At 42.6% G+C, this 56,436-nt stretch carries 60 protein-coding genes (2 of these 60 running past the window's edge); 43 read left to right on the top strand and 17 right to left on the bottom strand.

What is annotated here, in order from left to right; all coding sequences use genetic code 11:
- The 17 genes from INQ51_RS09285 to INQ51_RS09205 form a co-directional block, all read left to right on the top strand.
- Positions 1–1,213, top strand: the 3' portion of a protein-coding gene (locus tag INQ51_RS09285) for an arylsulfatase (protein WP_233377695.1). 362 nt of this gene lie to the left of the window's left edge; 1,213 of the gene's 1,575 nt are visible here — the last part of the coding sequence; its start codon lies beyond the left edge, outside the window; the stop codon is at positions 1,211–1,213.
- A gap of 175 nt (positions 1,214–1,388) precedes the next feature.
- Positions 1,389–2,942: an arylsulfatase gene (locus INQ51_RS09280; RefSeq protein WP_233377694.1), complete on the top strand. Its 1,554-nt coding sequence runs from the start codon at positions 1,389–1,391 to the stop codon at positions 2,940–2,942.
- A 277-nt stretch (positions 2,943–3,219) separates the two neighbouring features.
- Positions 3,220–4,755 carry an arylsulfatase gene (locus INQ51_RS09275; protein WP_233377693.1) on the top strand — a complete coding sequence of 512 codons (1,536 nt, stop codon included), beginning with the start codon at positions 3,220–3,222 and terminating at the stop codon, positions 4,753–4,755.
- 138 nt (positions 4,756–4,893) lie between these two features.
- Complete coding sequence (locus INQ51_RS09270) at positions 4,894–5,682, top strand: hypothetical protein (RefSeq protein WP_233377692.1); 789 nt, start codon at positions 4,894–4,896, stop codon at positions 5,680–5,682.
- A 248-nt stretch (positions 5,683–5,930) separates the two neighbouring features.
- A complete protein-coding gene (locus tag INQ51_RS09265) occupies positions 5,931–6,230 on the top strand; it encodes an ArsR/SmtB family transcription factor (RefSeq protein WP_233377691.1) in 300 nt (99 codons plus the stop codon).
- A 160-nt stretch (positions 6,231–6,390) separates the two neighbouring features.
- Positions 6,391–6,789 carry a nitrophenyl compound nitroreductase subunit ArsF family protein gene (locus INQ51_RS09260; RefSeq protein WP_233377690.1) on the top strand — a complete coding sequence of 133 codons (399 nt, stop codon included), beginning with the start codon at positions 6,391–6,393 and terminating at the stop codon, positions 6,787–6,789.
- Between the two features lies 1 nt (position 6,790).
- Positions 6,791–7,492 (top strand): aromatic aminobenezylarsenical efflux permease ArsG family transporter, encoded by a 702-nt coding sequence (locus INQ51_RS09255; RefSeq protein WP_233377689.1) that lies wholly within the window; start codon positions 6,791–6,793, stop codon positions 7,490–7,492.
- Between the two features lie 62 nt (positions 7,493–7,554).
- Positions 7,555–8,328 carry a pyrroline-5-carboxylate reductase family protein gene (locus INQ51_RS09250; protein ID WP_233377688.1) on the top strand — a complete coding sequence of 258 codons (774 nt, stop codon included), beginning with the start codon at positions 7,555–7,557 and terminating at the stop codon, positions 8,326–8,328.
- Positions 8,329–8,506: 178 nt separating this feature from the next.
- On the top strand, positions 8,507–8,839 hold the full coding sequence (locus INQ51_RS09245) for an ArsR/SmtB family transcription factor (RefSeq protein ID WP_233377687.1): 333 nt from the start codon (positions 8,507–8,509) through the stop codon (positions 8,837–8,839).
- A gap of 11 nt (positions 8,840–8,850) precedes the next feature.
- Positions 8,851–9,279, top strand: a complete 429-nt coding sequence (locus INQ51_RS09240) for an arsenate reductase ArsC (RefSeq protein WP_233377686.1) — start codon at positions 8,851–8,853, stop codon at positions 9,277–9,279.
- Positions 9,276–10,082: an arsenite methyltransferase gene (locus INQ51_RS09235; protein WP_233377685.1), complete on the top strand. Its 807-nt coding sequence runs from the start codon at positions 9,276–9,278 to the stop codon at positions 10,080–10,082. Before INQ51_RS09240 ends, INQ51_RS09235 begins: the two co-directional genes overlap by 4 nt.
- Before the next feature lie 2 nt (positions 10,083–10,084).
- Positions 10,085–11,116 carry an ACR3 family arsenite efflux transporter gene (gene arsB, locus INQ51_RS09230; protein ID WP_233377684.1) on the top strand — a complete coding sequence of 344 codons (1,032 nt, stop codon included), beginning with the start codon at positions 10,085–10,087 and terminating at the stop codon, positions 11,114–11,116.
- A gap of 251 nt (positions 11,117–11,367) precedes the next feature.
- Positions 11,368–12,213, top strand: a complete 846-nt coding sequence (locus INQ51_RS09225) for a LytR/AlgR family response regulator transcription factor (RefSeq protein WP_233377683.1) — start codon at positions 11,368–11,370, stop codon at positions 12,211–12,213.
- A 215-nt stretch (positions 12,214–12,428) separates the two neighbouring features.
- On the top strand, positions 12,429–13,928 hold the full coding sequence (locus INQ51_RS09220; RefSeq protein ID WP_233377682.1) for a B12-binding domain-containing radical SAM protein: 1,500 nt from the start codon (positions 12,429–12,431) through the stop codon (positions 13,926–13,928).
- 52 nt (positions 13,929–13,980) lie between these two features.
- Positions 13,981–15,084, top strand: coding sequence for a fatty acid desaturase family protein (locus INQ51_RS09215; RefSeq protein WP_233377681.1), 1,104 nt, complete (start codon positions 13,981–13,983; stop codon positions 15,082–15,084).
- A 92-nt stretch (positions 15,085–15,176) separates the two neighbouring features.
- Complete coding sequence (locus INQ51_RS09210; protein ID WP_233377680.1) at positions 15,177–15,716, top strand: helix-turn-helix domain-containing protein; 540 nt, start codon at positions 15,177–15,179, stop codon at positions 15,714–15,716.
- Between the two features lie 83 nt (positions 15,717–15,799).
- Positions 15,800–16,198 (top strand): hypothetical protein, encoded by a 399-nt coding sequence (locus INQ51_RS09205; protein WP_233377679.1) that lies wholly within the window; start codon positions 15,800–15,802, stop codon positions 16,196–16,198.
- Between the two features lie 81 nt (positions 16,199–16,279).
- On the opposite strand, the gene INQ51_RS09200 is transcribed toward INQ51_RS09205, so the two are convergent.
- From INQ51_RS09200 to INQ51_RS09175, 6 genes are all read right to left on the bottom strand, one after another.
- Positions 16,280–16,441, bottom strand: a complete 162-nt coding sequence (locus INQ51_RS09200) for a DUF5670 family protein (RefSeq protein ID WP_233377678.1) — start codon at positions 16,439–16,441, stop codon at positions 16,280–16,282.
- 220 nt (positions 16,442–16,661) lie between these two features.
- Positions 16,662–17,645 carry a GTP pyrophosphokinase family protein gene (locus INQ51_RS09195; protein WP_233377677.1) on the bottom strand — a complete coding sequence of 328 codons (984 nt, stop codon included), beginning with the start codon at positions 17,643–17,645 and terminating at the stop codon, positions 16,662–16,664.
- 136 nt (positions 17,646–17,781) lie between these two features.
- Positions 17,782–17,973, bottom strand: coding sequence for a cold-shock protein (locus tag INQ51_RS09190; protein WP_233377676.1), 192 nt, complete (start codon positions 17,971–17,973; stop codon positions 17,782–17,784).
- Between the two features lie 17 nt (positions 17,974–17,990).
- Positions 17,991–18,293: an RNA recognition motif domain-containing protein gene (locus INQ51_RS09185; protein ID WP_233377675.1), complete on the bottom strand. Its 303-nt coding sequence runs from the start codon at positions 18,291–18,293 to the stop codon at positions 17,991–17,993.
- Positions 18,294–18,415: 122 nt separating this feature from the next.
- The gene (locus tag INQ51_RS09180) at positions 18,416–18,859 is read right to left on the bottom strand and encodes a cold-shock protein (RefSeq protein WP_233377674.1); all 444 of its coding nucleotides are present in this window, start codon (positions 18,857–18,859) and stop codon (positions 18,416–18,418) included.
- 193 nt (positions 18,860–19,052) lie between these two features.
- Complete coding sequence (locus INQ51_RS09175; RefSeq protein ID WP_233377673.1) at positions 19,053–20,171, bottom strand: DEAD/DEAH box helicase; 1,119 nt, start codon at positions 20,169–20,171, stop codon at positions 19,053–19,055.
- 707 nt (positions 20,172–20,878) lie between these two features.
- Between INQ51_RS09175 and INQ51_RS09170 the strand changes: the two genes are divergently transcribed.
- A complete protein-coding gene (locus INQ51_RS09170) occupies positions 20,879–21,832 on the top strand; it encodes a calcium/sodium antiporter (RefSeq protein ID WP_233377672.1) in 954 nt (317 codons plus the stop codon).
- A gap of 140 nt (positions 21,833–21,972) precedes the next feature.
- Here INQ51_RS09170 and INQ51_RS22515 read toward each other — a convergent pair whose 3' ends face one another.
- Entirely contained in the window at positions 21,973–22,104 is a 132-nt protein-coding gene (locus INQ51_RS22515; protein WP_262909892.1) for a hypothetical protein, read from the bottom strand.
- A gap of 496 nt (positions 22,105–22,600) precedes the next feature.
- Here INQ51_RS22515 and INQ51_RS09165 point away from each other — a divergent pair, with 496 nt between their 5' ends.
- The 9 genes from INQ51_RS09165 (at position 22,601) to INQ51_RS09125 (ending at position 30,880) form a co-directional block, all read left to right on the top strand.
- On the top strand, positions 22,601–23,332 hold the full coding sequence (locus INQ51_RS09165; protein ID WP_233377671.1) for a hypothetical protein: 732 nt from the start codon (positions 22,601–22,603) through the stop codon (positions 23,330–23,332).
- 141 nt (positions 23,333–23,473) lie between these two features.
- On the top strand, positions 23,474–24,151 hold the full coding sequence (locus INQ51_RS09160; protein ID WP_233377670.1) for a YiiX family permuted papain-like enzyme: 678 nt from the start codon (positions 23,474–23,476) through the stop codon (positions 24,149–24,151).
- Between the two features lie 162 nt (positions 24,152–24,313).
- Positions 24,314–25,312 carry a hypothetical protein gene (locus tag INQ51_RS09155; protein ID WP_233377669.1) on the top strand — a complete coding sequence of 333 codons (999 nt, stop codon included), beginning with the start codon at positions 24,314–24,316 and terminating at the stop codon, positions 25,310–25,312.
- A 208-nt stretch (positions 25,313–25,520) separates the two neighbouring features.
- Complete coding sequence (locus INQ51_RS09150; protein ID WP_233377668.1) at positions 25,521–26,018, top strand: PH domain-containing protein; 498 nt, start codon at positions 25,521–25,523, stop codon at positions 26,016–26,018.
- A gap of 204 nt (positions 26,019–26,222) precedes the next feature.
- Positions 26,223–27,062 carry a hypothetical protein gene (locus INQ51_RS09145; RefSeq protein WP_233377667.1) on the top strand — a complete coding sequence of 280 codons (840 nt, stop codon included), beginning with the start codon at positions 26,223–26,225 and terminating at the stop codon, positions 27,060–27,062.
- A gap of 246 nt (positions 27,063–27,308) precedes the next feature.
- Positions 27,309–28,265: a Fic family protein gene (locus INQ51_RS09140; RefSeq protein ID WP_233377666.1), complete on the top strand. Its 957-nt coding sequence runs from the start codon at positions 27,309–27,311 to the stop codon at positions 28,263–28,265.
- Between the two features lie 195 nt (positions 28,266–28,460).
- Positions 28,461–29,243 carry a hypothetical protein gene (locus INQ51_RS09135; protein ID WP_233377665.1) on the top strand — a complete coding sequence of 261 codons (783 nt, stop codon included), beginning with the start codon at positions 28,461–28,463 and terminating at the stop codon, positions 29,241–29,243.
- A 75-nt stretch (positions 29,244–29,318) separates the two neighbouring features.
- The gene (locus INQ51_RS09130) at positions 29,319–30,161 is read left to right on the top strand and encodes an MBL fold metallo-hydrolase (protein ID WP_233377664.1); all 843 of its coding nucleotides are present in this window, start codon (positions 29,319–29,321) and stop codon (positions 30,159–30,161) included.
- Between the two features lie 50 nt (positions 30,162–30,211).
- The gene (locus INQ51_RS09125; protein WP_233377663.1) at positions 30,212–30,880 is read left to right on the top strand and encodes a porin family protein; all 669 of its coding nucleotides are present in this window, start codon (positions 30,212–30,214) and stop codon (positions 30,878–30,880) included.
- A gap of 10 nt (positions 30,881–30,890) precedes the next feature.
- On the opposite strand, the gene INQ51_RS09120 is transcribed toward INQ51_RS09125, so the two are convergent.
- Positions 30,891–31,031 (bottom strand): hypothetical protein, encoded by a 141-nt coding sequence (locus INQ51_RS09120; RefSeq protein ID WP_233377662.1) that lies wholly within the window; start codon positions 31,029–31,031, stop codon positions 30,891–30,893.
- Between the two features lie 236 nt (positions 31,032–31,267).
- Here INQ51_RS09120 and INQ51_RS09115 point away from each other — a divergent pair, with 236 nt between their 5' ends.
- From INQ51_RS09115 to INQ51_RS09105, 3 genes are all read left to right on the top strand, one after another.
- Positions 31,268–32,287, top strand: a complete 1,020-nt coding sequence (locus INQ51_RS09115) for an alpha-L-fucosidase (protein WP_233377661.1) — start codon at positions 31,268–31,270, stop codon at positions 32,285–32,287.
- 6 nt (positions 32,288–32,293) lie between these two features.
- Positions 32,294–34,399: an alpha-L-fucosidase gene (locus INQ51_RS09110; protein ID WP_233377660.1), complete on the top strand. Its 2,106-nt coding sequence runs from the start codon at positions 32,294–32,296 to the stop codon at positions 34,397–34,399.
- Positions 34,400–34,592: 193 nt separating this feature from the next.
- Positions 34,593–35,744 (top strand): acyloxyacyl hydrolase, encoded by a 1,152-nt coding sequence (locus INQ51_RS09105; RefSeq protein WP_233377659.1) that lies wholly within the window; start codon positions 34,593–34,595, stop codon positions 35,742–35,744.
- 72 nt (positions 35,745–35,816) lie between these two features.
- Here the strand turns inward: INQ51_RS09105 and INQ51_RS09100 are convergent, their stop codons facing one another.
- The 3 genes from INQ51_RS09100 to INQ51_RS09090 all read right to left on the bottom strand — a co-directional run bounded on the left by INQ51_RS09100 (position 35,817) and on the right by INQ51_RS09090 (position 38,988).
- A complete protein-coding gene (locus INQ51_RS09100) occupies positions 35,817–37,232 on the bottom strand; it encodes a sulfatase-like hydrolase/transferase (RefSeq protein WP_233377658.1) in 1,416 nt (471 codons plus the stop codon).
- Positions 37,233–37,433: 201 nt separating this feature from the next.
- The gene (locus INQ51_RS09095) at positions 37,434–38,036 is read right to left on the bottom strand and encodes an aminotransferase class IV (RefSeq protein ID WP_233377657.1); all 603 of its coding nucleotides are present in this window, start codon (positions 38,034–38,036) and stop codon (positions 37,434–37,436) included.
- A complete protein-coding gene (locus tag INQ51_RS09090) occupies positions 38,017–38,988 on the bottom strand; it encodes an aminodeoxychorismate synthase component I (RefSeq protein WP_233377656.1) in 972 nt (323 codons plus the stop codon). The genes INQ51_RS09095 and INQ51_RS09090 overlap by 20 nt, the downstream gene beginning before the upstream one ends.
- A 397-nt stretch (positions 38,989–39,385) precedes the next feature.
- Here INQ51_RS09090 and INQ51_RS09085 point away from each other — a divergent pair, with 397 nt between their 5' ends.
- The 4 genes from INQ51_RS09085 to INQ51_RS09070 all read left to right on the top strand — a co-directional run bounded on the left by INQ51_RS09085 (position 39,386) and on the right by INQ51_RS09070 (position 43,662).
- Positions 39,386–40,066, top strand: a complete 681-nt coding sequence (locus tag INQ51_RS09085) for a YggS family pyridoxal phosphate-dependent enzyme (protein WP_233377655.1) — start codon at positions 39,386–39,388, stop codon at positions 40,064–40,066.
- A gap of 64 nt (positions 40,067–40,130) precedes the next feature.
- Positions 40,131–41,120 carry a dihydroorotate dehydrogenase-like protein gene (locus INQ51_RS09080; protein ID WP_233377654.1) on the top strand — a complete coding sequence of 330 codons (990 nt, stop codon included), beginning with the start codon at positions 40,131–40,133 and terminating at the stop codon, positions 41,118–41,120.
- Between the two features lie 11 nt (positions 41,121–41,131).
- Positions 41,132–43,399, top strand: coding sequence for a PKD domain-containing protein (locus INQ51_RS09075; RefSeq protein WP_233377653.1), 2,268 nt, complete (start codon positions 41,132–41,134; stop codon positions 43,397–43,399).
- Positions 43,400–43,506: 107 nt separating this feature from the next.
- Entirely contained in the window at positions 43,507–43,662 is a 156-nt protein-coding gene (locus tag INQ51_RS09070; RefSeq protein WP_233377652.1) for a hypothetical protein, read from the top strand.
- Here INQ51_RS09070 and INQ51_RS09065 read toward each other — a convergent pair.
- From INQ51_RS09065 to INQ51_RS09055, 3 genes are read right to left on the bottom strand one after another with little or no spacing between them, the layout of a single operon-like run.
- Positions 43,659–44,639, bottom strand: coding sequence for a type IX secretion system membrane protein PorP/SprF (locus tag INQ51_RS09065; protein ID WP_233377651.1), 981 nt, complete (start codon positions 44,637–44,639; stop codon positions 43,659–43,661). The two genes, INQ51_RS09070 and INQ51_RS09065, sit on opposite strands and share 4 nt — an antisense overlap.
- A gap of 46 nt (positions 44,640–44,685) precedes the next feature.
- Positions 44,686–45,627, bottom strand: coding sequence for a type IX secretion system membrane protein PorP/SprF (locus INQ51_RS09060; protein ID WP_233377650.1), 942 nt, complete (start codon positions 45,625–45,627; stop codon positions 44,686–44,688).
- A 47-nt stretch (positions 45,628–45,674) separates the two neighbouring features.
- On the bottom strand, positions 45,675–46,181 hold the full coding sequence (locus INQ51_RS09055) for a HEAT repeat domain-containing protein (protein ID WP_233377649.1): 507 nt from the start codon (positions 46,179–46,181) through the stop codon (positions 45,675–45,677).
- Positions 46,182–46,254: 73 nt separating this feature from the next.
- On the opposite strand from INQ51_RS09055, the gene INQ51_RS09050 reads away from it, so the two are divergent.
- Both INQ51_RS09050 and INQ51_RS09045 read left to right on the top strand, forming a co-directional pair.
- Entirely contained in the window at positions 46,255–47,652 is a 1,398-nt protein-coding gene (locus INQ51_RS09050) for an MATE family efflux transporter (protein WP_233377648.1), read from the top strand.
- Positions 47,642–48,070: a hypothetical protein gene (locus tag INQ51_RS09045; protein ID WP_233377647.1), complete on the top strand. Its 429-nt coding sequence runs from the start codon at positions 47,642–47,644 to the stop codon at positions 48,068–48,070. The genes INQ51_RS09050 and INQ51_RS09045 overlap by 11 nt, the downstream gene beginning before the upstream one ends.
- Here INQ51_RS09045 and uvrA read toward each other — a convergent pair.
- Positions 48,059–50,863 (bottom strand): excinuclease ABC subunit UvrA, encoded by a 2,805-nt coding sequence (uvrA, locus tag INQ51_RS09040; protein ID WP_233377646.1) that lies wholly within the window; start codon positions 50,861–50,863, stop codon positions 48,059–48,061. The two genes, INQ51_RS09045 and uvrA, sit on opposite strands and share 12 nt — an antisense overlap.
- Before the next feature lie 161 nt (positions 50,864–51,024).
- Here uvrA and INQ51_RS09035 point away from each other — a divergent pair, with 161 nt between their 5' ends.
- Entirely contained in the window at positions 51,025–51,618 is a 594-nt protein-coding gene (locus INQ51_RS09035; RefSeq protein WP_233377645.1) for an RNA polymerase sigma factor, read from the top strand.
- Between the two features lie 65 nt (positions 51,619–51,683).
- Positions 51,684–51,899 carry a hypothetical protein gene (locus INQ51_RS09030; protein WP_233377644.1) on the top strand — a complete coding sequence of 72 codons (216 nt, stop codon included), beginning with the start codon at positions 51,684–51,686 and terminating at the stop codon, positions 51,897–51,899.
- 144 nt (positions 51,900–52,043) lie between these two features.
- Here the strand turns inward: INQ51_RS09030 and nhaA are convergent, their stop codons facing one another.
- Positions 52,044–53,357 (bottom strand): Na+/H+ antiporter NhaA, encoded by a 1,314-nt coding sequence (gene nhaA / locus INQ51_RS09025; protein ID WP_233377643.1) that lies wholly within the window; start codon positions 53,355–53,357, stop codon positions 52,044–52,046.
- A gap of 149 nt (positions 53,358–53,506) precedes the next feature.
- On the opposite strand from nhaA, the gene INQ51_RS09020 reads away from it, so the two are divergent.
- The 5 genes from INQ51_RS09020 (at position 53,507) to INQ51_RS09000 (ending at position 55,996) form a co-directional block, all read left to right on the top strand.
- Entirely contained in the window at positions 53,507–54,352 is an 846-nt protein-coding gene (locus INQ51_RS09020; RefSeq protein ID WP_233377642.1) for an SPFH domain-containing protein, read from the top strand.
- A gap of 4 nt (positions 54,353–54,356) precedes the next feature.
- The gene (locus INQ51_RS09015; protein WP_233377641.1) at positions 54,357–54,881 is read left to right on the top strand and encodes a hypothetical protein; all 525 of its coding nucleotides are present in this window, start codon (positions 54,357–54,359) and stop codon (positions 54,879–54,881) included.
- 26 nt (positions 54,882–54,907) lie between these two features.
- Positions 54,908–55,444, top strand: coding sequence for a DUF6141 family protein (locus tag INQ51_RS09010; RefSeq protein WP_233377640.1), 537 nt, complete (start codon positions 54,908–54,910; stop codon positions 55,442–55,444).
- Position 55,445: 1 nt separating this feature from the next.
- Positions 55,446–55,607, top strand: a complete 162-nt coding sequence (locus INQ51_RS09005; protein WP_233377639.1) for an Arc family DNA-binding protein — start codon at positions 55,446–55,448, stop codon at positions 55,605–55,607.
- 179 nt (positions 55,608–55,786) lie between these two features.
- Complete coding sequence (locus tag INQ51_RS09000; protein WP_119439917.1) at positions 55,787–55,996, top strand: zinc ribbon domain-containing protein; 210 nt, start codon at positions 55,787–55,789, stop codon at positions 55,994–55,996.
- A gap of 108 nt (positions 55,997–56,104) precedes the next feature.
- On the opposite strand, the gene INQ51_RS08995 is transcribed toward INQ51_RS09000, so the two are convergent.
- Positions 56,105–56,436 carry the end of a glycoside hydrolase family 18 protein gene (locus tag INQ51_RS08995; protein WP_233377638.1) on the bottom strand. The gene runs 847 nt beyond the window's last position, so the window shows 332 of its 1,179 coding nt (coding positions 848–1,179); the start codon falls outside the window, past its right edge; its stop codon occupies positions 56,105–56,107.

Here is a 56,436-nt window from a genome sequence, read left to right as displayed (position 1 = left end):
GTATATGACGGCTCAGTATGGAAAAAACCACCTGGGCGACCGAAATGAACATTTACCAACCGTTCATGGTTTCGACGAATTTTTTGGAAACCTCTACCACCTGAATGTTTCGGAAGAAGAAGAACAGGCAGATTACCCCAAGAGCAAAGAATTCTATGAGAAATATGGTCCGCGGGGAATTATTGAGTCGTATGCCACCGATACTTACGATGCAACAGAAGATCCTCGTTTTGGTGTAATCGGAAAACAAAAAGTGACTGATGTTGGCAAACTGACCAGTGAGCGCATGAAAACTTTTGATGAAGAACTGGTGGCCAAAACCGAAGACTTTATGAAACGTGCACACGATGCCGGAAAGCCATTCTTTATCTGGCATGCCACCAGTAGGATGCATGTTTATACTCACCTGAAAGAAGAATCGCGTAACCTGGCAACACCGATCAGTACCGATATGGACTTGTTTGGTTCGGGCCTGATGGAGCACGACGGACATGTTGGTGAAATACTGGATTACCTGGATGAGTTGGGAATTGCCGACAATACGATCGTGATTTACACCACCGATAACGGGCCGGAACAAAGTACTTTCCCGCATGCCGGGGTGACGATGTTTCGTGGCGAAAAAATGACCACTTACGAAGGCGGCGTTCGCGCTCCCTTTATGGTTCGTTGGCCGGATGGAATTCCTGCCGGTTTAATTCGGAACGGTATTTCTGCTCACGAAGACGTGCTCCCAACAATTATGGCAGCCGTGGGTGAGCCCGAAATTAAGGACGAATTAAAAGCCGGAAAAACGATTGGTGATATGACGTACAGGGTTTACATTGATGGTTTTAACAACCTGGACTATTGGCAAGGGAAAACCGATGAGTCGGCACGTAACTACTTCTTTTATTATTACGAATCAGGTTTAACTGCCATGCGTGTCGGTCCCTGGAAAATGCATTTTGCGACCAAGGAACGTTACTTCGATGATATGGAAGTACACACCATGCCGCGCTTATTTAATCTGCGAAAAGATCCGTTTGAGCATTACGACGATGTAACCGGCTTCGATCTGATTATGCATAAATCGTGGGTCTTCCAACCAGCGATTGGAATGTTGAACGAGCATCTGTCGAGCTTTAAGGACTTTCCGCCACGACAGGCTTCTGCTTCACTCGATATCAATAAGGCTATTGATGCTATATTGAAATCTGATACTCGTCAATAGAAAGAAAATACACAGTAGAGGTATCCGAAAACGGGTGCCCTTCTTTTTAGTAATCATACACTATAAATGTCTCATCTTTAAAATGTTAATATGCCGGTTTTTGCAGTAATTATATGTTAAGCAAAATGAATGGCCTTTTTTAACACATTAATCAAATACATAAACTTTAATAAAAATGAAACATTACATCAGAATCTTAAAGAAGAGCTTATTGCTCCTGATCTTCTTACCATTTGTAACATTCGCGCAGGATAAGCCTAATATTTTAATCATTTTCCCTGATGATGTGGGCTGGAGCAATGTAAGCGCTTATGGACACGGCGTAATGGGATACACCACTCCCAACATCGACCGGATTGCCAATGAAGGTATCATGTTTACCGAACATTATGCTCAGCCATCCTGCACAGCGGGTCGTGCTGCGCTGATTACCGGGCAGTATCCAATTCGTAGTGGCATGACCACTGTTGGCAGACCGGGCGCTGAACTTGGTCTCAAAAAGGAGAGTCCTACTCTTGCCGAAGTTCTTAAAGAACAGGGCTATGCAACCGGGCAATTTGGAAAAAATCACCTGGGCGACAGAAACTCGCACCTCCCAACAGTTCACGGATTTGATGAATTCTTTGGTAATCTTTATCACCTGAACACCCAGGAAGAGTACCAGCAAATGGATTATCCGCAAGATCCGGAGTATTTTAAAAAATTCGGAACGCGTGGCGTACTTCATACCTGGGCAACCGACGTGGATGACCCAACGGTTGATCCAAGGTTTGGAAAAGTAGGGAAACAAAAGATTGAAGATACCGGTCAACTCTCGAGAGAAAGAATGGAAACCGTAGATGAAGAATTTATGGAGGCAATGGTGGACTTCATGAAAAGAGCTAAAAATGATGATAAACCTTTTTTCGCCTGGTTTAATCCGAGCAGAATGCACATGTTCACCCACCTGAAACCCGAGCATCGATATCTGGCGTTACCTTACACTACCGAGCACGATTTTTATGGAAGTGGTATGATTGAACACGATATGATGATTGGAGAACTGCTCGACGAGCTGGAGAAAATGGGTGTATTGGAGAATACCATTGTTATTTATTCTACCGATAATGGTCCTGAACACAGTGCCCGTACGCATGGTGGAACTACCCCTTTCAGAGGCGAAAAAATGACGACTTATGAAGGAGGTGTTCGGGTGCCAATGATGGTGATGTGGAAAGATAAAATTAAAGCAGGCCGGACACTTCGGGGCATTCAGGCACATATGGATATTTTTACTACACTGGCCGCAGCAGCCGGAGTACCTGATGTTGTTGAAAAAATGGATAAGGAACGCCATCAGTACATCGACGGTGTAAATAACCTGGATTACTGGCTGGGTAAATCGGATGAAAGCAACAGGAATAATTATATTTATTACCACGAGTCAGATATACGGGCAGTACGCATAAATCAATGGAAAATGCACTTTCAAACCAGTGAAAATTATTATGCACCTTATGTGAAGCAAAAGTTTCCAATCATGTACAACATCCATTTCGATCCATTCGAAAGCTTCGACAACCTTACGGACAGGTCGGACATGTTGCAACGAAAGCAATTTATTAACGAACCGATGCAGGAATTGCTTACTGAACACATTGAATCGCTGGTGGAATATCCACCCGTTCAAAAGGCAGCCAGCTTCGATTTTTCTGAGATAATCAGACAATTAAGTGAAGGAAAACAATAGTGAAAATTTAACGCGCTATTCTTTCCGTTAAAAATAGAGTTGGAAGAGTGGACACGCTTAGCGCATAGCAAAAGATAAAAGGGCATCCAAGACGGATGCCCTCTTGTCTTTTATGAGAATATCCTGTAGGCTTTTTCATTAGCATATGTTAATTAAAAATACAGACTTTTCTACCGGTTTTATTGTGCATTTCTGAACTGATCTTCTTAACTTATACAACATCAATATAAAGATTCATTCAATAACACACTGATTAAATGCATAAACTTTAAAGACAATGAAAAATTACTTTAGATTCTTGAAGAACAGTTTATTGCTCCTGATCTTCTTACCGTTTGTAACCCTTGCTCAGGATAAGAAACCCAATATTCTGATCATCTGGGGCGACGATGTGGGGATGTGGAACCTCAGTGCATACCATCGAGGAATGATGGGTGGCAGCACACCTAACATCGACCGTATTGCCAATGAGGGGATGCTTTTTATGGATCATTATGCGCAACCTTCGTGTACCGCAGGTCGTGCGGCTTTTGTTACCGGGCAATATCCCATTCGTGTTGGATTGGCCACAGTAGGTCTCCCCGGAGCAGAACAAGGCATGAATGAGAAAGACCCTACACTGGCTACTTTACTAAAACCGCTGGGCTATGCCACCGGCCAGTTTGGTAAAAATCACCTGGGCGACCGTGATGAGCATCTGCCTACCAATCATGGTTTCGACGAGTTCTATGGCATACTTTACCACCTTAATGCCGGAGAATATACCGAGCTATACGACTTTCCTAAAGATCCTGCAGTAGCAAAACAGTTTGCGCAACGAGGGGTGATTCATTCGTGGGCGCAGCCAGACGGAACGCAGAAAGTTGAAGACGATGGTCCGTTTGGCAAGGAACGTCAGAAGAACCTGGAATGGGAAATCCTGAAAGAGTCGAAACGATTTATTACCGACGCGGTTAAAGATGATAAACCATTCTTTGTATGGCATAATCTTACGCGCATGCACATGCATACCAATTTGTCAGAAAAGTATAAAGACAAATCGGGCTATGGGATTTATGCCGATGGAGTAATGGAAATGGACGATGTGGTTGGTGAATTGCTTCAGTTACTTGAAGACCTGGGAGTGGATGATAATACCCTGGTGATGTTCTCGACCGATAATGGCGCCTATTCTTATGTTTGGCCCGATGGTGGAAACCAACCCTTTAGAGGCGAAAAAGGAGTTGGTGGATGGGAAGGCGGTTTTAAAGTACCGATGATGGTGAAATGGCCGGGGCATATCCCTGCCGGAACCGTTACCGGCGAATTTATGACCATGGAAGACTGGTTGCCAACGATTATGGCGCAGGTGGGCGAACCCGATCTTAAGGAGAAACTCCTGACAAGTTATACCGCGGGAGATAAAACGTACGAAAAAATTCATTTAGATGGTTACGACCAAACTGACCTTATTACAAATACTGGTCCTTCGAAACGAAAAGAGTTCTTCTATTTTACCGAAACCACCCTGCATGGTGTTCGTTTTGGCGATTGGAAATTTTTATTCAAAAAACAGGACAAGTGGTTTAATGGGGTTCAGCAAGATATGGTTACACCTATTGTTGTTAACCTGAAATTAGACCCTTTTGAGCGTTTTATCGATGCGCGTGGCTATAACGAATGGCTGGAAGACAGAGCATGGACGTATGCCCCCGCCTTTGGCAAAGTGAGTGAGTTTATGCAATCGCTAAAAGAATATCCGCCACGAATGAAAAGTTTGGACTTTAATATTGATGAAGAGCTTAGAAAGTTAACTCCAGAAAGTAATAATTAACCAGTGCTGATTTTTATAAAATCGAGGATAAAGAAGGCATCCGTTTCGGGTGCCCTTTTTTATCATTCTGAGAATATTTCTATTAACGGATTTCTCGGAATTTTTATTTCTATGTTAAACGTACATAAAATTAAAATTATGAAAAGAATATTACCCCTGCTATTCATCTTCTGCTCCTCAGTGTTATTTGCGCAGGAAGAAGAAGGTAGCTCAGCAGCTCAGGCTAACAATCCGTTGGCCAATATGACGGCTTTAAATTTTCACGATTACTATATCCCGAAACTGGCTGATGCTTCGGGTGATGCCTATATGAACACTGCCTGGATACGTTTTGCCAAACCACTGGCAGGCGGGAAACTCCTGTTTCGTTTGTCGGTGCCAATGAGTACTGTAGGCATGCCCAACGGAAGTGGAGCGATAAATTCTGCGAACGGATTAGGCGATATCAATGCTTTTCTTGCCTACAGCTTTGTATCGAACGCCACCACAACGGTTGGAGCGGGGCCATTACTTGCGTTTCCCACTGCATCGGATGATGCCCTGGGGGCAGGAAAGTGGCAGGGGGGAATGGCTTTTGTAGCTTTTGTAGCCAAATCTCCGGTTATTCAGTTTGGCGGTCTGGTAACATGGCAAACTTCATTTGCCGGCGATGAAGACCGCAACAGCACTAACATGGCCGCTGTTCAACCTTTTTATTTTTTCCAACTCGGACAAGGAACCTACCTGCGTGGGGCTCCAATCTGGGCTTTTGATATCGAAAACGAGGCTTTTCATATGCCTATCGCACTTGGTATTGGTAAAGTTGTAAAAGCTGGTAATACGGTTCTTAACCTTTTTATTGAGCCCCAATACTCGATGCTGCATAAAGGAACACAACCGCAGTTTCAGGTGTTGACCGGTATCAATCTACAGTTTGTTGGCCAGTAGAAAAGTGCCCGGTTGAGGAGCAAAAACAATTATATTACTGTATTGCAACCAAACTTTGAATCGGTGTGTAATTGGATCGAATTCGAACGGACATGATTTAGCCCATGATCGGCATGACTACAAACCTACACTAGCGGCATGCCTGGGAAAACAATGTAAAAGAAGATTTGGCAAGGCTATTTTTTGTAGTCCTTGTCATTTTTTTTTGGTAATTCTGCTTACATTTGTTCGGTAGATTACGAACAAGCATGGCGTCGAAAGAAGTAATAACTGATAAGCAGAAGAAGATGGCCCGTTATGCCAAAGCAATGGGGCATCCGGTTCGGATGTACGTGCTCGAATTACTTGCCAGTCAAAGCTGTTGCTACAGCGGCGATCTTACCGAAGAACTGCCGATTGTGAAATCAACGCTTTCCCAACACCTGAAGGAGTTGAAAGATGCCGGGTTGATTCAGGGGGAGATTGAAGCACCCAGGATCAGGTATTGTATCAACAAAGAAAACTGGGCGGAGGCAAAAGCTCTGTTTAAAGAATTCTGGAAGGTCTAAAAATTTTGTGTTGCTTGTTCGGTGTTTTGCGAATGCCGAACAGGTTCCGGGAAATGTATTAGATGGAGGCTGGCGTAAAGTGAAAGATTGAATAACGATTCAAAAAAACAAATCATAAAATTCGGGATGAGTTCCCGCTAAAAACAAATAATTGAACCAAATGAGAACAAAAATCAACCTTGTCTTGCTAAGCCTTTGCGCTGTTTTACTTTTCGGAATGAAGGTTTCGGCACAAACCGATTCAGAACCCAAAGAAGCGCTGGTTAAGGTCTATTACTTTCACGTGAATAAGCGCTGTGCCACCTGCAAAGCAATTGAGTCGGAAGCTCAACAGGATGTGAAGGAGTTATTTGGCTCCAAAGTCAGTTTTGTGTCCTACAATTTGGATCAACCCGATGGTGAAGCCAAGGGAAAAGAACTGGGGATCAACAGCCAGGCGCTTTTGGTGGTAAAAGGAAAGAAAAAGATCAACCTTACCAACGAAGGTTTTTTGTACGCCCGTACGGATCCGGGTAAATTCAAAAAAGTAATTGAAGAGAAGATAAAATCGTTGTTGTAGCATGGAAGGACTTCTGACCGAATTACTCGAAAATAGTTCTTTTCCTGTTGTAACTGCGTTGGTACTGGGATTAATGACAGCCATCAGTCCTTGCCCTTTAGCGACCAATATTACAGCAGTGGGTTTTATTGGTAAAGACATTGAAAACCGAAACCGGGTTTTTTACAACGGCCTGATCTATACCTTGGGTCGAGCGATTGCCTATACCTTGCTGGCGTTTGTTATTTTCCTGGGAGCTGACCAGTTTGAGGTGTCGGGAGTATTTCAACGCTACGGAATGAAGATCATTGGCCCCTTGCTGATTGTTATCGGGCTGTTTATGCTTGGCGTTTTGAAAATCAGTCTTCCGGGAGGAGGAAAAATCGCAGAACGCTTCGAGAAAAAAGGTGTTACGGGGTATTGGGATGTTCTTTTGCTGGGGATGTTGTTTGCCATGGCCTTCTGCCCTTACAGCGGTGTTTTGTACTTCGGAATGTTAATTCCGCTCACCATCAGCAGCGCATCAGGTTTGTACCTTCCCGTTGTTTTTGCTATTGCCACCGGTATTCCGGTCATCTTGTTTGCGTGGCTGATCGCTTATGCCGTGTCGGGGGTAGGAGGTTTGTATCAACGGCTAAAAACCTTCGAATATTGGTTTCGGAAAGTCATCGCAGTTTTATTTATCCTCGTGGGACTGTATTACATCATTACAGTGTTCTTTTAAGCATTCATTGGCTTGAATGTATGTGATTAAATGAGTGGTAATTTTTGACTAAAACCAACATCATGAAACAAAAATCAATAGGCTTTATCGGTGGAGGCCGTATTACGCGAATTTTTTTGCAGGGCCTCAGCAACAAAAACGCATTGTCGGCAAATGTGAAGGTATTTGATCCGAATACCGAAACAGTAAATTCCCTATGCACTGATTTCCCGAAGATAGAAAAAGCAGAAACAGTGGCAGGTGTTGCCGCACAGCAACTGGTATTTATCGCTGTTCATCCCCCGGTGATGATGGAAACTTTGCAGGCGATAAAAGAAACAGTGAACACGACAACGGTTGTGATCTCGCTGGCACCGAAAATTACGCTCGAAAAAATGGCAGCGGTGTTGCCGACTCAAAAACTGGTTCGGATGATACCAAACGCAACTTCTTATATCAACGAAGGATACAACCCTGTAACTTTTGCACCCGGCTATGATCCCGAAGAAAAGAAACAGCTCTTGAAGTTGCTGAAAAAGCTCGGTAAAACCTTCGAGACCGAAGAAGCCAAGCTGGAAAGTTATGCCATCAGCTCAGCCATGTTGCCCACCTATTTCTGGTTCCAGTGGCAGCAAATGGAGGCGATTGCCAGAGAAACCGGTTTATCCGAAGAGGAAGCCAGGAAAGCCGTTTCTGCCAGCTTAAAGAAAGCCTGGAAATTGTATTATCAGTCTGGCTTGCAAGCCGAGGAAGTGATAGATCTGATTCCGGTGAAACCAATCGGAGAGAATGAACCGGAGATCAAAAATATTCTGAATTCAAAACTTCTGGGACTGTTTGAGAAGATTAAGCCCTAAAAGGCACAGTATGTTGTCATTCTGAACGAATCCGTCAATTGACGGAGAAGTGAAAGAATCTTTTTCTGAATAATTTAACTAGGCAATCGTGTTTTTTCAGCATGTAATAAAAATTTATTGACGTATTTATACGTTATTAAATTTTGTGACGTATATTTGCGTCATAGAATTGATAAAGATGGTACAATCAAAAACGGAATTATTTGATAAGGAGCTGGCTGAAAAGGCGATGCTTTTCAAAGCGCTGGCACATCCGGCCCGTTTGCGCATTTTGCAGTTTCTGGCCGAAACCCGGAGTTGCATGACGGGCGATATTTGCGAAGTTCTTCCTTTAAGCCGTACAACGGTGAATCAACATTTGAAGGAGTTGAAGGAACCGGGCTTGATCAAAGGCGAAATTGACGGTGTGAAAACTAATTACTGTTTGAATTCAGAAAAAATAAACAATCTAAAGGACATGCTGGGCGGATTTCTTGCTGAGATCGACTGCTGTTCGGATAACAACTGTTAAAACATTTACAAATGAAGATACTGATTTTATGTACCGGCAACAGTTGCCGCAGCCAAATGGCACATGGATTTATGCAATCGTTCGACAGCAGGCTGGAAGTGGCTTCTGCCGGAACCGAAGCTTCTGGCAAACTCAACCACAAAGCCGTGGAAGTGATGAAGGAGATTGGGATTGATATCAGCGGACACAGTTCCGATTCGGTGGAGATCTACCTCAAGCAGGAGTGGGATTATGTGATTACCGTTTGTGGCGGTGCCAACGAAAGTTGTCCTGCTTTTGTCGGAAACGTAAAACACCGTTTGCACATTGGGTTCGACGATCCGTCGCATGCAGTGGGAACGCCCGAGTTTATTCAAAGCGAGTACTACCGTGTAAGGGATGAGATCAAGGAAGGTTTTTATGCATTTTATCAAAAAGAAATTTTACCTCAATTGTCATGAAAGCAGAAGATGTAAAAAAGATGGTGCAGGAAAAGTACGGGACCATTGCTTCCCAAAATACTATCCTGAATCAATCCGGGTGTTGCGGACCGTCGGCTTGCTGCGGTGAGCTGGAGTTTAGTATGATCGGCGACGAATACACCTCGGTTAAAGGCCATAATCCCGATGCCGATCTGGGCTTAGGTTGCGGACTGCCTACTGAATATGCCGGAATCCACCCCGGAGACTCGGTGCTGGATTTAGGCTCGGGTGCCGGAAACGATTGTTTTGTCGCGCGCAGCATCGTGGGTGAAAGCGGAAAGGTTACCGGGCTCGATTTTACGGAGGAAATGATCAGCAAAGCGCAGGCGAATCTTGCCAAAACAGGCTTTACCAACATGGAATTTGTTCTGGGAGACATTGAAAACATGCCCTTACCCGAGAATGCTTTTGATGTAGTGATCAGCAACTGTGTGCTAAACCTTGTTCCCGATAAACAGCAGGCTTTTTCTGAAATATTCCGGGTGCTGAAACCGGGAGGTCATTTCTGCATTTCGGATGTGGTACTTGCAGGCGATTTGCCGGAAAAGATAAAACAGGAAGCCGAAATGTATGCAGGCTGTGTGGCTGGTGCATCGCAGGAACCCGATTATTTGCAAATCATCCAAAACATTGGCTTTACGGATCTTCAGATTCATAAAAGGAGAGCCATAACAGTGCCGGATGATGTTCTTCAAAAATACCTTTCTGTGGAGGAAGTCGCCGAATTGAAAACAAAGGGAGCAGGTATCTTCAGTTTAACGCTAAGTGCAACAAAACCTTAAGTATGAATCAAGAGAAAAAACGCATTGGTTTTTTTGAAAAATACCTGACTCTGTGGGTAGCTGTGTGTATTGCCGCTGGTATCGGCATTGGTCACTGGGCGGGTGATAGCATGGGGTTTTTAAGCAGCATGGAAGTATTTAAGGTAAATATCCCGGTGGCCGTTTTAATCTGGTTGATGATCTATCCCATGATGTTACAGGTCGATTTCTCGAGTTTGAAGAACATCGGGAAACGCCCGAAAGGATTGATCCTGACGCTGGTGGTGAACTGGCTGATCAAACCTTTTACGATGGCCTTTTTTGCCTGGTTGTTCTTTTCAAAACTTTACGCGGCTTTTATTTCGCCCGAGCAGGCTGGTGAGTACATTGCCGGAGCCATTTTGCTGGGGGCAGCACCCTGTACCGCCATGGTGTTTGTGTGGAGCTACCTCACCGACGGCGACCCAAATTATACGCTGGTGCAGGTTTCGGTGAACGACCTGATCATTTTGGTAGCCTTTATTCCCATTGTTGGGTTGCTGCTGGGGATCACCAATATCACGATTCCTTACGATACGCTGGCCGCCAGTATTGTAGTGTTTGTAGTTATTCCGCTGCTGGCGGGGTTTATTACCCACAAAATGCTGATCCGCAGAAGGGGAGAGGAGTGGTTCAGGGAAGAGTTTCTACCCCGCTTTAAACCGGTTTCAATTGTTGCTTTGTTAAGCACACTGGTGTTGTTGTTTGCCTTTCAGGGGAAGACCATTATCGAAAAACCGCTGATTATTCTGCTGGTGGCTATACCGCTGGTTATTCAAACCTACTTTATCTTTTTTATTACCTGGGTAGGGGGCCGGAAATTAAAACTGCCGCATGCCATTTGTTCGCCGGCAGCGATGATTGGCGCCAGTAACTTTTTTGAATTGGCCGTAGCAGTTGCCATTGCGCTATTTGGCTTGCAATCGCCTGCTGCGATGGTGACCGTTGTAGGTGTGCTGGTAGAAGTGCCGGTAATGCTTTCGCTGGTGAACCTGGCCAACCGCTGGAGGTATTGAAAGAAATTTCAGTGCCATTCAAAACCAAAGAAAGTTGCGTGCGAGCTTTCATAGCGGTTATAGGTTGGAAGTAATGATTGGATGAAAAGCAGATGTTTTCCTGAACTTCGTACGGTTATTTGCGTACATTTAAACTGGTTTTTATAAGTGCTTCAGAGAGATAAAGCATTGGAATTAATATAAAGGAGACTATTGGGTTCACAAATAAAAACTCATCTTCCGAAATTAATTCCGACCTAAAATTTCCACGGATGTCAAACAATTGTATAAATCAGTTTATTGCTTTATCAGGAAAGTATTTCAAAACTTATCTTGGCATAAGTATTTCTGTTTTTTTGTTTATTCTGTTTTTCCAACCTTTTCCTACTGCTAATTTTGAGTTCGATAACAAGCAGTTATACATTGCTGGTTACGGATTAATCGTTTTCATTATTCAGGTAATTGTACAAATTATCTTTCAGACTTATCTCCTTCAGGATAAGACGGACGAGGAATACAATCCGATATGGAATTCGCTTTATTACTTTTTGCTGGTTGCTTTAACCAGTGTTGCTTTTGTCTTTTACCTCAGGTATGTGGGGAACACAAGCATTACGTTTAACCTGGTTTTGCGGGTTGTGGTAATTAGTGTGAGTGTGCCAATTACTTTGCATTTGAAAAATGCTCTCTCGTTTACTACAGAAAAGTACAAAAAGCTACTGGACGAAAACAGGTTGATGCAGGATCAATTAAATCAATTCACAGAACGCAGTCTTAATAAAGTTGTCGAACTGAGTTCTGATAATGAGGGAGACAATCTAATGATTCAGGTATCAGAGATTGTTTTTGTAAAATCGGCGGATAATTATGTGGAAATTGGCTTTAAGGAAGGAGGAGAGGTTCGAAAAAAGATGATCCGAAATACCCTGAAGAATATTGAAAATCAACTAAAGGAATTTAATGTTTTTACGCGCACACACCGCTCTTGCATTGTCAACATACAACACATCGAAAAGTTAAATAAGAATTTTAGTACCTATTGGTTAACGCTTGCCGACACCAAAGAAACCGTTCCTGTTTCGCGCCAATATTTAATGGCAGTAAAGGACTTGTTGTAGGGACAGGGGCGAATGACATTCGTCCGGGAACTCTAACACTTGTCCTCTCAATCCAGATTCTATCCCAAAAAAACTTTCGCCAGTCCCTTTCATTTTATCCCGGTAAAATCCCATCGTAAATTTGGGCTATCTTCTCATTTTCTGAGAGGTACAAAAATAAAATCAAGAAGTAACTTATGAATGGGATTGAGCCAGTTCATTGAAAAAGTGATTGTATGAGAGTATTAATGATATATCCAAAATACCCCGATACTTACTGGAGTTTTAAACATGCGTTAAAATTCATCTCCAAAAAGGCAGCCGTACCTCCGTTGGGACTGATCACTGTTTCGGCGATGTTGCCGGAAAGTTGGCAGAAAAAGCTGGTTGATTTAAATATTGAAGAGCTGAAAGAGGAAGAGCTGGATTGGGCTGATTATGTTTTTTTAAGCAGTATGTATGTTCAGAAAGAATCGGTTGCTGATATTTTGGCTCGTTGCCGGGAACACGCTGTGAAAGTAGTTGCCGGAGGACCTCTGTTTACGCAGGAGTACGACAGTTATCCGCAAATAGACCACTTTATATTGAACGAGGCAGAAATTACGCTGCCTTTGTTTTTATCCGATCTGGCAAACGGGGCTCCTTTAAAAAGAATTTACAGAAGCGATGAATTTGCTGATTTATCTGTGTCTCCAGTACCGGATTATTACCTGCTGAATAGAAAAGCTTATGCTTCCATGAGCCTGCAGGTATCGCGGGGATGCCCGTTTTCATGCGATTTCTGCGAAATAACAACATTGCTCGGGCACAAAGTAAGGATGAAAAGCAAAGAGCAGATCATTGATGAACTGGAAACCTTGTACAATCTGAATTGGAGAGGACTCATATCAGTGGTAGACGATAATTTTATCGGGAATAAGAAAGTGATAAAAGGTGAGCTTCTTCCTTCGATGATTGGGTGGATGAAGCAGCACCGCTATCCGTTTAGCTTTAACGCACAAACATCGATAAACCTGGCCGATGACGACCGGCTGCTCACAATGATGCGGGAAGCAGGATTTACCTCCACTTTTATCGGGATTGAAACACCGGTGGAAGAGTCATTGCAGAGTTGTCATAAAATTCAGAATGAAAACAGGGATTTACTCGAAAATGTAAAACAAATTCAAAAAGCGGGCCTCCAGGTGTCGGGGGGATTTATCGTAGGTTTCGACAGTGATACTCTTACCGTGTTTCAGCGGCAAATCGAGTTTATTCAGAAAAGCGGCATTGTGTCGGCCATGGTCGGGTTGCTCAACGCACCCAAAAATACACGACTGTACAAACAAATGGAAGCAGAGAATCGGTTGACGGTTGATCCAACCGGAAGTAATACTGATTTTACGATGAACTTTGTTCCCAAAATGAATAAGCAGAAACTGCTTGATGGCTACCTGCACATTATTGCCAATATTTATACGGAAAAGCCTTATTATAAGCGCGTCAGGGAACTGTTCCAGAATTACCGGCCGGTAAAAATGGGTAAAAACGGTATTGAATACAACCGGATTAAAGCCTTTGCCAAATCAATTTTTGTGTTGGGACTGGTAAGCGAGGGCAGGCTGGAATACTGGAAGTTTATGGGCTGGACGATACTGAACAAACCCAAACTATTAGCTGAGGCGATCACCTTTTCTGTTTATGGCTATCATTTCCGGACAGTTTACGGACTAAGAAAAGTTAAAGCGGTCAATTGATTTGCGAAGGAAAACTACTGATATATAAAAAAATGAAATAAGTTTTAATAAAATGCGAAACATAAAGTACTCAAGACATAAGCTCAATTTTACGACGGAATTAAGAAATTCGGTCAACGAATATTTTAGCAAAAACAACATTCAACCTTACGGGAACAGGAAAATTTACCTGAAGACTATTTTTATGGCCCTGTTGTACCTGGTGCCTTATATTCTTATGGTTTCGGGGCTTGTAACTTCTGTCATACCTGTTTTGGTGTGTTGGTTTGTTATGGGGGTGGGGATGCCGGGACTGGGAATGGTGACCATGCACGATGCCAATCACGGTTCTTTTTCGAAGCATGAACGGGTAAACCGGTTTTTTGGAAATTCATTGTATTTGCTGGGTGGGTTTCCGCCCAACTGGCGTTACCAGCACAACACGCTTCATCATGGATTTACGAACATTGAAGGGCATGATGAAGATATTGCTCCTCCGGGTATTCTGCGGTTTTCGCCTCACCGCCCTTTAAAAAAGATTCATCGTTACCAGTATATCTATGCCTGGTTTTTTTATAGTTTGATGACGATTTCGTGGATCGTGACCAAAGATTTCAGACGTTTTAAGAAGTACCAAAAAATGGGGGTTAAACTAAGCGGAAAACGAAGGGTTAACCAATTGCTTAGCCATATAATACTATCAAAAATTGTTTATTACTGCGTATTTCTGCTTATTCCACTTTTAACCATCCCGGTTTCGTGGTATTGGATAGTTGCCGGATTTTTGCTGATGCATTTTACCGCAGGTTTGGTATTAAGTACCATCTTTCAAACGGCTCATGTTGTGCCTTCTTCAGAGTATCCAATGCCTGATGAAGATGGGCAGATCGAAAATAACTGGACGATTCATCAATTGCATACAACCTGCGATTTCGCGCCTAAAAGCAGAATCTTTTCCTGGTTTGTTGGAGGACTGAATTTTCAGGTAGAACACCATTTATTCCCGAACGTGAGCCATATACATTATAAAAAGATCTCGGAAATTGTGCAGGCGAAAGCAAAGGAGTTCAATCTTCCCTACCACGTAAACAAGAGCTTTGTCCATGCCGTGTGGCAACATATAAGGATGTTAAAATTACTGGGAAGTAGCAAAAGCACCGTGAACCCGGCTTGCTGACTGAAGCACAGTGCCCTTTAGTTTTGTGAAAGAGTTTTCATTGGGCAGCAAAACGAGATAATATAGGAAAGTTGAAGCTTTATATTAAAAATATGGTTTGTATTCGCTGCCAGGCGGTAGTGAGGGGCGAATTAGAAAAGGTTGGCCTTCGGTATTCGTATGTCAAAATTGGGGAAGCTGAGATTGTCGGAAACGCCCGGCCTGAACAGTTAATTCAATTGGCATTAGCGTTAAAAAAATCAGGGCTTGTTTTAATGGGTGACAGAAAGAGCATTTTGGTGGAGAAAATAAAAGGTGCCATTATTGGCCTGGTTCATTACACGGAGGAACAGATCAAGGTAAATCTTTCCGATTATCTCAGTGAGAAACTGAACTACGATTATACCTATTTATCCAATCTTTTTTCGGAAGTAAATGGCACAAGCATCGAGAAATTTTACCTCACACACAAAATAGAAAGAGCGAAAGAGTTTATTGTTTACGATGAACTAAACCTTACAGAGATTGCATACAAACTTCATTACAGCAGCGTCGCCCATCTGTCGAACCAATTGAGGCAATACACCGGGCTAACGCCATCCCGTTTTAAAAAATTGAGAAACTCGGAACGGGTTACACTGGAAAATGTGTGAGTGGTTGAAATTAAAATGAAGCAGATCTCGATTGTTTTGGTTAACTTAAGTAATAATCAATAAAAAAGGCGAAGGGAGGACATTTGAACAACGAAGAGAAATATTATTTGGAAGATATCTTTTACCGGTTTATCCAACCCTACTTTTCCATTGAGGATTATATTATTTTTTTCGAATGGGACCGTATCTCCAGAAGCTACCGCTATGTGGTAACACCGATAGGGAACAAAAACAAATTCATTAGTTTCTACCTGCGTGAATACGATAATGTTTGTGATTTTAGATTGGTGGTAATATATACCAGTGTTGGTGAATTTAATTTTCACAACACTCAGAAACTGCTTTTTTTGTTGGCTTATGACGATTTGGAGCGTTTTAATGAATTCTACGAGGAACTGATTGACGAGCTAAAAGAGAAGAGCGTTAAAGATTCTCCTTTCGACTTTTTTATTCCTTTTTACATGGTTGAGCGTGAAAAGTAAAAGCATGGGTAAAACCTGTTTATGGCGCTGATCCTAAAGATTCCTGGATCAGTGATACGTCTTGATTCTGCTAATACCGGCTTATTTCTTCATGGCTCTTTTTACATAAAAAATACGGAGAAGAACGATAAATGCTGCCAGCGGTAACAAAATATCGATGTACCGAAACGAATCAAAAGCAAAATAAGCGATAACCCAGAGAAGCACCAACAGACCTGCAATAATGTATAGCGAGTTTTTCATGGTATGGTAATTTTTGAGCAATAATTTAATGCCCGATAACCTTATGAAGATACTTAAATACGGGGTGTAAAGTGTTACACAATTCAAGGCAATAGTTACATCATTCACACATTGCTAGGTAATCGCTCAATTAAAGAAATAAATGACTGATTTTAGCTTGTTCGGAGTGTTGGGGCCGGAAGATTTTGTCAGGGCGCCTTCTAATTCAATAGCATCGAATTTACTTTGTCAGTAAGAGAGTGTTCTTTTGGTAATCAGACAGTATATTCGAAAACAAATGAGGATTAGAGAGGTACAGGCAATAACGGATTTTTGTGTACGGATTCAATTCTTTTTTTTCAATCTCAGCAATTTGCTTAACGGTTAACAGATGAGCTTGCAGGGCATCGTTTAATTCACTTTCCGTAAATTTATTCTTAATGGCAAGAATTTCCTGAACGAAGCCATCTACTTTGAATTCAATGAAATTATAGTCGGGAAAATATTTTAGTGCTACAAATAGAAATCGAAAGACATCGAGTGGCATTTTCTTATCAACCGTATAGCCTTTTTTTAAGCGGTTGCTTATTCTTTTTTCTTCAATACTGATTTCATCGTTTATCCGTAAAAACTCATCGTCAGCAATCTCGAACAACGCTGACAAGCGGTTGATTCTTCGCTTCAGGCTTTGGGGGATACTTTTTTTGTATTTGATTTTGTGGTCCAGAACACTCCATGCATCCTGGATAATGGTTCTGATTTGAAGTTCAAACTGGATATTCGCATAGGGGGCGTATTCGGTTTTTTTTGCGTATTTCCCGTTTAGCTTAAGGTCCAGATGCAAACTTTTATAGCCAAATTTATCATCCGTACTTTCGATCTGAACCGTTTTATCGGTAATGGAAACTTCTTTGAAATACTTGTTTAGTTCTTTTCGGATAATACGCACATCTTTCAGGTACGGACAAACAACGCGTATTCCCACAAAGTCGGATAAAAAATCAATTATCTTGTAATCTCTGCGTGAAGAGGGAATCCCAGGTAAATACTTCCGTTTAAATTTGCTCAGGCATTCTTCGTATTCTTTAATCCTACCCGTAACGTATTCAACGTTTGGGAAGGGGGCAATGAGTTTTGTGAAGGCTGCCAATGCCAAATGGTAAAATTCAAGATTAGAATCATAATCGTTTTTGAATTCATTTATTTTTAAATCGATATGTGACATAAATCGGGGTGACGGGTAAAGCAATATTTCCACGTAAACAGTGGCAAAAAATCTGTCGTCAATTCAATTTCAAACCAACTGAAAAGACGAAAAAATCCCGCATTGAGCGGGATTTGATATCTGTTGTTGTAACGAATTATACTCGTTTAACATTTACGGCGTTTAGCCCTTTTTGTCCCTGTTGCAACTCAAAAGTTACTGTATCGGCTTCTTTTACAAAATCAACCAATCCTGATGAATGGACAAAATACTCTTTTTCTGAATTTGAATCTTTTATAAAACCAAATCCTTTTGCTTCGTTAAAAAACTTTATAGTTCCTTTATTCATGATATTATTTTAAAATATTAATAACGTCTTCTGTTAAATCCTCCGCCACCGCGGTTATCGCGGCCGCGGTCGTTTCTGTCGGGTCTGGGGCGGGCTACATTTACAATAATTGTTTTGCCGTCAAACTCTGTTTCATGCAAAGCCTCGATGGCTTCTTTACCTTCAGCATCCTGCATTTCAACAAAGCCAAATCCACGCGATGCTCCGGTGTACTTGTCCATGATAACGTTTGCAGAACTAACCTCTCCGTATGTTGCAAATAATTCTTTTAAGCTTTCACTTGTTGTGTTATTACTTAAATTCGATACATAAATATTCATTCGTATGTGTTTTAATTATTAAACAGAAACTCCAGTAAGTCGCACCAAATAATCATCCTCGTTTGTGATAATTTTTACCATGCTTGTTTCACCTGTTTCTATTTTAATAGTGAATAAAAATTTTACTCTGCTGGCTCGATCTTTACGGCGTTTAAGCCCCTGTTTCCTTTGGCCAGTTCAAAAGAAACCTTGTTTCCTTCGGTGATATTGGGATAAGCATCAGAAATATGGAAAAAATACTTTTCGGTACTGGCTATGTCTTTAATAAAGCCGTAGCCTTTGTCTCTATTGAAATGCTCAACACGCCCTTTTAACGGCACTTCTTCCTCGTCCTGTTTTTTGGGAGTGGAAATGGCGATTTTATTGGCATCTACTTTCTTTTTATTCGGATCGGGCTGGGTATCCGTGATTACCCCGTTTTCATCCACATAAGCAATCATATCGTCCAGTGAACCACTGCCTCCGTTGGCTTTGCGTTCTTCTTTTCGCTGTTGTTTTTCTTTTCTTTTTCGAGCTCTTTTTTTCTCTAATTCTTTTTTATTAAAAGAAATCGATGATCTACCCATTCATATTTGTTTTAATGTTATTGCTGATTTTATTTCAAGTTTGCAGCTACTTTAGTTGCTATAAATCTTGAATGTTGAATAATGATTAACGAATAATGAATGAAGCTGTGCGTTTCTGCACCGCTGTTTATATTTTTTCAATCGTTAATTGCTATTCATCATTCTTAGTTATTTTCCAATACCTGGTGGTCGATTAGGCCACTACGGTATTCAGTTTCTTTCCCGTCAGTTTTTGGATGTCGCGCACCATCGGGCGTTCGTCCGGCGAACAAAACGACAGGGCAATTCCGCTTTTCCCGGCACGTCCGGTACGGCCAATGCGGTGTACATAGGTTTCGGCCACATCCGGCAGGTCGTAGTTGATCACGGTTTCCAGGTTGGCAATATCAATGCCCCTGGCGGCGATGTCGGTGGCCACAATCACCCTTGTTCTCCTCGACTTGAAATTCTCAAGCGCACGTTGCCGTGCTCCCTGCGATTTATTACCGTGAATGGCTTCGCAACCGATTCCGTTTACATTCAATATGCGGGCAATTTTATCGGCACCTCGCTTGGTACGCGAGAAAACCAGCACCGAGTTATTCTGCTCGTTTCTGAGTATGGAAACAAGGAGTTGGTTCTTTTTCGGTCGCTCCACATAGTACAGGTGTTGCTCGATCATCTCGGCGGTAGAGGCAACCGGGTTTACTTTTACGCGTACCGGGTTGCGCAGTATCGATTTCGAAAGCGTGGCAATAGTCGCCGGCATGGTGGCCGAAAAAAACAGGGTTTGTTTTTGTTGCGGCAGCATGGGTAACAGGCGTTTAATGTCGTGTATAAAACCCATGTCGAGCATGCGGTCGGCTTCGTCGAGTACAAAGTGTTGGATACGGTTAAGCGAAATGTACTTTTGCTGGATGAGGTCGAGCAAACGTCCGGGTGTGGCAATCAGAATATCGACACCTCTTCGCAGCTTATCAACCTGCGGCCCCTGTTTTACGCCGCCAAAAATTACAGCATGGCGCATGTCGGTATATTTTCCGTATTCCCAAAAGCTTTCACCAATTTGTATGGCCAGCTCCCGGGTGGGAGTGAGGATCAATGCTTTTATTTCGCGCTTCCGTCCGTTTTGGAAAGACTCGTTAAGTTGCTGAATAATGGGGATGGCAAAGGCCGCCGTTTTTCCGGTGCCGGTTTGAGCCAAGCCCAGTAGGTCGCTACCACTGAGTGCGGCCGGAATTGCCCTCTCCTGTATGGGAGTGGGAGTTTCGTAGTTCTTGTTGGCCAGAGCTCTTAATATGGGCTCTGAAATATTTAATTCTTTAAATGTCATAATTGAATACGCTGTTTGGATCTACAGCTTTCTTTTAATAATTAATAAGCATATGGGAAAAATGCAGCGATTTCAGGTATTTAATCCGGATGATGATTTCCAAAAATGCATTTGTACAATTCCGCCTGGCAGTATACGGTTTTGTACAAAGGCAATACCTTACTACGTGTTGAACACTGTTGTTCAAACGTTTGCTTTTTGGCGTTTGGCCGGGATCATTTCGGGTGAATGTGTGGACCACATCAGATCAAAGGGCTTGGCGCCCGAGGGTGTTAAAACTGTATAAAAAGATTTTGTCATAGTATATTAAAGTGTGTCACGATGTATTGCGTAGCACACTCGCGACTTGTTAATCTAAACAAGAAAGTTGATTTTGGATGTCGATTGGACGATGAGAAGATTCGCTAACCAGCGGCGAAACAAAGCATTGCTAATGTCGATTCAATAAAAACCTGATTGTCAAGGGAACAAAGGTAGGAATTAATTCCGGATAAAACGGTTATTTACAGATATTGTAGTCTTAATTTCACATTGGGCGGTTTAACGGCCCTTTTTCCTGAAGAATGTGGTTCTGCTTTTTTGGAGGGGATTTTACCCAGTAGCAATTTTTTAACAGAACAGGCTTTCAACGCACCAACGCCCGAAAATTTTTGTACTACAGTTGTACAATGAACGAAATTCCACATATTCGTAAAAAATAACGAGGTATGCTGATTTCATTGTTATTGGTACTGGGAGGATTTGTGGCACTTATTTTTGGTGCCAACTGGCTGGTGGATGGTGCTTCGGCACTGGCTAAAAAATACCGGGTTTCTGACCTGGCAATCGGGTTAACGATTGTGGCTTTCGGAACCTCGGCACCCGAGATGGTGGTCAACCTGGTGGCTTCCACCAAAGGCTTGTCCGATATGGTACTGGGAAATGTGATTGGAAGTAATAACTTCAATTTATTCATCATCCTCGGGATTTCGGGCTTGTTGTACCCGATTACGGTGCAGTCGTCAACGGCCTGGCGCGAAATTCCCCTGTCGATTGTTTTGTTGCTGGTGCTGATCGCCCTTTCCAACAATTTCTTCATGGGTGTACCTGCCTTGTCGCGGATAGACGGGGTGATATTACTGACCTTGTTTTTGGGCTTTCTGTTTTACGTTTTCAAACAAATGAAGGCCGAAGATACGGAAGCATCAAAGCCGGTGGAGCGGCCCTTGTGGAAGATTGCGCTGTTTATAGTTCTCGGACTGGGTGGTCTTGTGGCCGGCGGACAGCTGGTGGTAAACAACGCCGTGAAAATTGCTTCGTTGTTGGGGGTTAGCGAAAAAATTATCGGCTTAACCATTGTGGCTGCCGGAACTTCGCTTCCCGAACTTACCACCTCGATTGTGGCCGCGCTGAAAAGAAACAGTGATATCGCGATCGGAAATGTGATCGGTTCCAATATTTTTAATGTGCTGCTGGTACTGGCAGGCAGCCTTCTGATCAATCCCATACCGTTCAATACTTCGTTTAATACCGATTTGATCATCATGACCTGCGGAACCATTTTCCTTTTTGTGGCCATGCTTACCGGCAAACGAAAGAAACTCGACCGCTGGGAAGCCGCCCTGTTACTGGTCTTTTTTATTGCCTATACGGTTTTTCTGATCAAAAAGGAAATCGGGTAAAACCGGTCTAAAAAACTCCCGAGGAGGAGCCAACGCAGTATGCGTTGGGTTTTCGTAGAACCGAACATCCCTGGATTCCCACAACCCGGAACGGGTTGGATTTTTTGTGTGTTAAACGCTGAAAGGTTGTTTCGATTGCTTTACGCGCTAAGTGGTTTGGAACCGCTTAGCACTTTGTTCAGATCAACACCGGAGGTGTAGCTTGGATGCTTCCAGTTGAAAAATACGGCGTCCTGCGAGGTATTTGGCTGCCCTGTATGCCTGACAGGCATCCTGCATGTTGTTGACCCTCCCTGCTTCATTTTGGGGCCTTCCTGCTAAGCAGGGCCTGAAAAAGGGGCGCAGGATTCAAGAAAATGTGTTGCAGGGCGACAAAAAATCCCGCAGGACGGCCAAAAATCGTACAGGAAGCCGAAAAAATGCCGCAGGATGCTGAAAAATGTTGCAGGGCGGCTCTGAGGATAGCAGGAAGGATTTATCCGCTGCAGCCCACAGGAGATTAAAGCGTTTCTTTTTACTTTTCCGGAAGAACGTGGTTAAGCCGATCCTTTGAAATGTATTGTTAAACAGCTTTCTAAAAACATTTTTCTTGTTATCTTCGGAAAAACGAAAAAACGAAACCGCCCGCTCATGAAACGGCTCCCTCCCGAAAAATCAGAAAAAGTTGGTTTATCCACCCCAATGGGTGTTATAACCCAACCTGATAATAACGATATAACCCGACTGGTTGGGTTCCACGTACGTTACCAACCATATTGAAAAAACAAAATGAAACTATTGGATAAGATTGTATTTGCCGCATTTATAGTGAATCTGATTTTTCTGATTTCAGTATTCCTAATGCCAATTTTTGCATTGTCATTCCCTGAAACTTTTGACAGCATATTTTTCAGTAAGGACAGGACAATCTTTAACCTAATTGTAATGCCTTTAAATCTGATAATTTTATTTTTCTGGGGGTATTGTATATGGTTTTTGTTCAAATATGACAGGTATTCAAAGTCCTTACTGCCCCTTTTCTTTTTCAACGTTTTGTATGCACCCGTTTATTACTACCGAGTAAAAATTAGGAAGAGACCGTTGAGAAATAAAATCAATAAACCTACTGAAGAAATTGCAAGTAAGGGTAAAAGTATAAGCGAGGAGGAATTCATCGACTTGACAAGAAATAACGTGTTCGGAGTGATTGACTTGTGGGCATCAAAAGAAAGCCAATTGGAGTATCAAAGAAACGTTCCAATAGCGCAAGTCTCCAATGAATTATTCTGTCAATGGGAAGATTATTATTTTCCAGCTTCAGATGATTTTAGACAAACATTTAATTCTACTGAATTGAAATTGTTATCGGAATTTGATGAAACTCTAAATGCGATTGCAGATATAACACCTAAAAATCTTCCTTTGATTGATGAATTTATTGAGACGGAGGAATGGAAAACAGTGAATAACAAAGCTATTGAGATAAAAAATAAATTAAATACGGTTGGTAACAAATTGTAATATGGCAGGCGGGTGTCTTAGCGGTCTGACAAGTCAGACCTTGCGCCCACTTTCCTGCGGGTCTGACAGGATTTCTTTTCGAAATCCCGCCCGACCACATACAAGTGACCGTTGTGGCCAAGTTTAAGAAACGAAGTACCTATGAATAAAACGATACGAAATGCAATAATAATTTCAATTACGATACTTGGATTAGTGTTTATTGTGATAGTTAAATTCATTGGACCTTTAATGGCTGATGAAGCAAGACACATTGACGTAACTGACTTGTATGATTACGTTGAAGATGGAGATATTATTTTTCAAACATCAAAATCAAGTCAGAGTAAAGCAATTCAAATTGCTACAAATTCAAAATATAGTCATCTCGGAATTATTTATAAAATTGAAGGAAATTGTTTTGTTTACGAAGCTGTTCAGCCAGTTAAGTTGACATCATTAGAAGAATGGATTGACCGTGGAGAGAAAAGACATTTTGTAATTAAACGACTTAAAAACTCAGATAAAATTCTGACTACTGACATTAAAAATAAAATGAAAACCGAGGGAGAAAAGTATAGTGGAAAGGACTATGATTTATATTTTGAGTGGTCAGATGATAGAATTTACTGTTCTGAATTAGTATGGAAAATATATAAAAATGCAGCAAACATTGAAATCGGGAAACTACAAAGATTAAGCGAGTTTAATTTAACCGACAATACTGTATTACAAAAACTTAAAGAAAGGTATGGGGGAAATATTCCAAAGGATGAAATTGTTATTTCTCCGGCAAGCATGTTTGAAAGCGAAAGGTTGACCACTATTTATGATGAATAAAAACCAGGCCACAACAATAAATATACGTAATGCGGGGCGATGCAGTGAATTTGGACTTTTATGCAATTAATAAACAAAGTAGTGGTTTGATAGTGAAGTGCCTTGAAATCCCGCACTACGCATATTCGTGCCGTTAACGGTTATTTTGAAATAGAGAATTAGATGAATCTACGAATTCAAATATTGTTAATTTTCTGCTTAACATTCTTTACTGTCAGAGGACAGCAAAACATCGAAGAGTGGATTAAATTCAATGACAAAATCTATGATGGAGTTAATGTGATTAAGCTTTACAAAGAGTCGGACAAAAAAAGAATATTAGTTCAGAGTGTTGACTTTAATGAAAAAGGAAAAATTATTAAAGAATCCGTATTCTGCGATTTTCTCTATGACCCATTAAATGAAATTGAGTTAACACAGTACGAATATGATTCTGGTGACACTTTATTAATTAGTCGTAAGATTTTGGACAACCAAGGAGATATAATTAATGGAGAGAATTACTCATACGACTATAATGAAAAAGGACAATTAATTCAAAAAGGTATTACAGATATCACTGATAACGAATTTCAAAAGGAGGTTTATACATTCAATGACAAAGGATTAGTTTCCAATTTTAAAATTGAATTTTACAATCAAACACGTGACACCGTTCTTTTCTATTTCTATAGAAAATATGAATATGACGAATCATCAAATTTAATTAAGGAGTCTTTCGTAAACGATTCTATTATCGAACTCGAAGAAATCTATAATTACGATTCTTTGGGAAACATTACTTCTTTTACTACAAAAGGAATTCATGAATGTGGAGACGATATTGACAAATACAAGATTCAATATAACTCAAAATCAAAGCCCATTTTAGAAGAATACTGGAATGCAAACGGAGAAAATTGGGCTTTCGAGTTTGCCTATGACAACCAAGACAGACTGGATAAAAAAATAAGGAAAACTCGTTATCCAATAAAAAAGGAAAATGAAATTAGTATTCCTCCACCTCCACCTTTTTATACTCAAGAGATGCTTGAGAAAAACTATACAAATGAAATCGAACAATCCTTTTCATATGATATGAATAACAGATTAATAAAAGTTGTAAAAAAATATGTATGGCTTGACGATTTTTCAGAGACTTATCTAATTGAATATGAATAAAAAATTAAAAAACAACCGTTAACACGGTACATATTGCAGGGCGGGGTTCGGTGGTACGCCAACTGCGTCCCGAGACTTCGGGATCGTTTCGCAGTTCCGTGTCCTTCGGACAGGAACGCTCTTCGAAATCCGCCCCGACAACATGTACCAACCGTTATAGCCAATGTTGGAAACAGCCAAACAGACATTTATTTTAAAAATGAGAGCAATGAAATATAAAGCATCACTTGACACTTTAACGAAAGGAATAACTATTGGAGTGTTTGTATTACTAATTGTAATTGGACAAATAAGTGTTAGAGCTTTATTCGCTTCACAAGGAGACACAACTACAATTTTGATTCACTCAGGAATACTATTATTATTTTTTATAATTCTATTGGGCAGTTGGCTTTATGCACCCCGGTTTTACACAATTGCAAATAACATACTGACAATTAACCGACCAATAGGAAAAGTAAAAATAAAACTTGGGGATATTAAGCAAGTTCGATTGCTTGCAGACAATGAAATGAAAGGACTAATCAGGACTTTCGGAGTTGGAGGATTATTTGGGTATTTTGGAAAGTTTCACGCAACTGGTTTTGGAAACATGACTTTTTATGCAACTCAACGAAAAAATAAAATTCTTATAGTGACAAATAATAGCAAAATAATTATTACTCCAGACAATAAGAATATAGTAGATAAATTAAACCTAAAATGACTTAACGAATAAAACACAGGCTATAACAAGGTACATATTGCAGGGCGGGGTTCGGTGGTACGCCAACTGCGTCCCGAGGCTTCGGGATCGTTTCGCCATTGCGTGTCCGCCAGCTGGCGGACATGAACGCTCTCCGAAATCCGCCCGGACAACATGTACTAACCGTTATAGCTTATTTTAAAAAGAACCCAAAAATTAACTAAAATGAAAACTCACTTAATTATTTTTATTCTTGCAATAATAGTTTTAGGATGCAATAAAGATGACTTTACAATTGATGAGAAGGCAAGCGTTGAAGGTTTATCATTGTACTGGGACCATGAAGTATTTGGAGAAGGAGGCAGAAGACTAAGGTTTGAATTTTATGAGAATATGGAATATGAAAACTCATTTGAATTAGTTTTTGATTATAAAATTGACGGAAAGAATATTACTATTTCTCTTATAGACAAGGTAGATAATGGGAAATGCCCAAAATTTCCAACACCCAATGGTATTGATTCATTATGCAGACCTAAAGGAAATTTCTTTATTCCAGACAATAAATTAATTGAAAATGATTATTTAGTAACTCTAAAGACATACGATTTTGAAGTCAAATCGAACTTAACTGTTAATGAAGATAAATTTATTTTAGAAATTCCGACTAATGAGAATTTTTTAAGTTCAATAACTACAGTATATCCCATCCCTGAGAATCTTTTATTCGGAGGTGTAGTTTTTAAAGGGACTGAAAATACCCAACAAGCAGCAGCGTTTTTTGAAGAATTGGAAACTATAGGTTTTGCAGTAACCTCTGTTCCTAATTATCCATACCGACATTTAAGAGTTGGAGACGATGGAAAACCAATAGACGAGCATTGGGAACCTGACAATCATAGTTTAAGCTTATTACGCGAAATGGACGCAGATTTTAAAAAAGCCTTTGATTTAGCCAAAGAATATTTTGATGTTACAAACTTGAATATCTATTTATACAGCAGTAATGGAGATGAGGCAAGACTAAGTAAAACTGACGGGATACGAGTAAAATATGCAGAATAAAAACAAGCTATAACACAGTACCTATTGCAGGGCGGGTTCAGCGGTACGCCAACTGCGTCCCGAGGCTTCGGGATCGTTTCGCAGTTCCGTATCCGCCAGCTGGCGGACAGGAACGCTCTCTCCCGAGTACTCGGGACCCCGACAACATGTACCAACCGCTACGTAATATTGAAAAAAGAAGATTGCAGCATAAATAATTATGACTACTTTTGATACTATCATATGATAGTATCAAGATTTTAAACTATGAACCCACCATACGAAATAACAGGTAAAATTTTAAATTTAATTGCTTCTATTTCAGAAAAAATTGGAGAAGTAAATGCTGCTCATTTATACAAACCTCCTACCGAATTAAGAAAAAGAAATCGGATAAAAACAATTCAGTCTTCATTGGAAATTGAAGGAAATACCTTGACTATTGAGCAAATTACAGACCTTCTTGACAACAAAAGAATTCTTGCTCCGAAAAAAGATATTTTAGAAGTCAAAAATGCAATCAAGGTTTATAATCAACTAAATAAATTCAAAGTATTCGAATTAAAATCGTTGTGTAAAGCACATGAGATTCTAATGAAAGATTTGATTGAAAATCCGGGGAAACTTCGAACCGGTTCAGTAGGAATTGTAAAGGGCAGCGATATCGCCCACATCGCACCACCTGGAGATATGGTTCATTCTTTAATGACTAATTTATTTGAATACCTTAAAAACGACAATGACTTAATTCTTATAAAAAGCTGTGTATTCCATTACGAATTTGAATTTATTCACCCTTTTATAGACGGTAATGGCAGAATGGGAAGACTTTGGCAAACCATGATTTTAAAGGAACACTCCCCTGTTTTTGAATTTCTACCGATTGAAAGTTTAGTGAAATTAAGACAACAAGAATATTACAATGTCCTTGGGAAATCGGACAAACAAGGAGCCTCTACTTCATTTATTGAATTCATGTTGGAAATTATACAAGATTCTTTGGAAGAGTTATTAAAAGTTCAAAATATAAGTTTGACCAACAACGACAGAATTTTGAACTTTAAAGAAATAATTGGCACGAAAGAATTTTCAAGACAAGATTATTTAAGGGCATTTAAAAATATATCTCCTGCAACTGCTAGTAGAGACCTGAAAATTGCTGTTGACGATGGAATTATTGAAAAACAAGGTGACAAAAGAACAACAAAATATAAATACAAATAAAAAACTAAACCTAACACAGTACCTATTGCAGGGCGGGGTTCGGTGGTACGCCAACTGCGTCCCGAGGCTTCGGGATCGCATCGCAGTTCCGTGTCCGCCAACTGGCGGAGGAACGCTCTCCGAAATCCGCAACGACAACTTATAAGTGACGGTTACAGCTAACTTTAAAAACCAAAAATATTGACCTAATCACAAATGGAAGAAGCTAAAAAATTCTATTCTCAAAGAGCCATTACAATTGCTACCTATTTTGGCGGACCGCTTGCAGCAGGTTACCTGGTAAAGAAAAATTTTGAGGTACTAGACCAATCTGACAATGCTCGAAAATCTTTAATAATAGGAATAATATCAAGTGTCTTATTATTTGCCGGAATATTTTCAATTCCCGAGCCAATAATTGACAAAATTCCCCAGCCACTAATTCCTTTAATCTACACTGGAATTATCTATTTAATTGTAGAACGACTTCAGGGCGAAAAATTAAAACAACACAAAGAATCTGGTGGTGAATTTTATTCTGGATGGAATGCTGCAGGTGTTGGAGCTATCGCTATGGTAATTCTTTTTGTAGGTATTGCGGTTGTTGCATTCTTTGCCGGAGACTTATCTAATAAAACTGCTGACTTTGACATTTCAACTTATGATAGAGAAGTTGAAAATTTTGTAGAGAATGAGAATAAGGCAGTTGCTGTTTTCAATGTGATTGAAACAGCGAAACCAGACTATTTAATTAAAGAATTCACAAAAGGAGTAGTACTGTGGAAAGAGAACAAGGAAATAGTTGGGAGATTGAATTCTATAGATAATCTACCCCAGGAACTAATTGAGCAAAATGCAAAGTTGATAAAATATTGCGATCTGAGAATTCAACAAAACGAGATAATTATCAAGGCCATTAGTGAAGATACGGACATATATGTATCAGAAATTGAGAAAATTGGATTAGAAATAAATGAAATATTGAATGAGCTAAAATAAAAGACTAGTTGTAATACAGGTAGTTGTTGTTCTACACAACAATGCTTGAGCACAGTTAAAACACCTTAATAAAACATGAAACTGACAGATAAGATCCATTTATTGCGCATTGATTTCGAGATCAGCTTAAGCCCCGAAAAGAAGATACCCCGCTTTGTAAATGTGGTGTTGATTTTCGGAAATAAAATAACCCTTGTTGATACGGGAGTGAAGGGGAGCGAGAAGGTGATATTCGATTATATAAAAGAGCAAAACCGCGATTTTTCGGAGATCGGTACAATCCTACTGTCTCATGCTCATCCTGACCATATCGGAAGTGCTGCAAAAATCAAAGAGCTGACCGGCTGCAAGGTTTGTTCGCACGAACTGGAACGGGACTGGATCGAAAACATCGATTTACAAAACTCAGAACGTCCGGTTCCCGGGTTTTACCATCTTGTGGATATGCCAGTGAGTGTGGATTGTTTTGTTTCAGACGGTCAGTCAATGGCCGTTGATGAGGCGATAACCATCCGGTTTATTCAATCGCCGGGGCATTCAAAAGGCTCGCTGAACCTGTTTTTTGTGGAGGATAAAATACTTTTCACGGCAGATTCGATACCCTTGAAAAATGACATTCCCAATTACGATAATTATTCTGATCTGATGCGTTCTTTAGCGAAAATTAAACGCAATCCCGAATTTGAAACATTACTTACCTCGTGGACTCCACCGATGTTTGAGCAGGATTCGATTAATAAGGTTCTTCAGGAAGGGGAGGAGTATATGAGGCATATTAATTCGGTGGTAGAAGAATGCTACAAAAGCGATGATGCCGGTACCTTGAACAATTGCAAAAAGGCAGTGGAAAAACTCGGATTGCCTCCTTTTTTAGTCGTGCCGGTGGTAGATAAGGCGTTTAAAAGTCATCTGAATTAAACCACGTAATTAGCTTGTTATGCGACGAGTAATGTTGTAAGCTTATAACCATGAAACAAAAATTACTACTGATTTCTGCTTTTTTACTGATCGTCTGGTGTTCTGCCGGGCAGGTGGCTGACCGGTTGGGTGTGAGCCTGGGAACTTCGTATGCCAGCCAGAAGTGGCAATACCGAAACATTTCGAACGATATGGAGCATGAGTACAAAGTGGGTTTGCAGGCTTTTGTTTTTGCAGAGAAAGATCTGGCCGAAATGATGAGCTTGCTTACGGGGCTGGGCTATATTCAGAAAGGCTTTAAAGATGAGTTCGTATTTACTTTTCCCGATGCCTCGGTGGCAGATGTCAGGAACGACAAAGTGGTTTTGCACAACCTGGCACTTGATCTTGGGGTAAAAATTCGCCCCTTCAGTAGCACGCATTTGCCTTACCTGTTGCTGGGGGGCCGGGCCGACTACCTGCTGTCGTACAAAGATGCTGTAATTGTTGAACCGGAATCAGGGATTAAAATCAACGTCTACGAACCGGCACTGGAAAAGTTTAATAAATTCAATGTGAGTGCGCTGGTGGGGCTGGGGATCGAATTCAATGACTTCCTGTTTTTTGAGCTGGAGTATAATCCCGGTCTTACCCGGAACTTTAAAAGCGAAGGCCTGACTGTACGGGACCAGTGCTGGGGGGCAAAGCTGGGGGTGTATCTGAACCGCTGGGTAGATTGAACCCAAGGGGCTAAAATGGCCGGATCCGTTTTAGTTTGCCCGGACTGTAGTTGTAGTGCTTTTTGAGTTCATCCGTTGTTTTGTTCCACGAACTGTCGCAACGGTTGAATCCGCCGGTAATTATTTTGCATTCAAATGAATCTACTGCCATAAAGATAAGATCGTATAAGTTTTGGTTGGAATCGTTTATTTATTATCTGCCTGTAATTATGTTGTTTTGAATATTTCTGTCAGAAAATATTTGTTTAGATAGTCAAATATAATAAGCCCGGCGGAATAAAAGGGAGTGAACATGGGCAGAAAGCCGGGCAAAAGCGAATAAAAACAGGTGTATTTGTAAAAGTCAATAAATCAATTTTTCTATATTCATACCAAAAGGTCAAGCTTATGTTGTTAAGAGTTAGTTTACTGTGCTTACTGATGGTGGCCATTTTTACCGGGGCAACAAGCCAGTCAAAAACAGATTATACCGTTAAAGTGAATGATCATCTACGTGCCGAACAGATAAAGGAAATGAAATGGGGGATGTTTATTTGCTGGTCGTTCAGTACTTTTTACGGAAGCGAATGGACGCCAACACTCGATAAAGATGCCGGGTATTTTAAAGCCACCGGTTGTGATACCGATCAGTGGTGCAAAACTGCTAAAGATGCCGGTATGGGCTACATCCTTTTTCTGACCAAGCACCACGATGGCTTTTGTTTGTGGGATACAGAAACCACCGATAAAAAGGTAACGAATAGTGAATTGGGTATTGATGTTTTGGCAATGCTTCGGAAATCGTGCGATAAATACGGGATTAAACTGGCGCTGTATTTTTCTGAAGGCGACTGGAACTGGCCGGGAGCTGTGGATGGCAAAGGCTGGCGGTCGGGGAGAAGTATTAATCCCGAAATGAAAAAAGTCCAGTTAGAGGAACTTTGCACAAAATATGGTCCCATCGAGTTCTTCTGGATGGATCATGCTGTTGGCGATGGTGGTTTATCGCACAAGGAAACCGTCGATTTTATTCACCAGTTTCAGCCCAACTGTTTTATCGGATTTAATACCGGAGAAACAGCAGGTCGGTTAAACCTGCGGGAACGTGGACGCCCGGGACCAATCGGCGATAAAAGTACCGTTTGGAATGAAGATCATTTAAAAGACAGTTATGACAATTTTCTGGTTGCTGAATTTACCTATCCGATTCTGCCAAAACATGAAGGCGGTGCCGACTGGTTTTATTCATTGCCCAAACACGATACGCTTTGTCATTCAGCAGAAAAATTGTACAACGATTATGTGGGAGCGGTTAAGTATGGAAATATTTTTTCAATCGATGTGGGGCCTGATTATGCGGGGAGGATTCGGGAGATTGATGTGAAAACACTGAAACAGGTGGGCGAAATGATCCGCACCAATAAATAAACAGGTATGATGATGAAGCATTTTCAGCAAACTGTAACTTTTTTAATTACTGTTACTGTTTTCGGATGCAGCCAGCCAAATCCGCCGGAACCGTATGGCGTTCTTCCTTCACAGGCACAGCTTGCCTGGCACGAAATGGAATATTACAGCCTGGTTTGCTACGGACTGAATACCTACACCGAAGAAGAATGGGCTTATGGCGACGTAGATCCGAAACTGTTCAATCCCGGGGATTTAAATACCGATCAGTGGGCGCAAACTGCCAGCGAAGCCGGAATGAAAGGGATGATCCTGGTGGCCAAGCACCACGACGGGTTTTGCCTGTGGCCGAGCCAATACACGGACTACTCGGTAAAAGCAACGCCGTGGAAAAACGGGCAGGGCGATGTGTTGGGCGACCTGGCACAATCGTGCAAAAAATATGGGTTGAAATTAGGCGTATACCTTTCTCCCTGGGACCGAAATCATGCTGAGTACGGTCGCCCGGAATACGTGGATTACTATTACCGGCAGCTGGAAGAATTACTGACCGGCTACGGCGATATTTTTGAATTTTGGATCGACGGAGCCAACGGAGGAACCGGCTATTACGGCGGTGCCAACGAACGCCGGAACATCGATGCCAAAACCTATTACGGCTACGATTCCATTTTTTCGATTGTGGAGAAATACCAACCCAATGCGGTTATTTTTAGCGATGTAGGACCGGGGACCCGTTGGGTGGGGAATGAAAACGGCGTGGGTGGCGCAACCAACTGGAATACGATAAGTCCCGGAGATAAGTCGCCCGGAACATCGGATAGCGAATATGTAAAAAAGCTTTCAAGCGGAGATGAAGGTGGTGAAAAGTGGATACCGGCCGAAGTGAATACCACGCTGCTGTGGCCCAAAGCCTGGTATTATCATACAGGGCACCCGGTGCGAAGCCTTGCCAACCTGATGGATCTTTATTACACCTCGGTGGGATGCGGCTCGCCCCTGAATCTGGGGCTTGCGATTTCACCGGACGGCTTGATACGCGAAGCCGACCGGAGGGCCTTGCTGAAATTTGGAGAACAGGTAAAACGTGAATTTGAGAACAACCTTCTTTTGGGGGCAAAAGTAACTGCTAACAATGAACGTGGAAGAGCATACAGCGCCGGGCAAGTTGCCGACAACAATTCAGAAACCTATTGGGCAACAGCTGACGGTGTGCAAAAGGCAACCCTGGAAATTGATTTTGGGCAAGAAACCGTTTTCAACCGCCTGATGTTACAGGAATACATTGCCCTTGGACAACGGGTGAGTGAATTTTCGTTTGAGATTGAAAAGAACGGAGAATTTGTTGAGATAGCTAGTGGAACGACTGTTGGCTACAAGCGTCTGCTGCGTTTTGAAGATGTGACGACCCAAAAAGCCAGGCTGACCATGGCAACTAACGCACCTTCTTTAACCTTGTCGAACATGGGGGTGTATCAGGCTCCTGCTTTGGTACCCGATCCGCTTCCTTCCATTGACTTAGAGGGCAAGCTGAGCTTTGCTTTAACCAAAGGAATTTCGGTGTATTATGCACTGGGCGAAAATCCCGGTTCAAGCGAATTCAAAAAATATACAAGTCTTGTTTTTATGCCCGGGGGAGGTAAAGTGCATTGTTTCTCGAAGGATGAGAAGACCGGGTTCTGTACCGATAAAATAGTAGCTGAATTTGGCGTGGCGCGCAACAAATGGAAGATTGTTTCGGTTGACGGGCAAGCAAATGATGCGGGGAAATTCATCATGGATAATGATCCGGAAAGTTTTCTGCTTACCGGTGAGCGGCCGGCAAAACATCCGCACGAGCTCATTATCGACATGGCGGAACTTCGCGGTATAAATGCTTTTTCGTACCTGCCGCGGCAGGATGGAGAAAAGGAGGGGATCATATACGAATATGAGTTTTGGGGAAGCGAGGATGGTTCTGATTGGTTTGAACTTTCCCGGGGAACCTTTAGCAACATTGAAAATAACCCCAATCGCAGAATCGTTCCATTCGGTACACAGGTAAAAGCCCGGTATGTAAAAATGCTTGCCTTGTCGGATGTCAGGGAAAGCGGAAAAGCGTCGTGGGCCGAAGTGGAGGTGTTTGCTGAATAGTAAAATCCGGTTCACTCAATTGCTGTTTATATCGACCTTCAAAATAGTAAGTACACAGATTGGGGTAACCCGGAACGAGGGTTTTTTATGGAATGAAGTATGGACTCAAAAACCGAAAACCTCTATCTTTGAATTTCTGTTTGGTGCTTGGGAATAGCGGCCATTCTGAAAACAGAACAAAAATAAAGTCAGCATGCGATTGAATTTGAATCGACGGATTTGGATGCTAACGGGGCTCTTTCTGCTGATGACAGGAAGTTTGATGGGGCAATCCAACAAGTTTAGAATTATTGAACTGAGAGGTCACAGTGGTTCCCATTTGTATGGCGGGGAAAGTTTGGATGAATTTCTCAAAGATGGCTACTCATCCGGCGAAATTCGTTATGGGTGGCAGTCGGACAGCGAATCGGAATGGTCGGCTAAATATGGCCAGCCGATGTATGGTATCGGGCTTTACAGCGGTAACATCGGTAATGCCGATATTTTTGGAAATCCTAATGCCATATTTGGGTGGATGACTTTTCAAACCAGCAAACCCCATCGGCGTAATGTGTTTGAGATAAGTCCGGCTTTTGGCTTAACCTATAACCTTCAGCCATACAACGAAGCGACAAACCCACTGAACGATGCCATCGGATCGCGTTTTGCCGTCTACTTTAACATGCATGCCGGTTTTTCGTACCAGCTTACCCGCGAGCTTGATTTGATCTATGGAATCGATATCACGCATTTCTCCAACGGAAGGACTTTTGTGCCAAACTGGGGCCTGAATATGTTGGGCTTAAACGTGGGGCTCCGCTACCATTACAACCGCTTACAAAAACAGGTGGATCCGGCTCCGTATCCCAAAACCGTTGTGGAGGCACGCCGAAAACGGATTCCTAAACAGGCCAATGAATTGATTGGTCAGAATAGCGTTTCATTTTATGCCGCCATGGGAACCGTGCAGAATTATGCGGAGGATGGTATTGTTGGTGTGAACCGTTATTTGGCTTATTCCGGTGTATTGGATTATGAATACCGTTATAATACAATGCTTTCCTTTTTAGCCGGATTCGATTTTTTTAGGGATGAGAGTTTGATGCCCAGGTATCCAAAATCCGGGGATCAAAATCTGTTAGGTGTTCATGGCGGTGCAGCCTTTCATTTTTGGAGATTGGCTATTTTGCTGGAAGTTGGAACCTACCTGGGAGACGACAAAGGAAAAGACCCGTTGTTTTTACGGCCTGCATTGCGGTTTGACTGGACAAAACACCTGGATCTGCAACTGGGCTTGAAAACACGTCACGGAACTAGTGCCGACTGGATTGAAACCGGTGTGGTAATAACGCCTTTTAACTGGTAGACGCCAATGGCGAAAATTCCGGGTTACCGGTTGCGAAAGCCATTTGTTAGCTTCTGATGTTTTCCACGCTCATCAATCGGATATGGGCGCCGTACTGCAGGGCATTGAGCGGTACCACGATGTTACTTTTTCTGCCAGTTCCCTTACTTTTTCAGGATATGCGGCAGCAAGGTTGTTGTTTTCTCCCGGGTCTGAAACAATGTTGTACAACTCCGGACGGCTTCCGTCGTAATCGCACAATAGTTTCCAGTCGCCTTCACGAACAGCCAGGTCGGGGAGGCTGTCAAATCCGTAAAACTTCTTTCTGTCGGGCGGGCGGCTGTAAAAAATAGGCATCTGTCGCGAAGCAGCAGATTCTCCCAGCAGGGTTCCCACAAGGTTTTCACCATCGCAAAGCGAATTTTCGGGCTTGCCGGTTCCTGTGAACTCAAGCAGGGACGGGCGAATGTCAATGGCAGAAAAAACAGATTCCTTGTTTCTGGTTCCCTGTATTTTTTCTTCCATAAATCCGGGCCCCCAGGCAATTAACGAAGAGCGGATTCCTCCTTCGTACAAATGTGCTTTGTAGCCTTTCAGATTACCGGCTCTTCCGGCTCCTTTTTCCGGCCCATTGTCCGAACAGAACAAAATCAGGGTATTGTTGCGAAGGTTTTCATTGTTTTGAATGTAGTCGAACAATTTGCCAAACTGCTGGTCCATGGCTTCGAGTACGGCCAGGTACAAGCCTCTTTTTCCGGCTTCTTTTGCCAGCCCGTATTCTTCATAAGGTGGCCAGAAGGGGCTGTGTACATCATCGGGCCAAATATTTACATAAAAAGGTTGCTGTGCTTGTTCGGCCTTACCGATAAATTGAATAGCTGAATCAATAAAGCCGGTTGTAATTTCAGAACGTTGCATCCAGGTAAAAGGCTGTCCCAGTTTTTCCGCTCCTTCCCAAATACGTCCCACTTTCCCGGTTTCATCTTTAGTTAGGGGAAGCAGTTTGGCCCCCATTCCTTCAAAGTTGGTGAGCGACTGGTCGAAACCATAATCGCTAATGGGCGGGGCGTCTGTTACATCGCGTTGTCCACCCATGTGCCATTTCCCAAAATGCCCCGTAGTGTAGCCGGCATCGTGGAGATCTCGTGCCAGCATAGGAGCCGAAGTGCTGAGCCAGTTGGCCATGCCGCGTTCCTTGTTTCGCTGGCTGAATTCGAGGTAAGAGGTAATATTCCAGCGTTGTGGATAGGTTCCGGTTGAAATGGCTACCCGCGACGGAGAACATATCGGGGCATTCACATAAAACTGTTCGAAACAAATACCTTCCGAAGCCAGCTTGTCGATATTGGGTGTTTGGGCGTCGGTATTGCCAAAGCACGAAAGGTCGGACCAGCCCATGTCGTCGATAAATATCAGAATTACATTGGGTTTCTGAGCGGAATTCTTTGGAGAGCATCCAATCGTAAAAAGTAGGGAGCCGACAATAGCCAGGAAAAATATTTTTCTCATTTTTTAGTTGATTTATGGTACTTCAGCGTCTTTGACCCGCGAATATAGCCATTGTAGCCCAAATGCTCAATGAATCCACATCCTATTTTGCCTCGGAAATCATCCGGCTCTTTTGTAAGCAGAGACCTGGCTGATACATTTTACATTGTCTGAGAGAAGATCTTCTATTGCTCCTGCTGGACGGAAATTTTAACAACGGTGCTAGCGCCGAATGTTTTCAACATCCATCAACGGCATATTGTCGATCTCCTGGAGGGCGTTGATCAAGCCTATTTTTGAATATTTTCCCAGGTCGTCGAGTGTAATGCGGCAAACCTTTAGTTTTCCTTCCGAAAGCAGGCGGGCACGTTGAGTACCGGGTAAAAGAGGCGTGTCGGGTGTCCACCATTCGTTGCCGTCAAAAAATACCGGGTTGGCTGTGTAGCTATCGGTAATACAGTTGTTTTTTACAATCAGGATATCGTCGCAATCACCTCTCTGGATAAACAGCTCAGTGAGCTTTTCGCGGTCGGCGTATTTGTAGGCATAATCGATCGTATCGTTTTTTACTACTTGCAGACATTGGATCGTCCTGTATTCATGCGGTAAAAACTCGATCTTTTCAATTTGTTCCGAATATAAAACGCGGCATTTAAACAGGCCGTTTTTACATTCATCGGGTACCTGAATCTGGTCTTTGAGTAAAACAGTATCGGTACAGCCCAGGAAGTTTTTCCTGACCAGGTTAAAGCGGCTTTGGTGGTAGGGGAGGTTATAAAGTTCTCCATTCAGAGACTTAATGGTTTCAATCAATAATTGGGACATACACTTTTTTTAAAAGTTCTTCGTATTCTTTTTCTGCGTCGCTCATAAATGTAATTCCGCCTCCGCTTTTGTACACCAGTTGCCCGTTTTCATTTTCGATGTAGCGGATGAGTACACAACTGTCGAGATTGTGGCCATCGAAATAACCGAAAATACCGGTGTAAAAACCGCGCTGGTAATTTTCAGCTGCCCGGATGATCTCCACGGTTTTCTTTTTAGGCGCTCCCGAAATCGACCCTGCAGGGAGGAGTGTAAAAAGGATATCGCCGATGCTTTGGGCATAATTCACGGGAAGATCGCCGGTAATTTTTGAGCTCACCTGCCACAAATCGCGCTGACTGGTTTTAATGCGGTCGAGGTAACGGAATTTTTCTACCGTCACGTTTTCGGCCACCAGGCTCAGGTCGTTGCGTATCAGGTCTACAATGGTGTTGTGCTCGGCCAGTTCTTTCGAATCTTTCAGTAATTCTTCCTGTGCATCCTCGCAATCGGCATCGATGGTTCCCTTCATCGGGAAAGAAGCGATTTTGCCCTGCCTGATCTGCACAAAGGTTTCGGGCGAAAAGCACACAAACCTATCTTTTAGCAGAAGCTTGTAGCGGGCTGAACTCAGGTGGAAAATTTCTTCGAGCGAAAGGTTGCAGTTGATGGAGGTAGGGCGGGTGTAGTTGAGTAAATAGGTGTCACCGTTGTGAATGTGGTATTGCACCCGGTCAAAGCCTTTTTGGTAATCCTCAAAAGAGACGGGATGTGTTTCCCATTTTTCTATAGTGGAGTCCGGCTTCTTCGGCGTGAAGTTAGCTTTCTGTCCCGCCTGCCAGAGCAGCTGAGAATCGTCACCAGGCGGCAAAATAATGGCTTCCTTTTCTTCAAAGTCGATCAGGAAAACAAAGGCTTCTCCCTTACTTCCCAAAGCATTCATTTGCTGTCCTATTTCCTCCCTGATATCCATCTTGCGGGCGCAAAGATAAAAAAGCTTACGGGATTTTGTATTAGCATAATAATGAACGGGGTGTTGCAGTGATGCCGTGTAGCAGTTTATGTATTTCAGGGATTGTTATTGATTGAAACCACGCAGCACGCAGTTGGCTTCGGAATCCGTCCGTCAAAACGGGATGGATTCCTCGCCATAACGTTCGATAGAAAAGTACTATGCAGCGGACAGTACATGATATGTTTGGGCACGGCACTGCACGTCCGCTGCTGAACAAAAATAAAAACAGAGTCATTGCGATCCGTCAAATGACGGAGAAGCAATCTTTGAAGCTCGCAGTTCATTGCAAATTCCTTCTGCCGATCCTCGCCGATTCTCTGCAATATTGCTATTTTTACAGCAAATTCCCGAAAGGATGGAGATTGCGAATAATTTACTGGAACTAAAAAAAGGATTACCGCCCGGTGTGCAGTTGGTAGCTGTTTCGAAAACCAAGCCCAACGAGGATATTCTGGAGGCTTACCAGGCCGGGCAGCGTGTTTTTGGTGAGAACAAAGTACAGGATTTAGCCCAAAAATACGAGGAGCTGCCCAAAGATATTGAGTGGCATTTTATCGGGCACCCGCAAACGAACAAGGTGAAGTACATGGCTCCTTTTGTGAGTCTGATCCATGGTGTGGATTCGCTGAAGTTACTGAAGACGATCGACAAGGAGGCTGCGAAAAACAAGCGGACCATTCGGTGTCTGCTGCAGTTTCATATTGCTGAAGAGAGCACCAAGTTTGGCCTCTCGGTGGAGGAAGCCGTTGAAATGCTGGATACAGGCGAAGTGCAGAAGCTTCAAAACGTTGAAATTGCCGGAGTAATGGGGATGGCTACCTATACTGATGATGAAAATCAGATCAGAAAAGAGTTTCGTGTGTTGCACAATATTTTTTCTGTTCTGAAAAATAAATATTTTTCGGGAGCCGATTCGTTCCGTGAAATTTCGATGGGCATGTCAGACGATTACCCGCTTGCGATTGAAGAAGGAAGTACAATGATTCGGGTGGGAAGCAAAATTTTTGGAGAAAGGAATTATCAAAATAAAAACTAAATTTCGATACTTTTTCGCCTGGCAAAAAGTTGGGTGTAGGAAATAATCATTTAAACAAAATTCGATGGTAAATCTTGAAACAACATACCTGGGATTGAAATTGAAAAATCCGCTTGTGGCAGCCAGCTCGGGTTTAACGAGTTCAGTAGAAAAAATAAAAGAACTGGCCGAAGCCGGTATTGGCGCTATTGTGCTGAAATCGATTTTCGAGGAGCAGATCAACAACGAAGTAACCAATATGCTGAGCAAAGACCAGCAGAATACTTCGTACCCCGAGGCGGAGGATTACATAAAGAATTACCTGCGTGATAATACGGTTACCAAACACCTGGAGTTGGTGAAGAAAGCCAAAGAAGCAGTGGATGTGCCAATTATTGCAAGCATTAACTGTGTGAGCTCGGCTGAGTGGACCAGTTTTGCCCGGGATTTTGAAGAAGCCGGTGCCGATGCCATCGAACTGAATATTTTTTACCTGCCAACCGATCGCAACGAGAAACCCGGTGTGGTTGAGCAATTGTATCTCGATGTGCTGAAAAAAGTAAAGTCGGAAGTATCCATTCCGGTGTCGGTAAAATTCGGATTGCACCACAGCAACATCATTGGTATGGCCGATAAACTGAAAGCCAACGGCGCTGCGGGTATTGTAATGTTTAACCGTTTTTACGAACCGGATATTAATCTTGAAACACTGGAACTGACGGCTTCTGAAGTTTTTAGTTCTCCGGCAGATATTCGCAGAAGTCTGCGTTGGGTAGGTATTGTTTCATCAGCAGTTAGTAACCTCGATATTGCCGCATCTACGGGTATTCACGATGGCGATGGCGTTCTTAAACAATTGCTGGCCGGTGCCAAAGTTGCCCAGCTTTGTTCATCGCTGTATGTAAACGGGGTGGGTGTTGTTCCGAAAATGCTGGAAGACATGACTGCTTTTATGAAAAAATGGAACTTTAAAACGGTGGACGATTTCAGGGGAAGACTGTCGTACAAGAACATTCCTGATCCGTTGTTGTACGAGCGTTCGCAGTTCATGAAGTATTTTTCCAATAAAAAATAAGAAATTATACAATGACCTTCTTGAAACCGGCTTTCCTCTTCCAATTTGTCATTTTTATGGGGATGGCCGGTTTTGTTTTGGCCCAAAGTGCAGACCCTCCGGTAATTGAGAATCCAAGTACCAACGTAATGTTGTATTGTGCCGAGCCGGTTGCGGTGGCTCCTTTAATCACCATCGAAAACATCCAGGTCAATAAGGAGAGTGATGGGATCAAGATTTCCATCTCAAATTACATTAAAGGAGAAGATTTACTGGAGTTTGATAAAGAGGGATCCTTTAAATATAAATGGGATGTAAACACAGGGTCTCTGGAAATTACCGGGGTGGGAACCGACGAAGCGTATGAAGAGGCCGCAAAAAAAGTTTATTACCGGAATGTATCTTCGAATCCGACCGGAGGAATTCGTTCTTTTTCCATTAGTTTACGCGATGCCGATTACCTGCCTTTTACTGCGGATTCCGGTCACTTTTATCAATATATTCCAAAGTTGGATGTTACCTGGAAACAAGCCCGCGATTTGGCTGCCAATGCCGATTATTATGGATTGAAGGGATATTTGGCCACCATAACATCGAGTGCGGAAAATGATTTTATCTGGACAAAAATTGATGGAGTGGGATGGATTGGCGCTTCCGATGAAGCACAAGAAGGAAAGTGGATGTGGGTAACCGGCCCGGAAGCCGGTACGCATTTCTGGCAGGGAAATTACCCGAATGGTTCTCGCGTAAATAATAGCTTCTCGTATTGGAACAGCGGGGAACCCAATAATGTAAACGGGAGCAATGGAATTGGGGAGGATTATGCACATATTAATGCGAATCCGGGTACGATTCCAAAATCATGGAACGATCTTCCCAATGCAGGAGGCGGTCCAAGTTCACAGTACTACCGGGCGCAAGGATATGTGGTGGAATATGGCGGTATGCCCGGTGAACCGAAATTAAAACTTTCGGCCACCAGTTATGTGGATGTGAAAGACAGCAAAGCGCCTGAACTCGACTACAACCAGATGGATACCTTTTTATGCGGCACACTGACGCAGAAGTTTAAAATTGCGTTTTCCAATGGTCAACCTACCATAACCCTGACGCCGTTGGATTCACGTGTCTCAGTTGTTGATGGGGATACGTATTCTCCCACAATTACCGTCCCCGATTTCGGAACTTATCCTTTTCAACTGGATATGATTGCGCAATCCGGCTGCGAATACATCGATACTATTCATCTGGGGGTGCATAACCAACCGGAAGCAAAATTCGAACTGGATGAGACTACTTGCGAAGGCTACAACCTGCAATTGGAGTTTGAAGGGATAACCAAAAACGAAGCCATTTTTACCTGGTATTACAACGGAGAGGAGTTTGCATCGGAAACTGATCTGATGGAGGTGGAAATTCCGCTCGGTTTTAGTGTGATGGATCGTACGGTTGGCCTGAAAGTAAACGAACAGGGGTGTGTCGATTCATCTGAGAAACCGGTTTCGGTGGTTCCCCGGAATTCAGTATTGGTGGATGATCCGATTGGTTGCTCGCCTCATTCAACCCAGCTGGTTGCTACCGCTGTTGAGTCAGCAACTTCTTATTCCTGGGACTTTGGCGATGGAAACAGCTCTCCGGAACAGAAACCCATTTATTCATTTGTTAATCCATCGGATACCGTTCGCACATTTGATGTGAGTTTAACTGTACTGTCGAACACAGGCTGCCGGAATTTTGAGGTGATGGACGATCTCGTCAGTATATATCCTGTTCCTGTAGCTGCATTCGACCCCGTTCCGGAAGTGGCTGTGATCACTTCGCCGGGAATCAGTTTTTACAATAACAGCCATGCGGCCATTTCGTCTCTCTGGGATTTTGGTGACAACACTTCTGCTTCGCAAGAAGAAAATCCGGTGCACAAATACAATGATATTGGGGATTTCCACGTGCGTTTGGAGGTGACCAACGATTTTGGTTGCAGAGACACCCTGGTACGCATTGTCGGTATTGATTTCGACCGTTTTTTCCCGCCCAATGCTTTTTCTCCCAATGCCGCAACGGAGGAAGACCGTGAGTTCAGGATTTACGGAAAAGGGATAGTTGAAGACGGTTACAAACTGATGATCTATAACCGCTGGGGAGAAACGGTTTTTGAATCCAACAGTTCTTTAGTAGGCTGGGACGGCAAGATGAGTAACGGAAATGATGCGCCGGCGGGTGTTTATACCTGGGTGTTTCAATACATCGATGTTAAATCAAAAAAGCACACACAACAAGGCAATGTAACCTTGTTGTATTAACCTTTTCTTTTCAAAATATTAACATTCCACATTCTCTTCAACATTTTAATTGGCTGCTAATTTTTGTAACTTGTAGACTCCATTTGATGAGTGAAAAAATGAACAAAATGGAGAGGACCAGAAGAGATTTGGCTGACAAAAAGTATCAGGTATTTAAAGGGTATCGGGTGAAGGTTGTGAAAAAAAGTTGGGAGACGGTTGAACAGCAGTTTGTGGTGCCGTGGGAGATGAAACATGAGGAATGGAAGGCAACCACTCATTAAATCATCGGTACCAGCAACTTGTTTTGTATAACTCTTTTTCTTTTAACATTCATAAAAAATGTCAGTGATATTTCGTGAGAACCGTAGCTGTAGTTAGATAATTTCGAAAGCGTGTAGTCAAAGCTATAGCCAAACTGGAATTTCTCGCGGGCAAGTCCTATTAGTGCTATGATGGCATCGGGGCGTTTGTCAAGATTGTTTCTGAACCAGCCGCCAAATACAAATGCTTTTTCAATCATATAAATTCCCAGGTTTAACTGTTTAAAGCTTCCCTGTTGCTGGTAAAGTATGTTGGGCGAAAGCTTGTATTCGCGCGACAAGAGTCCGTGATGGAAATTTTTTGAACGGGCACCTGCGTGTATGGTTATTTTCATAGGTAGTCTGCCTTTCTGATCTCCTTCAATAATCGACTCGTTGGGCTGGTTAAGGTGGTGAACACTTGCTCCCCAGAATACTTCGCGGTATTGTCCCACTGTTCCAAAGGCAAAATCGGGGAATATCTTTCGGTCGTTGGAAACTGTCAAGGGAGCACTACCGGTAATCACTCCGGAGATCTGATCGATGTTGGAGGGGAATACCAGTTGGTTAAGATCGAACTGTTTTACCATGAGGCCTCCCTGTAACCCGAGGGTCATAAACGTCTCTTTTCCCAGTTGAACATGATGAGAATAGGCCACATTGGCTGAAGTTGTGTTTACGATGGCGTTGGGTTCGCGGTCGTAATAGAGTTGAAATCCGATCCCTGATTTCAGGTTTTGGGTTAGGCGGTCATACGAAACAGAATAGTTGCTGAATGCAGAGCCGTTTTGAGGCCACTGATTCCGGTAATTGGCAACAGCACGCGGAAGCTCCGAGGTGCCGGCAAAAGCCGGATTCAAATGAAGCGGATTGGCAAAAAACTGCGAATACCCCGGATCTTGAGCGAAGAGTACAACGGGGAAAAAGAGCACTATATACACGAGTCTACCAAGGTTCATCAGATCCCGGTTAAGTTGTTAGGCCGGCCAAAGTACAAAATCATTTCTACTTTCTTTTAACTGCCCACGGATTAATTCGGGTGTAATCAATTTCAGGAATGGTAACGCGCAGGGCAAGTTCTACACAAAAGCCAATTTCGTCTGAAATTCCCGGAATTCCGGCCCCGGCACTCAAGTCAATCCGGGTATAATCACTGGCATAGCCAACGGTGCCTCCCAGGGTGTGAACGTTGTTGGTAAAATCGCTTTGAAGAAAAGCTCCCAGCGTATGACGGGTGTGTTGGGTAAACACTCTGAACCGGCTCAAAAACAGGTCGGTGTTGTACGACACAATCAGTTCGGGAGTGAGGATAAAAGGTCTGGAGCGGAGCCCGTTTTTAAAACCTCGGTTCTTTTTTGACAGGTAGAGAACAAGGCTGACCGGGTTGTTTTTTGTGTCGAGCGAGTCGGTGGCCATGTCCATTTTCAGGGGAACACTCATGGTCATTCCGCAGGTAAGTGCTTCCGTGTCCCATAAAAAACCAACCCGTGGTTTGACTATCACATAACGCATGAACTCTGGGCCCGGGAGGTTCGATGGTGTTTCGGGATCAATCAACATCCGGTCGAGCGTGTGAACCCACCATTGCTTGGTCGCCATTAAAATATAGCCGCCTGCCGAAAGACGGATGGTGCCGTTTTTTGTTTTTTTCGGAAATCCTGCATAGCTAAAACCGGCTTCGGTGGTACTGATGTTGCGGCTGCCAATCAGTCCCTGCTGGAAATAGAACGCAATTCCGCCTTTCAGTTTGTCGGAATACGTATCGTAAGTGGCGTAAAAAAGATTGAAGGCTATGGAGTCATTCAGCTGGTAAAAGTGGTTGCCGGTTCGCAGGGAAGTGGTGTTGTCAAACCCTGCAAATCCGGGGTTGGCGATTACGGGATTCCAAAGCGGACTTAGCTGGCTTTCGTTTTGCGCATGCGCCAGCAGGTTTGCACAGGCAAACATACACAGAACCCCTATTTTTACCGCAACTTTCAATTATTCACCTCTTTTTAGGAGGACATTCGTAAGATCTCTTCCAGAAAGTACTGTTTGCGTTCGTCAGCCGTTCGTAAGGCTCCCGCAATTTTCAGACGGATCGCCTTGAACTCCTCCTCCGGTGGAAAATGCTCCAGGTTTTCAATGACTGTAAAGGCCTCAAAAGCAACCTCCCAGCTTTCAGAAATTACGAGGTCGGCAAAAACTCCCATATAGCTGCCAAAGTCCAGCCCGTTTTGCCAGCAGGTGGTGATGATCTCTTTTCTTATGTTTTTGTATTTTTCATTCTGAAGAACTTCGATAAAAACCGGAATGGTTTCCTTGTCTTTCACGTTTCCCAGCAACTTCAAAATAGCATCTTTTACTTCTGCTTCCGGAACTGAAAGCAGGATTTCAAAAAGCATCGGAAGATATTCTTTGTTTCCTTTTTCGCGCAGTGATTCTACGGCTGCCAAAACCGTTTCTGCATTGGCCGAAAACAGTTTATCTCTTGTTGCTGTATCTATCTTTTGCTGTTTCATTTGTCTGATTTTCTTCTGTTGAACGGCTGTAAAAATACGTTAATAAATGAGCCAAAACAAAGCTCGTTCTTAAATGTTTCCATTATTCGGTACCTTTGGGCCATTCATGAAAAATATTGAAGAGTTAAAGGAGGCTAATGTTGGCCGGTTAATGCTGAAATACTTTATTCCGGCCTTTGTGGGTGTGTTTGTCAATGCACTGTACAATATTGTTGACCGGATCTTTATTGGGCAGGGAGTTGGGGCAGAGGCACTTTCGGGTGTTTCGGTTATTTTCCCGATTATGCTGGTGATGATGGGATTTGGGATGCTGATCGGGATCGGAACCGGTGTTTATGTTTCCATCAACATGGGGAAAAAACAAATGGACCGCGCCGAGCAGACGCTGGGAACAGGCTTTGTGCTGATGGTAATTGTGTCGCTTTTGATTACAGTAGTAACCTACATTTTTAAAGTTCCCATCTTAAAATCTTTTGGATCGACGGAGGAAACCTTTCAGTATGCCAATGATTACCTGGACATTGTTCTGGCCGGAACTCTTTTTATGATCGTAGGCTTTTCGCTGAATAACGTAATCCGTTCCGAAGGAAATGCCCGGATCGCCATGATTTCGATGTTGTTGAGCTCAGTCACCAACCTGATTCTGGACCCGATTTTTATTTTCTGGCTCGATATGGGAGTAAAAGGAGCTGCTTACGCAACCGTTATTTCCATGTTTGTGTTAATGGCCTGGGTTCTTTTCCATTTCTTGTGGAGTAAGCGGGCAGTTCTTCGCTTAAGATTAAAGAATATAAGGATCGACTGGTACATTTTGCTGGAAATTGTGGCGATTGGGATGGCACCTTTTTCGATGCAAATAAGCAGCAGTTTTGTCCAAGGATTACTCAACAAGCAACTGATCGGCTTTGGAGGTGATTTGGCTGTTGGTGCTATGGGAATCATCAATTCGGTGGTTTCTCTGGTAGTGATGGCCATTGTGGCGCTGAATATGGCTTCGCAGCCCATTATCGGGTTTAGTTACGGAGCCAAATCGGTGGAACGAATCAAACATGCCCTGCGTATTTCGTTGGTGGCAGCTACGCTAATTTCGGTCGGTGCATTTGTGTTTATCGAATTTTTCCCCGGAATTATCATTAAGGTGTTTAACAGCGACAGTCAGCAGCTTTACGAAATCGCGTCGCGGGGACTGCGGATTTTTGTGCTGGCTTTCCCCTTTGTTGGTTTCCAGGTGGTGGCCTCCAACTTTTTTCAGGCGATCGGAAAAGCTGGTTTGTCGATGTTTGCTACGTTGTTCAGACAAGTGATTGCGCTGATTCCTTTGTTGCTTGTTTTACCCGGTATTTTTCAGATTGACGGCATTTGGATGAGCTTCCCGATTTCCGATTTTTTGTCGGCAATAGTGGTTGCTTTTATGTTGACCCGCGAATGGAAACGTTTACCTTTAATTGTTGGTGAAAGTAATGCGAAGTAAAATTATAAAGATAATTGCCCTGCTTAATTGGGTTTTACTGATGGTGTATTTTTATCGAATAACCCCTGAAATACTTACCTATGAATTGATCGGGCAAATTCATTTGCCATTTGGGACACTAATCTCCTGGAGTATGCTTGTGGCTTATGCGTATCTGACCCGCAGCTTTGTGGCAGGAAAACATTCAGGAATTATTTGGCGGACAGCAAAGAAAATACTGAATGTCAATTTTATTCTTGCAATCGCCTGGGGAATCATTTCCTTTTTGCTTTCGGGCAACTGGTCATTTTCCTTTCAAAATGCTCCGCTGAACTTTACTTTCTGGATGGCTATCACCGGCGTAATTCTGATTCTCCCCCTTGTTGTTTTGATTGTGGCGGGAATCTATTCTTTAGTTGGCAGAACCCTACGTCGTTAATTTTTCTTTCAAAGCCTGTCCTGTATATGAATCTTCCATCCCGATCAAATCTTCAGGAAGTCCTTCAAATACGAGTTTTCCTCCTTTGTCACCACCTTCCGGCCCCAGATCGATGATCCAATCAGCGCATTTGATCACTTCCATGTTGTGCTCGATAACAATAATCGAATGTCCGCGAGAGATCAAGGCGTTAAAAGAATCAAGTAGTTTCCGGATGTCGTGGAAGTGCAGACCGGTAGTCGGCTCGTCAAAAACAAAAAGGGTAGGGGCATCTTTCTCGCGCGCCAGGAACGAGGCCAGTTTCACACGTTGGCTTTCTCCCCCGGAAAGAGTACTCGACGACTGCCCGAGTTTTATGTATCCCAATCCAACATCCTGCAAAGGTTGCAGGCGTTTCACAATTTTCTTTTCGGTCGAACTTTTCCCTTTTGCAAATAATTCGATGGCCTGATTAACCGTGAGATTCAGAATGTCGTCGATGTTGTGGTCATGATAACGAACATCCAGAACATCTTCTTTGAAACGTTTTCCGCCACAGCTTTCGCAAACCAGGAAAACATCGGCCAAAAACTGCATTTCCACTTTAATGGTTCCTTCTCCCTGGCACTCATCGCAACGGCCACCATCCACGTTAAACGAGAAATGAGAGGCTTTTAGTCCCTGTATTTTTGCCGCCTGTTGTTCCGAAAATAGTTTTCGGATTTCGTCGTAGGCTTTCAGGTAAGTCACCGGGTTGGAACGCGATGATTTTCCAATCGGGTTTTGATCGATAAATTCAATGGCATCCAGCATTTTGTAGTCGCCCAGAACGGCATCGTGATGGCCGGTTCGTTCGCCGTAGCCACCTAGTATTTTCGTAAGCGCAGGCGTCAGAATTTTGGTGACCAATGACGATTTTCCTGAACCACTAACTCCGGTCACCACCGTCATTGTATTCAGCGGAAACTTTACCCGGATGTTTTTCAGGTTGTTTTCGCGTGCTCCTACCACTTCAATAAAGTTGGTCCACTTGCGCCGGCGCGCAGGAACCGCGATCTTTTCAATGCCGGTCAGGTATTTGGTGGTCAGACTCTCCGGTTTTTTTGCCAGCTCCTCGTGGTTTCCCTGGAAAACCACTTCGCCACCGTGTTGTCCTGCCAGCGGGCCAATATCGATCACTTCATCAGCCGCTCGAATGATCTCTTCGTCGTGTTCCACCACAAAAACGGTATTCCCGATCATTTGCAGGCGCCGCAATACTTTTATCAGTTTTTCAGTGTCCCTGGAATGAAGACCGATGCTGGGTTCATCTAAAATATAAAGTGAGCCCACAAGGCTGCTTCCCAGCGATGTGGCCAGGTTAATACGTTGCGACTCTCCTCCCGAAAGTGTGGAAGATAAACGGTTAAGGGTAAGGTAACCCAGTCCTACATCGCAAAGAAATACAAGCCGGTTGTTAATTTCGATGAGGATTCTTTTGGCAATTTCAACATCGTGTGGAGTTAATTCCAGTTGACGGAAAAATTCCTGCAATTCGGTAACCGGCATCAAGACTAGTTCCTGAAGCGATTTTCCGGCGATTTTTACATAACCGGCTTCGCGTTTTAACCGGCTGCCTTTGCATTCGGGACAAATGGTTTTGCCGCGGTAGCGTGATAGCATTACGCGGTATTGTATTTTGTAGCTGTTTTCCTCAAGAAACTTAAAGAAGGCATTTAATCCCTGGAAATACTGGTTGCCGGTCCATATCAGGAACTTTTGCTCTTCGGTGAGCTCGTAAAAGGGTTTGTGGATCGGGAACCCGAATTTTTCGGCCGAGTAGATCAGTTCATTTTTCCATTCGCTCATTTTTTCGCCTTTCCAGCAGGCAACGGCGTCCTGATAAATGGAAAGCGATTTATTCGGAATAACCAGGTCTTCGTCGATCCCGATTACTTTTCCGTAGCCTTCGCAAGTGGGGCAGGCACCAACCGGGTTGTTAAAGCTGAACATGTGAACGCTTGGTTCCTCGAACTCCATGCCGTCGGCTTCAAAGCGGTTGGAAAATTGTGCACTCTCCACACCGCCGGGCAAAAAGGCTTTTACGGTACATTCGCCACGCCCTTCAAAAAAGGCGGTTTGAACCGAGTCGGCCATCCGGCTTTGGGTATCTTCGTCGCGCTGTACCGACAGACGGTCGATAACCAAGTTGCAGCTTCCTTTGCAGAAATCGTTGTTTTTGGCCAGAATCAGCTCGTCGATCTTTATTATTTCATCGTTGGTCTCCAGGCGCGAAAAACCCTGTTGCATCAAAAGTTCGGCTTCTTCCAGAATGCTTCTTCCGTTTTTGGGAATCAGTGGCGAAGCAATAATGATGCGGGTGCCTTCTTCAAACGAATTGATAAAGTCGACTACATCGGTTACGCTATGCCTGCTTACTATTTGCCCGGAAGCAGGGGAATAGGTTTTTCCGATACGCGCAAACAGAAGTTTCAGGTAGTCGTAAATCTCGGTGGATGTGCCCACTGTGGATCGCGGATTTCTTGTATTTACCTTTTGTTCAATTGCAATGGCCGGCGGAATCCCGTTGATGAAGTCAACTTCGGGTTTGTTGATCCTTCCGAGGAACTGACGCGCATAGGAGGAAAGACTCTCCACATACCGGCGCTGTCCTTCAGCAAAAAGCGTGTCAAAAGCCAGCGACGACTTGCCCGATCCGGATACTCCTGTGACAACAATAAACTTATTCCGGGGAATTTTTAAACTGATGTTCTTTAGGTTGTGGACCCTGGCATTTTGAATTTCTATGTATTTTGAGCTTTTACTATTGGACATAATTTTGATGATAAATGCAATAATCCGTTAAAAAAACTTGTATTTTTCGTTGAAATGTTCCATTTTTGGATCACACAAAATTACAATAATAGTTGTACCACACTTAAAAATTGACGCCTATAGAAAAATTTTACTTTTTGTTTACACTTAAATAGAAGGTAATGCTCAAACTTAACTCACTGAACGACAATGAGCTCGTTCTAAGGTTTGTGGACGGCGATCAAGAATCTCTGGAAACATTAATTTTAAGACATAAGAACAGGGTGTTCTCATATATTCTGTTGATTGTTAAGAATCAGGAACTGGCTGAAGATATTTTTCAGGAAACGTTCATTAAAGTGATACGCTCGCTGAAAAAAGGTAAATACATCGAGAATGGGAAATTTATTTCCTGGGTATTGCGCATCTCGCACAACCTGATCATCGATCATTTCAGAAAAGTAAAGCTAAAGGGAACGGTTTCAAACGACAGTTCGGAAGTGGATATTTTTAACTCCCAAAAATATTCGGAACAGACCATTGAAGACGAAATGGTAAATACCCAAATATTAAGCGAAGTAAAGGATCTGATCCTCGAATTGCCTGAAGACCAGCAGCAAGTGATCTATATGCGTCACTACATGGGGCTGAGTTTTAAGGAGATAGCGGAACAGACAGATGTGAGTATTAATACCGCTTTGGGACGAATGCGCTATGCGCTGATCAATCTTCGGAAACTGATTGACAAGAAGAAATTGTCGTTAACAATGATTTAACTTCCGTTAACACAATAATAACAAACAGGGGGCGTTTTGTAGGTAAATAAAAAATGAAAGTGCCTATGCAAAAGTTCTCTACTTTGATTTATTGTATCAGTCATATTCACAGTAATGTCGATTTTATCGGTAACTCAGAACCTGAGAATGGGGTTGATCTTTTAGAAACTGAAGAAATGGGACCATCAGAAAAGTCCATCCGGAACATTCTGGATTTTGCCCGCTCTTACGATGTTTTAGAAACAGAATCGGCGGGATATGTAGAAATGATCTTAAATTAATAGCAAGGCACCAATCGGTGCCTTTTTTATTTCCTGTTAGTTGCTTCGTTTCCCTGTTTCTAGAATGTTTAATGCCAATTTGAGGCAAAAAAATAGTGTATATTCAGTTAATATGCACTATTTTTTGTTTACGAATTTATGTGTTTATTCTTCCTTTTTAACCGTTAAACGTATGGTAACGTATCCAAGTATTCCGGCAATGGTTGAACCGATGAGGATTCCCATTTTGGCAGAATCGACAAGGATCGGATCGCTGTACGCAAGGCTGTTGATAAACAATGACATGGTAAAACCAAGTCCTCCCAAAAAGGATACACCTGCCAGTTGTTTGAATCCTACATTTTGCGGAAGTTCGGCAATGTTCAATTTTATCGACAGCCAGGAGAAAGTAAAGATTCCGATAAAGTTTCCAACGATCATACTGATGGCAAGGTTGACGGACAAAGCCACGTTCGAGTCGCCCGAGAAGCTGAAAATAACCCCGGCATTTGCCAGTGCAAAAAGAGGCATAATCAGGTACGAAACCCAGCCGTGCAGATGGTGCTCCAGGTTTTGGAGTGGTGACGAAGTGGTTTCGGTCAGCTCCTGCAAGTCATCGATAATATGAAGTTGTTTCTTGCTAAGTACCGCTGTTTCTTCTTTCTCATCACATTCTTCCATAAATGCATCTAGGTGCTCCTTGCTTTTACGATAGAAGGAACGGGTATTGGTTTTCCGTTGCAAAGGAATGGTGAGTGCCATAAGTACACCTGCAATGGTTGCATGGATTCCCGATTTCAGGAACAGCACCCAAACAATCATTCCGGCAATGAAGAAAAGGTATTTGGAATAGTAATTAAATCTCGTCAGAAGTCCGAGGATAAGGATAATACCCAGCCCAACGAAAATGTTGGTCCAAATTAGGTTGGTGCTGTAAAAGAAGGCAATTACCAGAACGGCTCCGAGGTCGTCGATAATGGCAAAAGCCATCAGGAAGACCTTTATTCCCGGCGGTACTCTTTTTCCTAGTAAAGTTAGGATCCCCAAAGAGAAGGCAATGTCGGCAGCCATGGGAATTCCCCAGCCTTCACCTCCTGCATTTCCTTTATTTAAGATGGTGAAAAGCACAGCTGGGATTATCATCCCCCCAACCGCGGCAAATAGCGGAAGCGATGCTTTTTTTATGTGGCTCAGCTCTCCGGTAAGAACTTCGCGCTTAATTTCCAGCCCAATCAGGAAAAAGAAAATAGCCATTAAACCATCGTTGATCCATTTGTAGATGGGTTTTGATAGTTCAAAGCCGGGAAGGCTAAAGGTTATGTACTCTTTCCAAAAACCAAGAAAGTCTTGACTTAATGGACTGTTAGCGAGAACTAAGGCTGCTATTGTGGTTCCAAACAGAATGATGCTGCTGGATGTTTCGAGCTTAATAAATTGATTGATCGGCTCTTTAATAAACTTGATGGATGATTTATTCATATATAGAATTCAGATGTTGAATTGTGTGATAATAACCCTGCTTTTCAAATGTCAAAAATAAAAATTACCGGATAATTATTGTCATGCTGGTAAAAAGATCTTAACTTTGTGATATCAAAATAATATCAAATTACTAAAGTATTAATGTCATGGAAAAGCAATATTCTGGTATGTCGGGTTATCTGGTTCTGTTATTGGAACTGATTATTTTAGTGCTCATCGTTGCAGGATTTCTGATGGAAATGATTATCCCTGCAGTAGCATTAATTCCGATTTTTATTCTTGGGGCGATCGGATTTACGGTGGTAGATCCGAATCAGAGCTGTGTGCTGGTTTTATTTGGCGCTTACAAAGGAACCATTAAAACGAACGGGTTTTACTGGGTTAATCCGTTTTTTGCGAAGAAGAAGATTTCGTTGCGGGCGCGGAATTTTGACAGCGAAACCATTAAGGTGAACGACAAACTGGGGAACCCGATCATGATTGGGTTGGTGCTGGTTTGGAAAGTGGAAGACACCTACAAAGCTGCTTTTGGGGTGGATGAATACGAACATTTTGTGCTGGTACAGAGCGAGGCAGCATTGCGAAAATTGGCCGGACTTTATCCGTACGATAATATTGAGGACGAGACCGCCAAAGTTACCTTGCGCGACGGGACCGAGGAAGTGAACAACGAACTGGAGCGGGAAATTGTAGAAAGGCTCGATATCGCCGGTATTCATGTTATTGAGGCGCGGATAAACCACATTGCCTACGCCCAGGAAATAGCCCAGGCAATGTTAAAGCGCCAGCAGGCAACGGCGATTGTCGCGGCACGTTACAAAATTGTGGAAGGTGCAGTTAGTATGGTTGAAATGGCGCTCGACGAACTTAGCCAAAAGCAAATTGTGGATTTGGATGAAGAGAAAAAAGCAACGATGGTCAGTAATCTGATGGTGGTGCTTTGCGGAGATAAAGATGCCACACCCATCGTAAATACCGGAACGTTATATTAATGTTATGGAGAAAGTTCTTTTTCGGGAAGAACAGAAATTTTCTCAGCGATGGTTGTGGATGCTGATTATACCGGTTACGCTGATAGCAACTCTTCCTTTTATTTATTGCATCTTTTTGCAGGTCGTTGCTGGAAAACATTGCGGGAATCATACCGGAAGTATTTCAGACTTGGTTGTAGTACTTTTGGGGCTTACAATTTTAATGTCAGGCATTATTTGGCTTGTTGCAACAATGAAACTTATTGTCGAGATAAGTGAAGAGTGTATCAGATACCGCTATCCTCCGATTATTAGAAAATGGAAGCTTATCGATAAAAGTGAAATCGAAAGTTTTAAGGTTCGAAAATACAATCCGGTAACAGAATACGGAGGATGGGGGATAAAAGGAAGCCGGCGGAACAGGGCATTGAACGCAACAGGAAACATTGGCTTGCAGCTTTATCTTACCGATGGTCGGAGAATTTTATTTGGAACGCAAAAAAAGCAGGCAATTGAGTCGGCCATAAAGAAGATGATGCAGGCCCAATAAGGGATTATACAGAATAAACGATAAAAATGGAAAAACCACTATTTCTGGAAGAACAACAGGTAAGCCAAAGAAGGATGCTGAAAACCATATTGATTACAACTATGTTCGGAATGGGAATATTGGGCTATTGGTTTATCCGTCTCAACTACAGCAGGAAAAGCGTTACGGGAGAAGTTTTTTCGGATCCGTCTTTTGTGGTAATTGTCTTACTGTTTTTGGCTATTCTGGCAGTAGTTATTGTCATTAATTCGATTGCACGTTTGCGAACTAAAATCGAAAAAGACGGCATATATGTCAGGTATTTCCCCTATAAAAAGAAATGGGAAAAAATTAGTGTGTCCGGTATTCATTCTTACCGTTTAAGAAAGTACAGACCGTACCGCGAATACGGTGGATACGGGATCAAGGATCGCAGGCGAAGTGGAAAGGCATACATTATTTCGGGAAGAACCGGACTTCAGTTACACCTGAAAAATGGAAAAAGGATACTGATAGGCACACAGAAAAAGCAAGCCATTATATACGCGATGGATAAAGTGATGAAAGGGAAAAAAACAGCTTGAAATGTCAAAGAAGAAAACATTTGTGTTACGCATCGGCCCGGATTTGATGGAAGCCGTGGAAAAATGGGCGGCTGATGATTTTCGGAGTATTAACGGACAATTGGAATGGATTGTTTACAATGCATTAAAAGATGCCAAACGCCTAAAAAAGAACAGCGAATAAGTAGAAACAGATGAGTGTAAGAGCGACAGAATAAAGCTTCGCTTTTCGGAAAAGCAGTAAAATAAAGATGCGGTGAATTCTCATTAGTCTTTCGGAGGTTGGGTTGCTGATTTCGCGAGTAATTTCTTTTTAAAAGTGATACTTATATTGAGAAAACAGAAAAATCAAAAATAAACGTCATGAAAAAAGCTTTTAGTTGTCCGAAATGCAGTGGCTGGGATTATGAAGTAGATGAAATTCGCACTACCGGCGCTGGGTTCACCAAGTTTTTCAATATTCAAAACCGCCGTTTTACCGCTGTTTCCTGCAAACGTTGTGGCTATACCGAATTTTACAAAGGCGGTCGTTCGAGTGGTGCCAGCAATGTACTCGATTTTTTGACCAATTAGTTTTATCTGCTTCCGCTTCTGTAAAAATCAGAATGCGAATGATAAAAAAATGGATCCGATCTTATCAAAGAGATCGGATCCATTTTAGCATTTATGAGAGAGCTACAGTTACTTTTTCAAATTTGAAAGTACGGCATTCAGCAGTTTTTGCTCGTGGTCGGCACTGTATTCCCAAAACATAACACCCGCCAGCCCGCGTTTCTTCAGGTAATCAATTTTTAGCGCAATCGACTGTTCGTCTTCGTACGAGATAAAAGTCTTTTCTTCCGCATTCCACAGGTAAGGTGCTTTGGCTGTATCGTCCCAGTAGCGGGTGTAGCCGTTTGCATCTATGTTTTGATAGAAGTTGATATAATCGATTCCCATACCAACGGTTTCCGCCTGGTTAAACAGGATTTTGTCACCATTTGCTTCAACGCCTTTCCAAATACGGCCATAAA

It is taken from the genome of Maribellus sp. CM-23 (assembly GCF_021354595.1).
Classification (GTDB): domain Bacteria; phylum Bacteroidota; class Bacteroidia; order Bacteroidales; family Prolixibacteraceae; genus Draconibacterium.
The sequence above is the reverse complement of the archived record's forward strand: the minus strand, read 5'-3'. Positions and strand labels throughout refer to the sequence as shown.

Excerpts from the sequence above, each read along its gene's own strand:
- INQ51_RS09105 (WP_233377659.1), top strand. The coding sequence starts at position 34,593 with ATGCGATTGAATTTGAATCGACGGATTTGGATGCTAACGGGGCTCTTT.
- INQ51_RS09180 (WP_233377674.1), bottom strand. The coding sequence starts at position 18,859 with ATGGGTAGATCATCGATTTCTTTTAATAAAAAAGAATTAGAGAAAAAA.
- INQ51_RS09255 (WP_233377689.1), top strand. The coding sequence starts at position 6,791 with ATGGAAGGACTTCTGACCGAATTACTCGAAAATAGTTCTTTTCCTGTT.
- INQ51_RS09015 (WP_233377641.1), top strand. The coding sequence starts at position 54,357 with ATGGAGAAAGTTCTTTTTCGGGAAGAACAGAAATTTTCTCAGCGATGG.
- INQ51_RS09185 (WP_233377675.1), bottom strand. The coding sequence starts at position 18,293 with ATGAATATTTATGTATCGAATTTAAGTAATAACACAACAAGTGAAAGC.
- INQ51_RS09150 (WP_233377668.1), top strand. The coding sequence starts at position 25,521 with ATGAAATATAAAGCATCACTTGACACTTTAACGAAAGGAATAACTATT.
- INQ51_RS09000 (WP_119439917.1), top strand. The coding sequence starts at position 55,787 with ATGAAAAAAGCTTTTAGTTGTCCGAAATGCAGTGGCTGGGATTATGAA.
- INQ51_RS09270 (WP_233377692.1), top strand. The coding sequence starts at position 4,894 with ATGAAAAGAATATTACCCCTGCTATTCATCTTCTGCTCCTCAGTGTTA.
- INQ51_RS09200 (WP_233377678.1), bottom strand. The coding sequence starts at position 16,441 with ATGAAAAACTCGCTATACATTATTGCAGGTCTGTTGGTGCTTCTCTGG.
- INQ51_RS09020 (WP_233377642.1), top strand. The coding sequence starts at position 53,507 with ATGGAAAAGCAATATTCTGGTATGTCGGGTTATCTGGTTCTGTTATTG.
- INQ51_RS09170 (WP_233377672.1), top strand. The coding sequence starts at position 20,879 with ATGCTGATTTCATTGTTATTGGTACTGGGAGGATTTGTGGCACTTATT.
- INQ51_RS09145 (WP_233377667.1), top strand. The coding sequence starts at position 26,223 with ATGAAAACTCACTTAATTATTTTTATTCTTGCAATAATAGTTTTAGGA.
- INQ51_RS09195 (WP_233377677.1), bottom strand. The coding sequence starts at position 17,645 with ATGTCACATATCGATTTAAAAATAAATGAATTCAAAAACGATTATGAT.
- INQ51_RS09250 (WP_233377688.1), top strand. The coding sequence starts at position 7,555 with ATGAAACAAAAATCAATAGGCTTTATCGGTGGAGGCCGTATTACGCGA.
- INQ51_RS09110 (WP_233377660.1), top strand. The coding sequence starts at position 32,294 with ATGATGATGAAGCATTTTCAGCAAACTGTAACTTTTTTAATTACTGTT.
- INQ51_RS09175 (WP_233377673.1), bottom strand. The coding sequence starts at position 20,171 with ATGACATTTAAAGAATTAAATATTTCAGAGCCCATATTAAGAGCTCTG.
- INQ51_RS09100 (WP_233377658.1), bottom strand. The coding sequence starts at position 37,232 with ATGAGAAAAATATTTTTCCTGGCTATTGTCGGCTCCCTACTTTTTACG.
- INQ51_RS09245 (WP_233377687.1), top strand. The coding sequence starts at position 8,507 with ATGGTACAATCAAAAACGGAATTATTTGATAAGGAGCTGGCTGAAAAG.
- INQ51_RS09215 (WP_233377681.1), top strand. The coding sequence starts at position 13,981 with ATGCGAAACATAAAGTACTCAAGACATAAGCTCAATTTTACGACGGAA.
- INQ51_RS09135 (WP_233377665.1), top strand. The coding sequence starts at position 28,461 with ATGGAAGAAGCTAAAAAATTCTATTCTCAAAGAGCCATTACAATTGCT.
- INQ51_RS09075 (WP_233377653.1), top strand. The coding sequence starts at position 41,132 with ATGACCTTCTTGAAACCGGCTTTCCTCTTCCAATTTGTCATTTTTATG.
- INQ51_RS09190 (WP_233377676.1), bottom strand. The coding sequence starts at position 17,973 with ATGAATAAAGGAACTATAAAGTTTTTTAACGAAGCAAAAGGATTTGGT.
- INQ51_RS09235 (WP_233377685.1), top strand. The coding sequence starts at position 9,276 with ATGAAAGCAGAAGATGTAAAAAAGATGGTGCAGGAAAAGTACGGGACC.
- INQ51_RS09265 (WP_233377691.1), top strand. The coding sequence starts at position 5,931 with ATGGCGTCGAAAGAAGTAATAACTGATAAGCAGAAGAAGATGGCCCGT.
- arsB (WP_233377684.1), top strand. The coding sequence starts at position 10,085 with ATGAATCAAGAGAAAAAACGCATTGGTTTTTTTGAAAAATACCTGACT.
- nhaA (WP_233377643.1), bottom strand. The coding sequence starts at position 53,357 with ATGAATAAATCATCCATCAAGTTTATTAAAGAGCCGATCAATCAATTT.
- INQ51_RS09210 (WP_233377680.1), top strand. The coding sequence starts at position 15,177 with ATGGTTTGTATTCGCTGCCAGGCGGTAGTGAGGGGCGAATTAGAAAAG.
- INQ51_RS09120 (WP_233377662.1), bottom strand. The coding sequence starts at position 31,031 with ATGGCAGTAGATTCATTTGAATGCAAAATAATTACCGGCGGATTCAAC.
- INQ51_RS09070 (WP_233377652.1), top strand. The coding sequence starts at position 43,507 with ATGGAGAGGACCAGAAGAGATTTGGCTGACAAAAAGTATCAGGTATTT.
- INQ51_RS09140 (WP_233377666.1), top strand. The coding sequence starts at position 27,309 with ATGAACCCACCATACGAAATAACAGGTAAAATTTTAAATTTAATTGCT.
- INQ51_RS09095 (WP_233377657.1), bottom strand. The coding sequence starts at position 38,036 with ATGTCCCAATTATTGATTGAAACCATTAAGTCTCTGAATGGAGAACTT.
- INQ51_RS09155 (WP_233377669.1), top strand. The coding sequence starts at position 24,314 with ATGAATCTACGAATTCAAATATTGTTAATTTTCTGCTTAACATTCTTT.
- INQ51_RS09045 (WP_233377647.1), top strand. The coding sequence starts at position 47,642 with ATGCGAAGTAAAATTATAAAGATAATTGCCCTGCTTAATTGGGTTTTA.
- INQ51_RS09090 (WP_233377656.1), bottom strand. The coding sequence starts at position 38,988 with ATGGATATCAGGGAGGAAATAGGACAGCAAATGAATGCTTTGGGAAGT.
- INQ51_RS09225 (WP_233377683.1), top strand. The coding sequence starts at position 11,368 with ATGTCAAACAATTGTATAAATCAGTTTATTGCTTTATCAGGAAAGTAT.
- INQ51_RS09055 (WP_233377649.1), bottom strand. The coding sequence starts at position 46,181 with ATGAAACAGCAAAAGATAGATACAGCAACAAGAGATAAACTGTTTTCG.
- uvrA (WP_233377646.1), bottom strand. The coding sequence starts at position 50,863 with ATGTCCAATAGTAAAAGCTCAAAATACATAGAAATTCAAAATGCCAGG.
- INQ51_RS09050 (WP_233377648.1), top strand. The coding sequence starts at position 46,255 with ATGTTTCCATTATTCGGTACCTTTGGGCCATTCATGAAAAATATTGAA.
- INQ51_RS09260 (WP_233377690.1), top strand. The coding sequence starts at position 6,391 with ATGAGAACAAAAATCAACCTTGTCTTGCTAAGCCTTTGCGCTGTTTTA.
- INQ51_RS09240 (WP_233377686.1), top strand. The coding sequence starts at position 8,851 with ATGAAGATACTGATTTTATGTACCGGCAACAGTTGCCGCAGCCAAATG.
- INQ51_RS22515 (WP_262909892.1), bottom strand. The coding sequence starts at position 22,104 with ATGCCTGTCAGGCATACAGGGCAGCCAAATACCTCGCAGGACGCCGTA.
- INQ51_RS09005 (WP_233377639.1), top strand. The coding sequence starts at position 55,446 with ATGTCAAAGAAGAAAACATTTGTGTTACGCATCGGCCCGGATTTGATG.
- INQ51_RS09280 (WP_233377694.1), top strand. The coding sequence starts at position 1,389 with ATGAAACATTACATCAGAATCTTAAAGAAGAGCTTATTGCTCCTGATC.
- INQ51_RS09160 (WP_233377670.1), top strand. The coding sequence starts at position 23,474 with ATGAATAAAACGATACGAAATGCAATAATAATTTCAATTACGATACTT.
- INQ51_RS09035 (WP_233377645.1), top strand. The coding sequence starts at position 51,025 with ATGCTCAAACTTAACTCACTGAACGACAATGAGCTCGTTCTAAGGTTT.
- INQ51_RS09275 (WP_233377693.1), top strand. The coding sequence starts at position 3,220 with ATGAAAAATTACTTTAGATTCTTGAAGAACAGTTTATTGCTCCTGATC.
- INQ51_RS09115 (WP_233377661.1), top strand. The coding sequence starts at position 31,268 with ATGTTGTTAAGAGTTAGTTTACTGTGCTTACTGATGGTGGCCATTTTT.
- INQ51_RS09085 (WP_233377655.1), top strand. The coding sequence starts at position 39,386 with ATGGAGATTGCGAATAATTTACTGGAACTAAAAAAAGGATTACCGCCC.
- INQ51_RS09065 (WP_233377651.1), bottom strand. The coding sequence starts at position 44,639 with ATGAACCTTGGTAGACTCGTGTATATAGTGCTCTTTTTCCCCGTTGTA.
- INQ51_RS09030 (WP_233377644.1), top strand. The coding sequence starts at position 51,684 with ATGCAAAAGTTCTCTACTTTGATTTATTGTATCAGTCATATTCACAGT.
- INQ51_RS09220 (WP_233377682.1), top strand. The coding sequence starts at position 12,429 with ATGAGAGTATTAATGATATATCCAAAATACCCCGATACTTACTGGAGT.
- INQ51_RS09060 (WP_233377650.1), bottom strand. The coding sequence starts at position 45,627 with ATGTTTGCCTGTGCAAACCTGCTGGCGCATGCGCAAAACGAAAGCCAG.
- INQ51_RS09010 (WP_233377640.1), top strand. The coding sequence starts at position 54,908 with ATGGAAAAACCACTATTTCTGGAAGAACAACAGGTAAGCCAAAGAAGG.
- INQ51_RS09125 (WP_233377663.1), top strand. The coding sequence starts at position 30,212 with ATGAAACAAAAATTACTACTGATTTCTGCTTTTTTACTGATCGTCTGG.
- INQ51_RS09080 (WP_233377654.1), top strand. The coding sequence starts at position 40,131 with ATGGTAAATCTTGAAACAACATACCTGGGATTGAAATTGAAAAATCCG.
- INQ51_RS09130 (WP_233377664.1), top strand. The coding sequence starts at position 29,319 with ATGAAACTGACAGATAAGATCCATTTATTGCGCATTGATTTCGAGATC.
- INQ51_RS09165 (WP_233377671.1), top strand. The coding sequence starts at position 22,601 with ATGAAACTATTGGATAAGATTGTATTTGCCGCATTTATAGTGAATCTG.